The 50,879-nt window shown below is 67.9% G+C and carries 53 protein-coding genes and 1 tRNA gene; 22 read left to right on the forward strand and 32 right to left on the reverse strand.

Going from position 1 to position 50,879, the window contains the following annotated elements:
- Positions 1-386: winged helix-turn-helix domain-containing protein (locus Ari01nite_RS20490; RefSeq protein WP_203782892.1), on the forward strand; the 386-nt coding region annotated here is incomplete at its 5' end.
- A 162-nt stretch (positions 387-548) separates the two neighbouring features.
- Positions 549-848, forward strand: a complete 300-nt coding sequence (locus Ari01nite_RS49935) for a transposase (protein WP_239162876.1) — start codon at positions 549-551, stop codon at positions 846-848.
- Positions 849-1,012: 164 nt separating this feature from the next.
- On the opposite strand, the gene Ari01nite_RS20500 is transcribed toward Ari01nite_RS49935, so the two are convergent.
- Positions 1,013-1,771 (reverse strand): NaeI family type II restriction endonuclease, encoded by a 759-nt coding sequence (locus Ari01nite_RS20500; protein ID WP_203782893.1) that lies wholly within the window; start codon positions 1,769-1,771, stop codon positions 1,013-1,015.
- 1,156 nt (positions 1,772-2,927) lie between these two features.
- Here Ari01nite_RS20500 and Ari01nite_RS20505 point away from each other — a divergent pair.
- From Ari01nite_RS20505 to Ari01nite_RS20515, 3 genes are all read left to right on the forward strand, one after another.
- Positions 2,928-3,602, forward strand: coding sequence for a KpnI family restriction enzyme N-terminal domain-containing protein (locus tag Ari01nite_RS20505; RefSeq protein ID WP_203782894.1), 675 nt, complete (start codon positions 2,928-2,930; stop codon positions 3,600-3,602).
- A 68-nt stretch (positions 3,603-3,670) separates the two neighbouring features.
- Entirely contained in the window at positions 3,671-5,074 is a 1,404-nt protein-coding gene (locus Ari01nite_RS20510) for a ParB N-terminal domain-containing protein (RefSeq protein ID WP_203782895.1), read from the forward strand.
- A gap of 68 nt (positions 5,075-5,142) precedes the next feature.
- On the forward strand, positions 5,143-6,900 hold the full coding sequence (locus tag Ari01nite_RS20515; protein ID WP_239162877.1) for a DEAD/DEAH box helicase: 1,758 nt from the start codon (positions 5,143-5,145) through the stop codon (positions 6,898-6,900).
- Between the two features lie 113 nt (positions 6,901-7,013).
- Here the strand turns inward: Ari01nite_RS20515 and Ari01nite_RS20520 are convergent, their stop codons facing one another.
- Positions 7,014-8,255, reverse strand: coding sequence for a DNA cytosine methyltransferase (locus Ari01nite_RS20520; RefSeq protein ID WP_203782897.1), 1,242 nt, complete (start codon positions 8,253-8,255; stop codon positions 7,014-7,016).
- Positions 8,256-8,355: 100 nt separating this feature from the next.
- Here Ari01nite_RS20520 and Ari01nite_RS20525 point away from each other — a divergent pair, with 100 nt between their 5' ends.
- Both Ari01nite_RS20525 and Ari01nite_RS20530 read left to right on the forward strand, forming a co-directional pair.
- Positions 8,356-8,823 carry a very short patch repair endonuclease gene (locus Ari01nite_RS20525; protein ID WP_203782933.1) on the forward strand — a complete coding sequence of 156 codons (468 nt, stop codon included), beginning with the start codon at positions 8,356-8,358 and terminating at the stop codon, positions 8,821-8,823.
- Positions 8,824-8,950: 127 nt separating this feature from the next.
- Complete coding sequence (locus tag Ari01nite_RS20530) at positions 8,951-9,790, forward strand: phosphoribosylaminoimidazolesuccinocarboxamide synthase (RefSeq protein ID WP_203782898.1); 840 nt, start codon at positions 8,951-8,953, stop codon at positions 9,788-9,790.
- A gap of 1 nt (position 9,791) precedes the next feature.
- On the opposite strand, the gene Ari01nite_RS20535 is transcribed toward Ari01nite_RS20530, so the two are convergent.
- On the reverse strand, positions 9,792-10,088 hold the full coding sequence (locus Ari01nite_RS20535) for a DUF3040 domain-containing protein (RefSeq protein WP_203782899.1): 297 nt from the start codon (positions 10,086-10,088) through the stop codon (positions 9,792-9,794).
- 300 nt (positions 10,089-10,388) lie between these two features.
- On the opposite strand from Ari01nite_RS20535, the gene Ari01nite_RS20540 reads away from it, so the two are divergent.
- Positions 10,389-12,617: an LLM class flavin-dependent oxidoreductase gene (locus tag Ari01nite_RS20540; RefSeq protein WP_275410858.1), complete on the forward strand. Its 2,229-nt coding sequence runs from the start codon at positions 10,389-10,391 to the stop codon at positions 12,615-12,617.
- Positions 12,618-13,428: 811 nt separating this feature from the next.
- Here Ari01nite_RS20540 and Ari01nite_RS20545 read toward each other — a convergent pair.
- The gene (locus Ari01nite_RS20545; protein WP_203782900.1) at positions 13,429-13,617 is read right to left on the reverse strand and encodes a hypothetical protein; all 189 of its coding nucleotides are present in this window, start codon (positions 13,615-13,617) and stop codon (positions 13,429-13,431) included.
- Positions 13,614-13,955: a hypothetical protein gene (locus tag Ari01nite_RS20550; RefSeq protein ID WP_239162878.1), complete on the reverse strand. Its 342-nt coding sequence runs from the start codon at positions 13,953-13,955 to the stop codon at positions 13,614-13,616. The genes Ari01nite_RS20545 and Ari01nite_RS20550 overlap by 4 nt, the downstream gene beginning before the upstream one ends.
- A 304-nt stretch (positions 13,956-14,259) precedes the next feature.
- Between Ari01nite_RS20550 and Ari01nite_RS20555 the strand changes: the two genes are divergently transcribed.
- Positions 14,260-15,165, forward strand: coding sequence for a Sco1979 family transcriptional regulator (locus Ari01nite_RS20555; protein WP_203782901.1), 906 nt, complete (start codon positions 14,260-14,262; stop codon positions 15,163-15,165).
- A gap of 424 nt (positions 15,166-15,589) precedes the next feature.
- Here the strand turns inward: Ari01nite_RS20555 and Ari01nite_RS20560 are convergent, their stop codons facing one another.
- A complete protein-coding gene (locus Ari01nite_RS20560; protein ID WP_203782902.1) occupies positions 15,590-15,826 on the reverse strand; it encodes a DUF397 domain-containing protein in 237 nt (78 codons plus the stop codon).
- Between the two features lie 261 nt (positions 15,827-16,087).
- Here Ari01nite_RS20560 and Ari01nite_RS20565 point away from each other — a divergent pair, with 261 nt between their 5' ends.
- Together Ari01nite_RS20565 and Ari01nite_RS20570 are read left to right on the forward strand one after the other, a co-directional pair.
- On the forward strand, positions 16,088-16,345 hold the full coding sequence (locus Ari01nite_RS20565; protein ID WP_203782903.1) for a hypothetical protein: 258 nt from the start codon (positions 16,088-16,090) through the stop codon (positions 16,343-16,345).
- A complete protein-coding gene (locus tag Ari01nite_RS20570) occupies positions 16,323-16,694 on the forward strand; it encodes a hypothetical protein (RefSeq protein WP_239162879.1) in 372 nt (123 codons plus the stop codon). The genes Ari01nite_RS20565 and Ari01nite_RS20570 overlap by 23 nt, the downstream gene beginning before the upstream one ends.
- A gap of 100 nt (positions 16,695-16,794) precedes the next feature.
- Here Ari01nite_RS20570 and Ari01nite_RS20575 read toward each other — a convergent pair whose 3' ends face one another.
- On the reverse strand, positions 16,795-18,342 hold the full coding sequence (locus tag Ari01nite_RS20575) for an MDR family MFS transporter (RefSeq protein WP_203782904.1): 1,548 nt from the start codon (positions 18,340-18,342) through the stop codon (positions 16,795-16,797).
- A 109-nt stretch (positions 18,343-18,451) separates the two neighbouring features.
- Between Ari01nite_RS20575 and Ari01nite_RS20580 the strand changes: the two genes are divergently transcribed.
- Positions 18,452-19,051 carry a TetR/AcrR family transcriptional regulator gene (locus Ari01nite_RS20580; RefSeq protein WP_203782905.1) on the forward strand — a complete coding sequence of 200 codons (600 nt, stop codon included), beginning with the start codon at positions 18,452-18,454 and terminating at the stop codon, positions 19,049-19,051.
- Positions 19,052-19,147: 96 nt separating this feature from the next.
- On the opposite strand, the gene Ari01nite_RS20585 is transcribed toward Ari01nite_RS20580, so the two are convergent.
- The gene (locus Ari01nite_RS20585; RefSeq protein WP_203782906.1) at positions 19,148-19,711 is read right to left on the reverse strand and encodes a TetR/AcrR family transcriptional regulator; all 564 of its coding nucleotides are present in this window, start codon (positions 19,709-19,711) and stop codon (positions 19,148-19,150) included.
- Positions 19,712-19,767: 56 nt separating this feature from the next.
- On the opposite strand from Ari01nite_RS20585, the gene Ari01nite_RS20590 reads away from it, so the two are divergent.
- Positions 19,768-20,514, forward strand: a complete 747-nt coding sequence (locus Ari01nite_RS20590; RefSeq protein ID WP_203782907.1) for a dienelactone hydrolase family protein — start codon at positions 19,768-19,770, stop codon at positions 20,512-20,514.
- Here the strand turns inward: Ari01nite_RS20590 and Ari01nite_RS20595 are convergent.
- The 10 genes from Ari01nite_RS20595 to Ari01nite_RS20640 form a co-directional block, all read right to left on the reverse strand.
- A complete protein-coding gene (locus Ari01nite_RS20595) occupies positions 20,511-20,861 on the reverse strand; it encodes a hypothetical protein (RefSeq protein WP_203782908.1) in 351 nt (116 codons plus the stop codon). The two genes, Ari01nite_RS20590 and Ari01nite_RS20595, sit on opposite strands and share 4 nt — an antisense overlap.
- Positions 20,862-20,870: 9 nt before the next feature.
- A complete protein-coding gene (locus Ari01nite_RS20600; RefSeq protein ID WP_203782909.1) occupies positions 20,871-21,899 on the reverse strand; it encodes a UDP-N-acetylglucosamine 2-epimerase in 1,029 nt (342 codons plus the stop codon).
- Positions 21,900-21,990: 91 nt separating this feature from the next.
- Positions 21,991-22,860, reverse strand: coding sequence for a hypothetical protein (locus Ari01nite_RS20605; RefSeq protein WP_203782910.1), 870 nt, complete (start codon positions 22,858-22,860; stop codon positions 21,991-21,993).
- 92 nt (positions 22,861-22,952) lie between these two features.
- The gene (locus Ari01nite_RS20610) at positions 22,953-23,582 is read right to left on the reverse strand and encodes a GTP-binding protein (protein ID WP_239162880.1); all 630 of its coding nucleotides are present in this window, start codon (positions 23,580-23,582) and stop codon (positions 22,953-22,955) included.
- Positions 23,560-24,018: a DUF742 domain-containing protein gene (locus Ari01nite_RS20615; RefSeq protein WP_203782911.1), complete on the reverse strand. Its 459-nt coding sequence runs from the start codon at positions 24,016-24,018 to the stop codon at positions 23,560-23,562. The genes Ari01nite_RS20610 and Ari01nite_RS20615 overlap by 23 nt, the downstream gene beginning before the upstream one ends.
- Positions 24,015-24,485, reverse strand: coding sequence for a roadblock/LC7 domain-containing protein (locus Ari01nite_RS20620; protein WP_203782912.1), 471 nt, complete (start codon positions 24,483-24,485; stop codon positions 24,015-24,017). Before Ari01nite_RS20620 ends, Ari01nite_RS20615 begins: the two co-directional genes overlap by 4 nt.
- On the reverse strand, positions 24,482-27,259 hold the full coding sequence (locus tag Ari01nite_RS20625; RefSeq protein ID WP_203782913.1) for an ATP-binding protein: 2,778 nt from the start codon (positions 27,257-27,259) through the stop codon (positions 24,482-24,484). The genes Ari01nite_RS20620 and Ari01nite_RS20625 overlap by 4 nt, the downstream gene beginning before the upstream one ends.
- Complete coding sequence (locus Ari01nite_RS20630) at positions 27,246-28,190, reverse strand: hypothetical protein (RefSeq protein ID WP_239162881.1); 945 nt, start codon at positions 28,188-28,190, stop codon at positions 27,246-27,248. Before Ari01nite_RS20630 ends, Ari01nite_RS20625 begins: the two co-directional genes overlap by 14 nt.
- Before the next feature lie 595 nt (positions 28,191-28,785).
- Complete coding sequence (locus Ari01nite_RS20635; protein ID WP_203782914.1) at positions 28,786-30,456, reverse strand: DUF885 domain-containing protein; 1,671 nt, start codon at positions 30,454-30,456, stop codon at positions 28,786-28,788.
- Positions 30,457-30,475: 19 nt separating this feature from the next.
- Positions 30,476-31,534 carry a PHP domain-containing protein gene (locus Ari01nite_RS20640; protein ID WP_203782915.1) on the reverse strand — a complete coding sequence of 353 codons (1,059 nt, stop codon included), beginning with the start codon at positions 31,532-31,534 and terminating at the stop codon, positions 30,476-30,478.
- A gap of 31 nt (positions 31,535-31,565) precedes the next feature.
- On the opposite strand from Ari01nite_RS20640, the gene mtnA reads away from it, so the two are divergent.
- Positions 31,566-32,528: an S-methyl-5-thioribose-1-phosphate isomerase gene (mtnA, locus tag Ari01nite_RS20645; RefSeq protein ID WP_203782916.1), complete on the forward strand. Its 963-nt coding sequence runs from the start codon at positions 31,566-31,568 to the stop codon at positions 32,526-32,528.
- A gap of 3 nt (positions 32,529-32,531) precedes the next feature.
- Here mtnA and Ari01nite_RS20650 read toward each other — a convergent pair whose 3' ends face one another.
- The gene (locus Ari01nite_RS20650; protein WP_203782917.1) at positions 32,532-33,101 is read right to left on the reverse strand and encodes a DinB family protein; all 570 of its coding nucleotides are present in this window, start codon (positions 33,099-33,101) and stop codon (positions 32,532-32,534) included.
- Between the two features lie 39 nt (positions 33,102-33,140).
- The gene (locus Ari01nite_RS20655; RefSeq protein WP_203782918.1) at positions 33,141-34,100 is read right to left on the reverse strand and encodes a prephenate dehydrogenase; all 960 of its coding nucleotides are present in this window, start codon (positions 34,098-34,100) and stop codon (positions 33,141-33,143) included.
- 124 nt (positions 34,101-34,224) lie between these two features.
- Between Ari01nite_RS20655 and Ari01nite_RS20660 the strand changes: the two genes are divergently transcribed.
- A complete protein-coding gene (locus Ari01nite_RS20660; RefSeq protein WP_239162882.1) occupies positions 34,225-35,358 on the forward strand; it encodes an NHL repeat-containing protein in 1,134 nt (377 codons plus the stop codon).
- A gap of 144 nt (positions 35,359-35,502) precedes the next feature.
- On the opposite strand, the gene Ari01nite_RS20665 is transcribed toward Ari01nite_RS20660, so the two are convergent.
- On the reverse strand, positions 35,503-36,264 hold the full coding sequence (locus Ari01nite_RS20665; RefSeq protein WP_239162883.1) for a M23 family metallopeptidase: 762 nt from the start codon (positions 36,262-36,264) through the stop codon (positions 35,503-35,505).
- A 91-nt stretch (positions 36,265-36,355) separates the two neighbouring features.
- Between Ari01nite_RS20665 and Ari01nite_RS20670 the strand changes: the two genes are divergently transcribed.
- The 3 genes from Ari01nite_RS20670 (at position 36,356) to Ari01nite_RS20680 (ending at position 38,105) form a co-directional block, all read left to right on the forward strand.
- Positions 36,356-36,772 (forward strand): hypothetical protein, encoded by a 417-nt coding sequence (locus Ari01nite_RS20670; RefSeq protein WP_438872204.1) that lies wholly within the window; start codon positions 36,356-36,358, stop codon positions 36,770-36,772.
- Positions 36,773-37,146: 374 nt separating this feature from the next.
- A complete protein-coding gene (locus Ari01nite_RS20675) occupies positions 37,147-37,662 on the forward strand; it encodes a tRNA adenosine deaminase-associated protein (protein ID WP_203782921.1) in 516 nt (171 codons plus the stop codon).
- Complete coding sequence (locus Ari01nite_RS20680; protein ID WP_275410859.1) at positions 37,659-38,105, forward strand: nucleoside deaminase; 447 nt, start codon at positions 37,659-37,661, stop codon at positions 38,103-38,105. Before Ari01nite_RS20675 ends, Ari01nite_RS20680 begins: the two co-directional genes overlap by 4 nt.
- A 58-nt stretch (positions 38,106-38,163) precedes the next feature.
- Here Ari01nite_RS20680 and deoD read toward each other — a convergent pair whose 3' ends face one another.
- On the reverse strand, positions 38,164-38,880 hold the full coding sequence (gene deoD, locus Ari01nite_RS20685) for a purine-nucleoside phosphorylase (protein ID WP_203782922.1): 717 nt from the start codon (positions 38,878-38,880) through the stop codon (positions 38,164-38,166).
- Positions 38,881-39,008: 128 nt separating this feature from the next.
- Between deoD and Ari01nite_RS20690 the strand changes: the two genes are divergently transcribed.
- Positions 39,009-39,095, forward strand: a tRNA-Ser gene (locus Ari01nite_RS20690).
- 78 nt (positions 39,096-39,173) lie between these two features.
- Here Ari01nite_RS20690 and Ari01nite_RS20695 read toward each other — a convergent pair.
- From Ari01nite_RS20695 to Ari01nite_RS20730, 8 genes are all read right to left on the reverse strand, one after another.
- The gene (locus tag Ari01nite_RS20695; RefSeq protein WP_203782923.1) at positions 39,174-40,433 is read right to left on the reverse strand and encodes a tyrosine-type recombinase/integrase; all 1,260 of its coding nucleotides are present in this window, start codon (positions 40,431-40,433) and stop codon (positions 39,174-39,176) included.
- A gap of 11 nt (positions 40,434-40,444) precedes the next feature.
- A complete protein-coding gene (locus Ari01nite_RS20700; RefSeq protein ID WP_203782924.1) occupies positions 40,445-40,654 on the reverse strand; it encodes a helix-turn-helix domain-containing protein in 210 nt (69 codons plus the stop codon).
- 338 nt (positions 40,655-40,992) lie between these two features.
- Complete coding sequence (locus Ari01nite_RS20705; protein ID WP_203782940.1) at positions 40,993-42,945, reverse strand: DUF3987 domain-containing protein; 1,953 nt, start codon at positions 42,943-42,945, stop codon at positions 40,993-40,995.
- Between the two features lie 28 nt (positions 42,946-42,973).
- Positions 42,974-43,312, reverse strand: coding sequence for a hypothetical protein (locus Ari01nite_RS20710; protein ID WP_203782925.1), 339 nt, complete (start codon positions 43,310-43,312; stop codon positions 42,974-42,976).
- Entirely contained in the window at positions 43,312-43,584 is a 273-nt protein-coding gene (locus Ari01nite_RS20715; RefSeq protein ID WP_203782926.1) for a hypothetical protein, read from the reverse strand. The genes Ari01nite_RS20710 and Ari01nite_RS20715 overlap by 1 nt, the downstream gene beginning before the upstream one ends.
- 135 nt (positions 43,585-43,719) lie before the next feature.
- Complete coding sequence (locus tag Ari01nite_RS20720) at positions 43,720-45,861, reverse strand: cell division protein FtsK (protein ID WP_203782927.1); 2,142 nt, start codon at positions 45,859-45,861, stop codon at positions 43,720-43,722.
- A 90-nt stretch (positions 45,862-45,951) separates the two neighbouring features.
- Positions 45,952-46,710, reverse strand: a complete 759-nt coding sequence (locus tag Ari01nite_RS20725) for a DUF2637 domain-containing protein (protein ID WP_203782928.1) — start codon at positions 46,708-46,710, stop codon at positions 45,952-45,954.
- Complete coding sequence (locus Ari01nite_RS20730; protein ID WP_239162884.1) at positions 46,710-46,955, reverse strand: DUF6284 family protein; 246 nt, start codon at positions 46,953-46,955, stop codon at positions 46,710-46,712. Before Ari01nite_RS20730 ends, Ari01nite_RS20725 begins: the two co-directional genes overlap by 1 nt.
- Positions 46,956-47,312: 357 nt before the next feature.
- Between Ari01nite_RS20730 and Ari01nite_RS20735 the strand changes: the two genes are divergently transcribed.
- Together Ari01nite_RS20735 and Ari01nite_RS20740 are read left to right on the forward strand one after the other, a co-directional pair.
- The gene (locus Ari01nite_RS20735; protein ID WP_203782929.1) at positions 47,313-48,179 is read left to right on the forward strand and encodes a winged helix-turn-helix domain-containing protein; all 867 of its coding nucleotides are present in this window, start codon (positions 47,313-47,315) and stop codon (positions 48,177-48,179) included.
- The gene (locus Ari01nite_RS20740; RefSeq protein ID WP_203782930.1) at positions 48,176-48,898 is read left to right on the forward strand and encodes an HAD family hydrolase; all 723 of its coding nucleotides are present in this window, start codon (positions 48,176-48,178) and stop codon (positions 48,896-48,898) included. The genes Ari01nite_RS20735 and Ari01nite_RS20740 overlap by 4 nt, the downstream gene beginning before the upstream one ends.
- Here Ari01nite_RS20740 and Ari01nite_RS20745 read toward each other — a convergent pair.
- Positions 48,875-49,123 carry a GntR family transcriptional regulator gene (locus Ari01nite_RS20745; RefSeq protein WP_203782931.1) on the reverse strand — a complete coding sequence of 83 codons (249 nt, stop codon included), beginning with the start codon at positions 49,121-49,123 and terminating at the stop codon, positions 48,875-48,877. The genes Ari01nite_RS20740 and Ari01nite_RS20745 overlap by 24 nt on opposite strands.
- A 122-nt stretch (positions 49,124-49,245) precedes the next feature.
- Here Ari01nite_RS20745 and Ari01nite_RS20750 point away from each other — a divergent pair, with 122 nt between their 5' ends.
- The gene (locus tag Ari01nite_RS20750; protein ID WP_203782932.1) at positions 49,246-49,482 is read left to right on the forward strand and encodes a hypothetical protein; all 237 of its coding nucleotides are present in this window, start codon (positions 49,246-49,248) and stop codon (positions 49,480-49,482) included.
- Positions 49,483-50,146: 664 nt separating this feature from the next.
- On the opposite strand, the gene Ari01nite_RS20755 is transcribed toward Ari01nite_RS20750, so the two are convergent.
- Entirely contained in the window at positions 50,147-50,764 is a 618-nt protein-coding gene (locus Ari01nite_RS20755) for a hypothetical protein (protein ID WP_239162885.1), read from the reverse strand.
- Positions 50,765-50,879 lie beyond the last annotated feature (115 nt).

Genomic DNA, 50,879 nt, shown 5'->3' on the forward strand with positions numbered 1-50,879 from the left:
CCGCGACCATGTTCGAGTCGTCCCGATCGACTGCGCAGATCGTGTCTGAGCTGCGGGTTTCCGCGAAGTCAGTGCGGGAGTGGGGGAGAAGATGGGCAGCCGGAACAACGGACGCCCTCGCGTCGGCCGGGCCGGGTGGCTCGGACTATAGCCTCGTCGCCGACCAGCAGAAACAACTCGCCGAGATGCTCGACGCCGGGCCGGTTGTGCACGGCTGTGACGACGCCCGCCGGACCCTTGCCCGGGTGGCGGAGCTGATCGAACGCCGCTTCAGCGTCTCCTGCACCCTGCGCGGGGTGTCCTATCTGTTGCACCGCATGGGCTACAGCCAGCAGGTCCCCATATGCCGGGCGATCGAACGTGACCCGGAGGCGATCGCGAACTGATATCGCCGACGGTGGCCGTCGGTAAGAGGTTAGGGGCGGCGCGGAATGCGTGGATCTGCTTCCAGGACGAGCAGGCCAGGTGCTGCGTCCGCCGGTGGCCAAGACCTGGGCGCGCCGCGGGCACACCCCCGTGGTCCAGATCTCCGGCAAGGCTCCGGCCGCGTGTCGATCGCCGGGCTGGTCTGCCTCAAGCCCGGACACCGCGGTCGGCTGATGTGGCGCACCCGCCTGCACCGCGGCCGTGCCGGGGAACGGGGCAGTTTCAGCGAGGACGACTACATCGCCATCCTCGACCAGGCCCACCAACGCCTGCAGGCCCCGATCGTGCTGATCTGGGATAACCTCAACACCCACGTCAGCCGCCGCCTGCACACGTTGATCGCGGCCCGGACCTGGCTGACCGTGATCCGGCGACCGTCCTACACGCCCGACCTCAACCGGGCCGAAGGCGTCTGGCGGTGAATGAAACGCGGACTGACCAACATCGCCGCCCACGGCGTCAACCACCTCGCCAAACGCCGGCTACGCGCCTGCCAGCAACACACCGATCTCCTCGCCGGCTTCTTCGCCAACACCGGCATGACCCCTCGAACCGGAACCGGTATGACAACGCGAACCCCAGCCTTTCAACCTCTGTAGCTCCGGTTGAGCGGGACCGCAACCCATGCTCCCTTCGGAAGCTCGAACCCGAGGCGCTTAGCCTTCTCACGTTCTTCGACCCACGTCTCGACGAGCAGTTCGAACCCGGCTTGCCGGATCGCCTCCTTCGCTTGCCGCGCCCGACGTAGCGGGTCGGCCAGCTGGAAACCCACGGTCTCGATCACCTGGCGGGGGAACATGGTGTTGGGTAAGCGCGTGAATAGGGCGGTCAGCCGGATTACCAGGCCGGCGTAAGGATCGAATACGGCAGCCACGCCTGCCGCATCTAGAAGGCGTAAAGGGTTCCTTGACATAGCTGTTTCAGGGTAGAGCGGAACAGCGTACTTCCTGAGTGCGTCGACGATCACTCCCCGCTTCTGGTCCCGGTTACCTTGCCCGCCGTGCAACCAGGCGCGGTGTGTCCTCATTAGCCAGGCGGAGTGCTTATCTCCCGCAACATTGATCTTCACAAGGATGCACAGTTCACACTGCCCCTCGCGCGGGATACTCCAGTTCTCCCCAACGGTGCCCTTGATGTCGACTGGAACGTCGTTGATGAGTGTGTCCGGACTTCGGAGCTTTGGGAGCCCCAATGCGTCGAGCAGGTGGTACTGAAGTTTCGTGCCGACGGTTCGCCGCTCATCGCTGTCAACTAAGGGAGAAGCAAGATCGAACCTTCCGGTTCTTGCTCCATCGAGAACGTAATCGACGGAGGACTGGATGGCTTCACCGAAAATTTTGGACAACGAAGGGCTTTGACGTAACCAAGCCAGCGCTGTACGCAGCTCCTTGTCAGCGGCAGGATGCTCTAGCCGATGCGCTCCGCCACGGATGTTGATACAGAAGTCACCCGGTCCCAGGGTCAGTCCCTTCACCGCCGCTCCAGCCTTCGCGTCAAGAGCTCCCGTACGGCGTCAGTTTCCCCTATGTCAAGAAGTTCCATCATGATGCGTGTGTGATCCGGATCCATCCGTTGAGCGGCATACACGATGATTGCGGACGCTTCGTCAAGCAGTGCTGCTTGACGGCAGTCGGCAATCGCGGCCGCTACCTCGGCAGGTCTCCCGGCCCGGCCTATGTGGCGCACGATGCCGGCGGCGTCGGCTACCTGGTTAGCAGCCAACCTCAAACTGAGGTCCTCAATAACCGCCCATCGCCGCTGCCGGTCCCCCGGCTCGGGGGGGACCGGCAGCGCCGTGTCCTGGTCGATCGGCCGGACAGAGGCGAAAGCCGGCTCCGCTGGAACTCCTAGCGACGGCCCATTGCCGGACAGGCCGCAAGTCGGGCAGGCCGCTCCTGGCTTGGCCGTGCGTACCTCCTCGCACAGTTGCCGGACAACGTCATCAGGTGGCAGAACACGGTCGCTCCTGCCCGCGTATCTCGCTGCCAGCTGGTGAATCGACATCACCAAGTCGACGTGAGGCCGTTTCCGCTTTCCTCGAACTAGGTCCGAAACGAGCGACTTCGATACGTTGCACTCGTGAGCTATCGCCCGCTGAGAGATGCCGCTGTCACTCAGGATGTCGAAGCAATCACCGATTGCTCGAGTAAGGTCGCGCAACGCACCAGGCGGAAGTTCCTTTTGGGTACGGTGTCCCAATTTGGGCAATTTGCGACTCCAGTCCACGGCGTGAGTGTGTGACCCCTCCAAGCTTGTGGGGGGTCCCTCCGAGCCTTCGCACCTGCATTCTGCCGCTCGAATGAGCGTACCGCCGGTCCCCGTCTGTCCCGAATTTTTTCGGGACAGACGGATCCTTCCCACTAGGCCGTTTGTGGGGTTGATTGGTGAGGTCCCGGCTCACCTCGCCCGAGAATGATCGGTGCAGGCGCCGAAGATCTTGATCGCATCGATCGTTGGCGTGGGTGCCTTGCCCACGCCTAGAAGTGAGTGAGGGTTCCCTGATGACTCTGCCTGACTGGAGCGACGAACGTCTTGGCACTATGAAACGAGCGGCTCTGTGGCTCGTCCAGGTGATCGGCGAGGGTAACGTCTTCACGAAGAGCCAGCTTCGCGATGCATTCCCCAGCACAGCGCAGATTGACCGTCGCATGCGCGATCTGCGCGACTTTGGCTGGAAGATCGACACAAACCGCGAGGATGTGAGCCTGGACTCCAACGAGCAACGGTTCACTCAGATGGGCATCCCCGTCTGGGAGCCGGGCAAGGCCACACGTGGCGATGCCTCAGCCGTCACGCCGAGCCAGCGCAGGGAGATCCTCGTGCGCGACGGTTATAAGTGCCGCAGCTGTGGTGTTGGTCCGGGCGAGAAGTACGCGGGCATGGAGACTACGTCGCAGCTTGACATCGCCAGGAGGCGTGTTCGGATGCCAGACGGCCGGCTCCAAACCGACCTGGTGGTTGAGTGCAACCGTTGCCGAGTGGGAGGTCGTGACCTGATCGCCGACCTGCAGACCATCTTGGCGAAGGCGGCGGAGCTGCCGATGATCGAGAAGAGGATGCTGGCCGGCTGGATTGACGAGGACGCGCGAACCTTTAGCGAAGTTGAACAAATCTGGGCCGACTACCGCACGTTGCCTCTCGAAGCGCGCAAAGTGGTTCGTTCTGAGCTTCCGTGAACCTAGCTTTATTGCGCTTCACTCTCGATACGCCGCAACGCATCAACGCCGACTGTAAGGATTGAAGGATGACGACTGACTTCGGCCTCCCGCCGACCTCCGCAGCGGTCCGCGCGCAAGTTGAGGAGCGGCTGGCAGAGGTTCACAGGTCCAGTGGTGTGGCCGAGACGCTAAAGGTTGAGTTCCGCGGCGGACCGATGAACGTCCAGGTTATCGACATGCCGGTGATGAACCTCTTTTATAACCCGGGAACGCACCGCATCCGAGCGCAACGGAGCCATGACCCTGGCAAGGATGCGGTATTAAGTGCCGATCCGTGGACCGATGAGAGTCAGGAGTACCTGCACTACCTGCTAACCACGCAACCGGCGGATCCGTCGCGCCGTGATCCGCGCTTCGACGAGCTTAAGGAGAGCCTACGCGAGTACCGGCAGCTTGAACCGGGTCTGATTACTCGCGACGGCATCCTGGTCAATGCGAACACTCGCCGGGCCGCCTTAAAGGAGCTCGGATTTCCCTCTATCCGCGTCGGAGTTTTGCCGGCAACATGCACGTGGGAAGACATCCACGCAGTAGAGCTTACTCTGCAGCTGCGACAGGATCATCGCCGCGACTATTCCTACATCAATCACCTGCTGGCACTCGATGAGCAGATGACACTTGGCCGGCAATTGTCCGACATCGCCCGCATGTTCCACACGACATCGCAAGCGCTCGAGCGCGATGTATGGATCCTCAGCAATCTGCGGGATCTCGTGCGGCGGAGTTCTAACGGCGGATTCGCCTTGCGCTTGATGGACTTCGAAAACGCAAAGGAAAAACTTTTCGAGCTGTACCGGAGTGTTAAGGGAGAGCGGAATGCGGAGAAGGCCGATCTGTTAAAGGAGGCACGCTTGGCCGCCATCACGCTCGACTTCGCCAAGACTGACGTCCGATACATTGGGGCGGATTTCCAAAGCCGTTTCCTCGATCGGCGCCTGCCCGAGGAACTCAAACCTGCGGTGACAGTGGCAGCTGCCAAGACAATCCCCGGCCTCAATAGGGCCGCACCTATGTCCGCACCGACGGTTGCTTCAGCCAAGGCACTCACGGACACTGTCTTGAAGGTGAAGGCTATCGAAACAGCAGGGGAAAATGCTGAACCGGTGGCGCTAGCCGAGGCCTCCAGGGTCAAGAAGCATCTCGTCGATGCCTTTGATGATGCGCTTGAGTTCGCCGGCAAAGACTTCCGGATGCGCAAGAAGCGGCAGGCTGCCCCCGACCGCGTCGCCGATGCCTGTAAGGATCTCGAGCAATGTGTTACCGATCTCGTGATGGCTCGTGGCAGTGGAAGCCTCGATCAGGAGGCATTCGATGACGCGCTGGTAAAGCTGCGTGATATTCTCGGCCGGGTGGCTGTTGAGGCTGGCAAGACGATCGAACTTCCTGGCGAAGGACTCGCATGGCTGAATGCGGTCGCGGGCGAGAAATGACCCCTACGCCGCCTACGCCCGATGCTTCGCTGCACCTGTCGTTCGACGTTACTCGCACGAGAGTGGTAATGCGGACGCGCGACAGCTTCCGCGAGGAGTTTGCCATCTTGATAGGCAGGGTCGCAGCGGGCGGCCAGACTGGACCCCTTACCGCCGAGATCGACCTCGACGACTTCCTCGCGGGGGTAGGTGAGCTCGCGTCGTGGACTGACGACGACGTCCGATGGGAGGACGCGCTTGCCAGCCTGGTGACCGCCGTTCTCGACGATGCCGACATTGCTGAGAGGCGGCTGACCGGCGGTGACGCAGTCGCAGACCTGGACTCCGTCGAGAGCGAGAATATTGAAAAGCTGCTCGGCGCAGGATGGACGGGCGAACTGACGAGTTTTCAGAAGCGCGATATCGCGAGCCTGTTGTCGTTGCGCCATGGAGCGAACTTCAGCGTTCCCGGGGCCGGCAAGACGCGCGTCGCTCTTGCCTTGTTCTCTGCCATGCGGGAGCGCGGTGAGGCGCAGCGTCTGCTGGTCATATGTCCAAAGTCCGCCTACGAAGCCTGGGAATTCGAAGGTGCCTTGTGTTTCGGCAACCTGCTGCGAACATCGATCATGGGAACGAGTCCCGAGGCCGGCGCTGAGCTCCTCATTGTCAACTACGAGCGGCTTGGGCGCGCCGTCAACGCACTATCCGCTTGGCTGAGGGCGTCACCAACAATGCTTGTTCTTGACGAGGCGCACCGTATGAAGCTCGGCTCGAGTGGTGCGTATGGGTCCGCATGTCTGGCTCTTGGCCCATTGGCCAGCCGAAGATTAATAATGACAGGGACCCCAGCGCCAAATGGCGCAAAGGATCTTGAGAGCCTGCTGTCATTTGTCTGGCCTGGCCATGGGAAGAGGGTTGTCGCTGATGCAGTCGGTGGCGGCAATCTAGCGTATGCAAGCTCGGTACTGCGCCCTCTCTTTACGCGCACGACTAAGGCTGAGCTCGGGCTCCCGCCGGTTAGCACCAGGATCCGCTACGTCGAACTGCCACCACTACATCAAGAAATCTACGAGGCGCTTAAGGGAAATCCCACAGCCCGGTCTGGAGACATCGAAGCGCTCGGCAAGGCGATGCTGAGAATGCTCATGGCAGCCACTAGTCCCGCATTGCTAGTCGAGGGCAGTACGCGGTACGAGCCGCTCAGCTATCAGGTTCCGCCTTTGGAAGCTTCCCCTGGTGACTCGCTCGGCAATCTGTTGAAGAATCTTCCGCGGTACGAGTTATCGCCGAAGTACGAGGCTGCCATCAAGATTGTTGCTGAGAATGCCGCGATGGGGAGGAAAACGCTAGTTTGGACGACCTTCGTGCGCAGCATTACCACGCTGGAGCGTCTCCTTGGACGTTTTAGCCCGGCGGTCGTGCACGGCGGAACCCCAGATCGCGAGGAGCAAATTCGTCGGTTCCGGGATGATCCGGAATGCATGGTGCTCATCTCGAATCCGGCGACCCTTGGTGAGGGAATTAGCCTGCACCATGAGTGTCATGATGCTCTCTACGTAGACCGAGATTTCATGGCGGGGCGGTTCCTGCAAAGCCTCGACCGTATACACCGGCTCGGCCTCGCTCCAGAGACGGAGACGCGCGTAACTGTGCTGGCTGCGCGAGGAACTGTCGATGAGGTAGTGACACGCCGCCTAGAGGAGAAGCTTGAATTCATGGGCAGAATCCTTGATGATCACGCCGTTCGCCAACTCGGTGACCTCCAAGAAGAGGACATTTCGGCGATTGGCGGTATGGACGCAGCTGACATCCGTGCTTTGCTGGCGCATTTAAGCGGGAGGGACTGAACTTGGGTGTCGTGCACTCGTTCCCTCGCCTGTTCGTCGTGATGGCCGGCTACTGCCCGGCCCGGCCACCAAAATCGGACGCCGTCCGTCATTCCTTTGCGTCCCAGGTCGTACTAGCTAATTTTACTTTTGTTCTTGGCAAAAAGGTCATTTCTGATGTGATCAGCCTGACCAACGAAAGCCTTGAAACTGCCGAGCCTATACTGGGCGCCGGAGGAGTGTTCCGTAACTTCGATCTCAAAATCCCGCTTGAGCAAGCTAATGCGTCGCTCTAGTTCAGCTGGCTCGATTCCCTTAGGTTCGGCTTTCATCAGGCGCGTAGCGGACACAAAACCACCGGCGGCGCGAAGTGCTAAGTAGACCGCATCGTGACTCGCGAGAGTCCGTTCGGCTCCGACGCCCTCTTTTCGCAAGGCTCTCATAACGGATCGTCCGACTGCCTCAGCGACTGGTGGCGGAAACGCGTTGCCAATCTGGCGGTACCTCGTGGTTTTACGCCCGGTGAATGTCCACGGGTAGTCGTCTGACCAGCCTTGAATGCGGGCGACCATTTCGCACGTGAGTTTTGGGCCGACCGGGAACCGCTGACCGCTAAGTGGTGCCGAGTCCGCCACACCAAGAGCGTCGACGCCAATTTCGGCCCAGGCGCGCTTAGCTCTGGTGGGCCCTAGATCGGCGCCGCCGTGCTTTTTGGAGCCACCGACGATGGTCGGGGCGACTTTATTAGCTTTGAGCGCCCATTCCTCGGCGCCTTCCCACCCCTTGGATGCCATAAGATCCCGAAGTGTTTCCCCGACCGTCACAATGGTTTGGGAGGGGGTTGGCCAGTAGAAGTAGGGAGCGTACTCCTCCTGAAGCGCAACTAATACGAAACGAGGACGAAGCTGGGGAACCTCAAAGTCAGACGCTTGGAGCAGCTTCCATTCTGCAATATAGCCGAGCGAAGCTAAGGTATCGAGAACATGTTGCCTGTAGCCTGAGAAGCGGGGCATGCTTAGTCCGCGAACATTTTCGAGGAGGAGTGCTTTCGGCTTAACCGTTCCGACTAGGCCAACCGCCCACGCGAAGAGATCGCGCTCATCGGTTGCTCCGAGCTGCTTTCCTGCGATAGTGAATGGCGGGCAAGGAACCCCGCCTGCCAGAAGCGAAACTCCTTTATAATCCCGCGGGTCCCACGTATCCGGGTCGGCGACATCGCCTGGAATTACTTTCCATGCCGGCCGGTTTTCCGTTAGCGTGGTGCAGGCGTTGGAGTCCAGCTCCACTGCAAGCTCATGGTTGAAGCCGGCCTTCTCAAGGCCGAGAGCCTGTCCGCCGGCGCCAGCACAGATCTCAACTACCTCGTAGCTGGTCACAGACTTCCTCCTTGTCCTGCGAGCGGCTCTCCGCTGATGCGAGTATCTTGCCCTAAGTTGGAGAGCGGAAAGTATAGGTACCCGGGGTGTTGACGTGGCTATGCGTGACGAGGCGGAAGCGCTGAGTGAGGCTCGTGCTTCTCGCCCTTATCCTGCACCTTTGAATGAAGGGCGCTCGCGCAACATGCGGGCGAATCGCCGGGCAAATACGAAGCCCGAGGTTCGGCTGCGCGCTGCGCTTCATGCGCTGGGCTACCGCTTCCGAAAAGATTTCGTGGTCAAGATTTCTGACGTGCGTGTGCGTCCGGACATCGTCTTCACTCGTCGGAAGGTAGCGGTGTTTGTGGATGGTTGCTTCTGGCACGTATGCCCCGAGCATGGCCGTCAGCCGACGATCAACGAGTGGTACTGGGCGCCCAAACTGCGTCGCAATATGGAGCGTGACCAGAGGGCGAACGAGCTGCTGTCGGGTGCCGGGTGGACGGTGCTGAGAATCTGGGAGCACGAGTCCGTTGATTCTTCAGTGGAGCGTGTGGCCTCATCGCTGGATGATCGAACATGTGTATGATGCTACAGATCTTTGCTAGCTAAGTAAATACATCGTTACCTGGGAATGTCCCTACAACCGTCGACCCAGCTTCTTCCCGGGCCGTTCGGTAGCGTGAGGCTGCTGAAGGACTCGTGAGGGGAACGACGTGGAGCTGTTGCACTCGGGGAAGGTCCGGGAGGTCTACGCCGACCGCGGGGACATCGTTCTCGTCGCGTCGGATCGGATTTCGATCTACGACGTGATCCTGCCTACGCCGGTGCCGGAGAAGGGGAAGATTCTCACTCAGCTCTCGCTCTGGTGGTTTGAGCAGCTTGCTGACTTGGTGCCCAATCATGTCATCAGCAGCACCGACGTTCCTGCCGAGTTTGCTGGGCGGGCCGTTCGGTGTGAGCGGCTGGACATGGTCATGGTCGAGTGCATCGCCCGGGGCTATCTGGCGGGTTCAGGGCTCAAAGAGTACGAGCGGGACGGGGCTGTCTCGGGGGTGGCGTTGCCGCCGGGACTGATTGAAGGGTCGGATCTGCCCGAGCCGATCTTTACGCCTACCACCAAGGTTGCCCCGGGCGAGGGGCACGACGAGTTCATGACGTACGCCGATGTCGAATCGGCGGTTGGCGCGGACGTGGCGGCTGAGCTGCGGCGGATCACGCTCGAGGTGTATCGGCGTGGGTCCCAGATCGCGGCCGGCAACGGGATCATCATCGCGGACACCAAGATTGAGCTGGGGTTCGCGGCCGACGGGACGTTGAAGCTGGGTGACGAACTGCTGACGCCGGACTCGTCGCGGTTCTGGTCGGCCGACGAGTGGAAGCCGGGCGGCACACAGCGGTATCTCGACAAGCAGTTCCTGCGGGACTGGTCGGGCACGCTGACCGACTGGGACCGCACCGACCCGGGGCCGGAAATCCCGGAAGCGGTCGTCGAGGCGACCCGCAACCGCTACATCGAGGTGTACGAGCGGCTGACCGGCGACACCTGGCGGTAGATCAGTCGGCTACCCGCGGCTTGCGATGCGACGGCCAAAGGGTCTCGCCGGTGCCGGGGCCGCGCTTGAGGTAGAGGACGGCGCCGTAGGCCGCGGCGACGACGGCCACGATCAGGCCGGTCCAACCGCCGAAGACTATGCACAGCGGCGCCGTTGTCCACAGGAGAAAAGCGAGCGCGGTGCGGATGCGGCGCTTCGGGCGGCACAAGCGATCCCAGCGCTGGGCCAGCCGTGGATCGTCGGCACGCAACTGCGTCACCATGCCGTCGAACACGGCCTTCTCGTTCGGGTCCAGCACCGGGATCACCTCCGCCTGCGGCACGCGGACGGGGCCTTGGCTACCCACGCGTACGGGCGCGAAACATGGGCTTGCGCCATCTGCCGATCAAAACGGTCGGCGGGAAAGCACCGGGCGCGGCCTCGGCTCGGCCCACCGGGACAGCCCGGCGGCCGGGTATGGCCCGGTGTTGCAGGCGGCGTGCCGCTGCACCGGGTTCGCGGCCGCTGCGGGTGGCCGGCGGGCCGTCGCCCGTACCTCCTCGTGGTTTGTGGTGTAAGACGCAGGTGGAGCGGGTGCCGGCCGACCTAGTGTCAAGGCGTGGATTACGGGCACTCGCTGGAGTTCGGGACGTTCATCACGCCGGTCAACGACGCGCCGGATGCGCCGGTGGCTCGGGCTCAGCTCAGTGAGCGGCTCGGGTTTGATCTGGTCACGTTTCAGGATCATCCGTATCAGCCGGGCTTTCTGGACACCTGGACGCTGCTGACGTGGGTGGCGGCGCGGACGTTGACGATTCGCCTGGCCGGGAATGTGCTGAACATCCCGATGCGGCCGGCTCCGGTGCTGGCGCGGGCGGCTGCTTCGCTGGATCTGTTGTCCGAGGGTCGGCTGTCGCTGGGGCTTGGCGCGGGTGGCTTCTGGGACGCGATGTCGGCGATGGGGGTGACGCGGCGGACGCCGGCCGAGTCGGTTGATCAATTGCGTGAGGCGATCGACGTGATTCGCGAACTCTGGCGGGCCGACGAGCGGGCGCAAGTGCGGTATGAAGGGGAGTATTACCAGCTCAAGGGGGCCAAACGGGGGCCGGCGCCGGCGCACGAGATCCCGATCTGGCTGGGTGCCTACAGGCCCCGGATGCTGCGGCTGATCGGGGCAAAGGCCGACGGATGGCTGCCGTCGCTGTCCTACCTGAAGCCCGGTGACCTGGCCCGGGGCAACGCGATCATCGACGAGGCGGCGGTGGCGGCGGGGCGTGATCCGCGCGAGGTGCGGCGGTTGCTCAACGTCTTCGGTGACCCGGCCAAGGAGCCGGCGCAGTGGGTCGACGAGCTGGTGCCGCTGGTGGTGGAGGACGGCATCGGCACGCTCATTCTCGGGTCTGACGATCCGGGCGAGCTGCAGCGGTTTGCGGCCGAGATCATTCCAGCGGTACGCGAGGAGGTGGCGCGCGCCAGGTCGGCGGCGGGCGTGCTGGCCGGGCCGGTGCGGAGCGTGGCGACGCTGGCCCAGCGGCGGGACGGCATCGACTACGACGGACTGCCGGGCGGTCTGCGTGCCATCGAACCGGGTGATTTCGGGTACGCCAAGGTGCGCTCGACCTACATGCGTGGCGGGTCGCCGGGTCTGGTCATCCAGCCGCGGGACGTGGGCGAGGTGGTGACCGCGCTCGCCTTCGCCCGTGATCAGGAAGTGCCGCTCGCGGTTCGCAGTGGCGGGCACGGGATCAGTGGCCGGTCAACCAACGACGGCGGAGTCGTGATTGACCTGTCCGCCATGCGGAACATTTCGGTTATATCCGTGGAAAATCGGCTCGTGCGGGTGGAGGCCGGGGCTCGCTGGAAGGATGTGGCGGCGGCGCTGGCGCCGCACGGATGGGCGCTGAGCAGTGGCGACTACGGCGGCGTGGGTGTCGGAGGGCTGGCCACCGCGGGCGGGGTCGGCTGGCTGGCGCGGCAGAGTGGGCTCACGCTCGATCACCTGCGGGCGGCCGAGATCGTGCTTGCGGACGGGTCGGTGGTGCGCGCGTCTGTTTCGGACAATTCGGATCTGTTCTGGGCGATCCGCGGGGCGGGAGCCAATTTCGGGATCGTGACGGCCTTCGAGTTCGAGGTCGACGAGGTGGGCGACGTCGGCTTCGGGCAGTTCGTCTTCGACGCCACGGACACGGCCGGGCTGCTCCAGCGGTGGGGCGCGGCCATGGAGGCGGCACCGCGCGACCTGACCACCAACATCATCGTCGGCCCGCCGCGGCGGGGGCAGGCATTGGCGCAGGTGTACGGGGTGGCCAACGCCGCCGATCCGGACACGATCATCGAACGGTTCACGCCGCTCGCCCAGATCGCGCCGCTGCTCGACCAGCAGGTGCAGTTGGTGCCGTACGCCGGGGTGATGAACGTGCCGGACGCCGCGCACGCCGGCCAGGGCGATCCGGTGGCCCGGTCCGGCTTGATCGAGCACATCACGCCGGAGTTCGCCGCGGCGGCCGCCGACCTGCTGACGTCGGGTGCGAGCTACTTCTTCCAGATCCGCTCGGTGGGCGGAGCGGTGGCCGACGTACCTGCCGACGCGACGGCGTATTCGCACCGATCGGCAAACTTCTCGGTGGTGGCATTCGGTGCATCAAAGTCCAGACTGGACGACGCCTGGTCGGAAATGTCCCGTCATTTCGCCGGGCTGTACCTCTCCTTCGAGACCGACCAGAGCCCGGAGCGGCTGGCGGAGGCGTGGCCACCGGCCACTTTGGCCAGGTTGCGGGTCTTGAAGAAGCGGTACGACCCCACAAACGTCTTCCGCGACAACTTCAATATCGACCCTTTGGGTGATTAGCTCTCGCTCCCCAGAGTGAAATCCCACTTGGTTGATCGTTAAAGTTATACGGTCGGTGATGAATTCGCGGGCCTTTTGTCCTAATCGGATCGAGGGCGGTTGGACGGTACGGCACGTGCCAATCTCTAGGTCGCTCTGCGCCGGGTGCTCACGCTGCGTGGTGGGTCGCCGAGGCGAGTGGAGCGTTCTTGCAGGTCGGAGTGCTGGCCGGGGCATATAGGGTAGTGCACGCATTCACGTGATTACATGGCAAATTGTCTGCGGCGTTGGTTGACGATTCACCCATTCGGGTGCGGGTGGGCGGGCCAAAGGTCCCTTGTGGAAGGTTCACGCCTCGGTCCAGCTCAGGTTGACACCACTCCGGCCGCGGCCGCCGAGACGTCCGCTGCCTGGAATTCGGCCGATCGGAGTGGTCGCTCATCCTGTGAATTGAGAACGAATCCCGCCCGAGGCTTGCTGGACCGGCTTTCGGGGACCGCCTGACCTCCGGTCAGGGGTGGTTGCTTGGCGCGGTGGCGTCGTTTACCTGGCGCGCGGTGGCGATGTCGCGTCTGCCTTGCGAGCGGTGGCCGGGTCGCGTGGGCAGCCCACGGGCCGGGTTCGATTTGCGGGGGCCGCTTCAACCGGGCGTCCTAGCTGGACGGCCGGGGCGAGACCCTGGCCACACCCGCGGCCGGCGCTGGCGTTTGTCCACATCGGCAGGTGCCTACGCTCGCCGGCTCGGCACCGTTACTCACCGGGATCGAGTTCGGCTACCGGAACGCAGACGCGCAGCGCGGCGCCATCTCAGTGCGTGACGAAGACCCGGGGGTCAGCTGCCGGTCGACGAGCTCACCTGGCGCCGTGGCCAGGCCGCTCCCGAGCCGCACCCCTCGCAGGCCAACTGCTCGCCGCAGGCCTGGCACCAGTCGTTGGTGCGGCGCAGGTACCAGCCCAGGGCCACCCCACCCAGCAGGCTCAGCAGGCCGACGATCGCGGCGACCGTGATGGCGCCGGTCATGCGGCCGAGTCCCGTACCGGGAGGCCCTTGGCGGTCACGTGGCCCCGGCCGCCACGGTCGCGACGGTCCAGGGCCGGGTCCTCGTCGGAGCGTGCCGACACGTAGGGCGCGGTGAACGTGTCGACGCCGGTGCCTCGGTGGGCGCCTGGGCGGTAGGTAACAGTGACCGCTCGCGGTGAGGCTGCCTCGATCACGCCGGCGCGCCAACCGTCGCGGTAGACCCAGACCGGGTCGGACGGGTGGTAGCTGTCGGCCGGTGCCACGTCGGCCGGGTCACGCTGTGGTGGTGCGGCGGTGGGCGTTGACGAGGGTGCCGGGGACGACTGTGCCGTTGACATCGAGATGGCCCTCCCAGGTCTCGGGGACTCGGTCGTCGGGGCGGCGTGTTTGCCACCAAGCCGGGCTTCGGCCGGGAGGCCGAACTTCCAGCACGCTGTGTCAGCGGGCAGTGCGTGTCTGTCAGCTATCATCCTCGCCAACAAGTGCGTCCGCAAGGCCGTCTGCACGTGCATCCGCATCGCGCAAATGCTCCGACGGTTACCGTCCGGAAGTACGCTAGTGCTGTTTCGTTGTGGACGATCTCCCCTTTAGGATGCGTAGGGACTGCGGCCGGCAGCCCTTGGACGGCGATGACGAACGGCGATGACGAGGAGCCAGGTGAGCGCGGGTTCGCAGGAGGAGGCACCGGGCAGCGGCCCTACAGTGCTGCGCATCCTGCTCGGCGCCCAGCTCCGGCGTCTGCGCGAAGCTAAGGCCATCACCCGTGAGGATGCCGGGTGGGAGATCCGGGCCTCGGGCTCCAAGATCAGCCGGATGGAACTCGGCCGGGTCAGCTTCAAGGAGCGCGACGTCGCCGACCTGCTGACCCTCTACGGGGTGACCGACGAGGCCGAGCGCGAGGCCCTGCTGGCCCTGGCCCGTCAGGCGAACAACCCGGGTTGGTGGCAGCAGTTCAGCGACATCATGCCGGGCTGGTTCCAGTCGTACCTCGGTCTGGAAGCCGCCGCGTCGCTGATCCGCACCTATGAAATCCAGTTCGTACCGGGCCTCCTTCAGACTCCGGAGTACGCACGAGCCGTCATCATGCTCGGCCACGCCGGCGTGACCCCTGAGGAGATGGACCGGCGGGTCGAGTTGCGCCGGCAGCGCCAGCAGATCCTCGACCGGCCGGACACGCCGCAGGTGTGGGCGGTCATCGACGAAGCCGTGTTGCGCCGTCCGATCGGCGGCGTCGACGTCATGAAGGCGCAGATCGAGGCCCTGATCGAGGCGGCCAGGAGGCCGAACGTCCGGCTCCAGATTATCCCGTTTCATGCTGGTGGCCACGCCGCTGCGGGTGGCCCCTTCGCGATCCTGCGCTTCCCCGAGCCGGAACTGCCGGACGTGGTGTACGTCGAGCAGTTGACCAGCGCGATCTACCTGGACAAGCGCGAGGACGTCGACCAGTACGCGATGGCGATGGAGCGCGTGTGCATCGACGCCGACCCGCCGAGCCACACCCAGGAGATCCTGGGCAAGCTGCTGCACGAGGTCGGCCGGCCCGCTTAGGCCCGCGCGCGCCGAAGGCGTACCGGGAAATGCCTTTGACCTGGCCTTATTTGCACTTGGTCAATAGTCACTGAGAATCTCGCACCCAGCCGTCGCGTATGCGGACAGTCACGAACGGTGCAGGTAAGCCGATCTTCCGCGATCGCGGTGAGCCGAACTCGCGTCTCGAATAGCGGGAGCCCGGGGTTCCGCCCGGTGGGCGGCCGGCTCGCAGATGCCGGCCGCCGCACTCGGCTGTCGCCGATGGCGGTCCGGCGACAACCGGGGTCTCCCCCCAGCGCGGGCAGCTTCGGGCAGCCGCCCCGTCTCGGGCGACGGGCGCTGGGGAGAGGCCCGGTCAGTTGGTCAGTGGGTACGGGCTCCGACGTGGACATGAGCACGCCGTTCCCGTTGCATGGTGCATTCTGTTCGGCCGGTCGGGAGTTCAGCCGAGCAGGTTGTCGAAGTCTCCGTCGCGGACTCCCAGGAGGAAGGCCTCGATCTCGGCCGGTGTGTAGATCAGGGCCGGGCCCTCGGGGTCCCGGGAGTTCCGAACGGCGACCTCACCAGTTGGCAGCACGGCGCACTCGACGCAGTTGCCGCTGGGGTTGCTGCGCCGGCTCTTCTGCCAGGTGACACCGTCCAACTGGCCGGCTGGGGTGCCGTTGACCGCGTGCGTCATTTGTTGCTCCCTAGGTTTGCTCCGGCCGGGGATCGTCCGGAGGCAGGTGGTCTCTCGTAATCGCTGCCTCACGCGGGGTGCAAATGCACGTGCATTTGGCCTTGCGTACTCACGGGATTGTGAGCATGATAACGCACGTACACATCTCTATGGGTGTCACTTAGGGTGACATCTTTTAGTGACGGGACGGTCGCGGAAACGGCGTCTGCGGCCTCGGCGCGAGGCTCCCTGGCGGGGGCGTACGAGCGAGAGGTGGAGACCATGTCGATTCCCAACATCGGACCCGAGCACGCGGACTCGGGCGACCCCGACGCGGTGGAGACACCACGCCGAGGAAACCCAGCTCTCGCCTTCCGAGGCGAGACGCTGACGGACGACGTGACGGCCGCAACGGCCCGAGCAAGTTCCGTCACCCACCGATTCGGCGGCGGCGTCAGGTATGCACTGAGCCGCCCGAACGCCCCGGCGGTCGATCCCGAGCCGCCGACGGAGGAGGGTGATTCCGACGCGCGCGAGTGAGCTGGTGCGTTGCGCGCGGGGTCGACGAGCCGGGCACGTACCCGGCCCACCGGTCCCGGTGCCCACCGCGCTGATCTTCCGCAACGGCCGGCTCCTGCCCCGCCAGCCCCGCTGGCCCGCGCACGAGTTCGCCGAGTCGGACTATCGCCACGGCTCCGGAACGCTCCGGCTCAGGATCGTGTACGTCGAATGGTCGACCTCGATCGTCCGCGACGGGGCCCGGTGGCTGGCCGCCGAGGCCATCGAGATCGACGTCCTGGGCCGCAAGGGCGACTTCCGCCGCCTGCTGATTCGCGAGGAACGGCTGCCCGCACCGATGGCCCGGAAGCGCCCGCGTTTGCGGGTGTGACGTTGTAACACTCGTTGCGCGCCGACGAAGCGCGCCGCCCGACCCCGGTCGGGCGGTCTGGTTCCCCCGTGCCAGGCCGCCCGGCCGGCCCCACCCCTAATTAGTTCGAGAGGGCGGGTTCGCGCTCGGCGGCTGGCTCCGGCAGGTCCACCGTGGAGCGCAGTGCCGTGGGGTTCATCAGGGCCGCCGCGATCACCCCGACCACCGCGATAGCCGCGGAGATCAGGAAGATGTGGCCGGTGGCGTCGCCATAGGCGGCCCGCACGATGTGCTGCACCGACTCCGGCAGGGCGGCCAGGTTGAGGCTGCTGGTGCCGCTCGAGCCGGACGCCGCCGCCGGCAGTTCCTGGGTCAGCGTGGCGGTCACCCGGTTGGCCAGCACCGCGCCGAGCACCGAGACGCCGATCGTGCCGCCCAGCGACCGGAAGAACGCCACCGACGAGCTGGCCACGCCGATGTCCTTGAGCGACACCGTGTTCTGCACCGCGAGCACCAGGTTCTGCATCGACATGCCGACGCCCACGCCGACCAGGGCCATCGCGGTGCCGACATACCAGAGCGGGGTGTCGTGGTCGAGCACGGACAGGCCGGCAAAACCCACCACCAAGATCAAAGTCCCGGTCACGATGTACGGCTTCAGGCGGCCGGACTTGCTGATCATGCGGCCGGAGATCGTCGACGACACCAGGACGCCGGCCATCATCGGGATGGTGAGCAGGCCCGCCTCGGTGGGGCTGTAGCCGCGGCCGATCTGGAAGTACTGGCCCAGGAAGACCGCGCCGCCGAACATGGCCATGCCGACCGCGAGGCTCGCGATGATCGCCAGCGCCGTGGTGCGCTGCCGGACGATGTCGAGTGGCACCACCGGCTCGGCCACCCGGGACTCCACCCGTATCGCGGCGGCCAGGATCACCAGGCCGGCACCGACCATTGCGGCGGTCTGCCAGGACAGCCAGGCGAACGAGCTGTCCACGAACGACACCCAGATCAGCAGGATGCTCACGCCCACCGCGATCAGCGTGGCGCCCAGGTAGTCGACCTTGACGTCGTCCCGGCGGACCACCGCGAGGTTCAGCGTCTTCTGCAGCACCACCAGCGCGATCACGGCGATCGGCGCGCCGATGAAGAAGCACCAGCGCCAGCCCAGCCAGGACGTGTCGACGATCAGGCCGCCGAGCAGCGGGCCGCCGACCGTGGCCAGCGCCATCACGCCGCCCAGGTAGCCGTTGTACCGGCCGCGTTCGCGGGGCGGGATCATCGCGGCGATCGCCACCTGGACCAGTGCCTGCACGCCACCCATGCCGAGGCCCTGGAACGCGCGAGCCGCGATCAACTGACCGGCGGTCTGGCTCAGCCCGGCCACGATCGAGCCCAGCACGAACACCACGATCGAGATCTGGATCAGCAGCTTCTTGCTGTAGAGGTCGGCGAGCTTGCCCCAGATCGGGGTAGAGGCCGTGGCGGTGAGCAGGGTGGCAGTGACCACCCAGGTGTACTGGGTCTGGCTGCCGTTGAGCGACCCGATGATCTTGGGAAGCGCGGTGGAGACAATGGTCGAGCTGGCCATCGCCACGAAAAGCACCAGGAGGAGGCCGGAGAGCGCCTCCATCACCTGGCGATGGGGCATGGTGCTGCTGGGTGCGCTCATGCGCGGCCTCCCGGGATGGTGTCTGTGCTACCTCCAACGTTCGGCAAAGCTTTCCCATTGCGCAAGTTTTCTCTTTGAGAAGCGAATCACACGCCGGTACGCTCGGCCGATGAGCACGACGGCGGAGCCCGGCCTGCGCGAACGCAAGAAGGCGGCGACCCGGCAGGCGCTGCACGACGCGGCGGTCCGGCTGGCGATCGAGCACGGCCCGGACCGGATCACCGTGGAGGCCATCGCCGACGAGGCCGGTGTCTCCCGGCGGACGTTCTCGAACTACTTCGGGAGCAAGGAGGAAGCCCTCATGCACGGCGACCTCCAGCGGGTCCGCAGCCTGATCGCGTCGGTGCGGGCCCGGCCGGTCGGCGAGCCGCCGTGGGCCGCGCTCACCGCGGCCGCCGCGGAGTTCTATCGCCAGCTGGGCGACCTCGACCCGCAGTGGGTGGCCCGGAGCCGCCTGGTGCGCCGCCACCCCACGCTGCTGGCGGCCCAGGTGCAGACCTTCGCCGCGGTGGAACGCGACCTGGCCGCCGAGGTCGCGGCCCGGTCCGCCGAGCTTGATCCGGGCGGGGTGCGGGCCCGGATGACCGCCGCGACCTTCCTGGTGTCGCTGCGGGTCGCGCTGGCGCTCTGGCTGGACGCTCCGCCCGGCACCAGCCTCGGTGACCTGGCGCGCGAGACGCTCGCGACGGCTGGCCGTGGCTTCCGATGAACGCGGCTCCGGGTGGGGGCCCGGAGCCGCGCTCTATCTGTTGGGGATGTACGTCGATTCTTGGTCCCGGCGTTGTTGGCCCACCTTGACCCGACCTTAAACATCCTTAAATGTGAGACCCTCCACGAGCAGCTCCAGCTGGCGGCGCCAGGAGTCCGGCTCGGCCGCCCTCGTCACCACCCCGGCATTGGCCCGCATCAGCAGGCTGAGATCCCGGCGGGTGAAGTCGGCCCGCAGCCGGCCGGCCGCCTGGGCCCGCGCGATCACCTCGTCGGCGCCGCGCTGCGCGGTCACCCGCAGCGCCGCCAGCCGCTCGTCGTCGTCGAAGTTGGAGGTCACCAGCAGTTCGGACAGGCCGCGGTCGGTGGCCTGCATCTCGAACAGCCGGCCCAGGTACCCGACGAACGCGACCCACGCGTCCGGCTCCTGCAGCGCCATGTCGGCCAGGGCCACGTACTCCGACATCTGACCTGCGAAGACCTCCGCGATCAGCTCGCGGCGGGTCGGGAAGCGGCGGTACAGGGTGGCGTTGCCAACCCCGGCCCGGCGGGCGATCTCGTCGAGCGAGGCGTCCAGGCCCTGCTCGCCGAAGACTTCGCGGGCCGCGGCCAGCAGCGCGGTCCGGTTGCGTTCCGCGTCCGCGCGCAGACGGTTTGCCATGAGGGACAGCGTACGACGAACGGGGACGTCTCCCCGGTTGATGCTAGGTTCGCGGTGTGCAGACGACAGTGCAGGTGACGACCCCTGACGGTTCGGCCGACGCCTATCTCGTGGTGCCCGACGGCGACGGCCCGTTCCCCGCGGTGCTGATGTTCATGGACGCGTTCGGCCCGCGCCCGCGGCTCGCCGAGATGGCCGGTCGGATCGCCGGGCGCGGCTACGCCGTCCTGGTGCCCAACCTCTTCTACCGCAGCGCGCGACCGCCGCTGATCGAGCCGGCCGAACTGGCCGACCCGGAGAAGCGCGGTGCCGCCTTCGAGCGGCTCGGGCCGATGATGCAGGCGCTGACCGCCGAGCGGGTGGTCGCCGACACCGGTGCTTATCTCGACTTCCTCGCCGCCCAGCCACCGGTCGGGCCGGGGCCGGTGGTGCTGGTCGGATATTGCATGGGCGGCCGCAACGGGCTGCGCGCGATCGCTGCCCACCCGGACCGGATCGGGGTGCTGGCCAGCTATCACGCCGGCGGCACGGTCACCGACCAGCCGGACAGCCCGCACCTGGGCGTCGGCACGATCACCGGCGAGGTCTATCTCGCGCACGCCGACAACGACCGGTCGATGACCGCCGAGCAGATCAAGACGCTCGAGGCGGCGCTCGACGAGGCCGGCGTCACCTACACCTCGGAGGTGTATGCGGGCGCGCCGCACGGATTCACGATGTCGGACAGCGCGATGCACCACGCCGAGGGCGAGGAGCGGCACTGGACCACTCTGTTCGCCCTGCTGGAGCGGGCCGGGCGCTAGTTCGCGTACAGGCCGGGGAAGTAGCGGTCGGTCGCGGTCACATCGTAGATCTGCCGGACCTCGGTGATCCGGCCGTCCGCGACCACCAGGAACTCCACCATCCGGGCCGAGCCGAACGGCGCCACCAGGTCGTAGACGAGCGTGGCGCCGTCGTCGGCCAGCGTGCTGTCCAGCACGGCCACCGAGTCGGCGAACGCCGCGATCCGGTGCTGCACCTGCACCAGTTCCTCGTCGTCGACCGGCGCGTCCAGGTTCCATTCGACCTCGACGTCCGGCGCCAGCAGGCGCCGCACCGTGGCCGGGTCGTCACTGGTCCACGACCGGGTCCAGAAGCCGACGACGTCCATGCGTACTCCTCAGGGGGTGGTGATCAGCGGGCGGGCCGGCATCGGTTCCGGGAACTGCCCGTGCCCGAGCAGGGCGGCGGTGGCCTGGGCGATCCGGCCGGCCGCGAGCCCGTCGCCGTACGGGCTGCCGGCCGTGACCATGACGTCCCGGCGCAGCCGGCTCTCCAGCAGGCTGCGGATCGCCGCCAGGATGGCCTCGGCCACCGGCTCGACCGTCCGGGCACCGCCGGCGTGCAGCGCCTCGGCGTGGCCGCCGCCGTCGCCCGGCACCAGCACCGGGGTGCCGGCCGCGAGCGCCTCCTCGGCCAGGTCGGGGTCGTCGGTGAGCACCAGATAGGCCGCCGACAGCACCCGGGTGCGATCCGGATAGGGCAGCGGCGCCGCGGCCGCGACGTCCACCTCGGGCCGCTCGGCGGTGAGCCGGCGCATCGCGGTGCCGACCGCGTCGTCGGCGGCGGCCCCGACGCCGACCAGGACCAGCGGGTTCGTCCGGCTGACCGGGGTCGTGCCGCGGGCGGCCAGCGCGGCCGTGGCGTCGACCGCGGTGCCGCCGGTGAGCAGCACGTCGCCGGCCACCACCCGTTCGTCCAGCAGGTTCATGGCGGCCTGCGGGGTCGCCGCCAGGTGCACGGTGGCCACCTGGGTCAGCAGCCGCCGGTCGGCCTCGGCCCGGTCGTCGGAGCGCAGTGAGCCGGAGCGCCGGCCGGCGTCCAGGTGCATGATCGGGATGCGTCGCCAGTACGCGGCCAGGCCCGCCGCCAGGTTGTCGCCGCGCACCAGCACGGCCGACGGCGTGCGGACCGCCCACAGCTGGTCGAGGCGGCGGACAGCCGCGGCCCGGCTGTCGGTGGCCGGCAGCGCGACGTCGGCGGGACGGCCGAACGCGGCGAACGTGCGCGCCACGGCCGCCGGATCGGCACCCCCGGCCAGCAGCACGGGCGTCAGCCGGCCCTGGGCTCGCATGGCGGCCGCCACCGGCGCCAGCCGGAGCGCCTCGGCGCAGGTCCCACCGACCAGGTGGACTTCGGGCAACGACATGCCAGGGACGCTAGGTTGTTACACAGCGTGAAACAAGATCTGACAACGCAAAGTAGCCGAACGGCCGTTATAGCAGGTCCGGGCGTTACGCTCAGTCAGGTGCCTGGTTAAGCAGTGACGGATCGTCGCGAAGCAGGGCGGCCAGGCGACGGGCCGCCATCTCGGTCTCCTCGGGCCGCTCGACCTTGAGCGGGATGGGCTTGGCCAGCGGGGCCGGCATCCCGTTGCGCTGCTGCGGCGCGGCCCGCTCGGCGGCGGACGGCTCGGCCGGGGCCCGGTGGTGCTCGGCGTGGATGCGGCGGGTCGCCTGGCCCGACTCGGGCATCTCCTGCCGTTGCGGCGGCACGGGTGGCGGCGGGGTCGCCGCGAACGGGTGCGGCGGGTAGTCGGCGGGCGGCGGGTATTCGGCCGGCGGCGGGTAGTCGGCGGGCGGTGGTGGCGATGCCGGCGGTGGCACCGGGACGCGGGAGGCCATGCCGAGGTCGCGCAGGCGTGCGCCGAGATCGCGGGAACTCTCGCCCGGGTCGTGGGCGGGATAGCGCGGGTCGGGCGGCGGCCCGTCGAACGAGCCGTAGAGACGCTCCGCGGTGTCGGACTCGCCGTAGTAGGGGTCGCGCGGATAACCGTAGGCGGTCGCCGGTGGCGGCGATTCGGCCGGCTCCTCGACGTCGATCTCGAAGTCGGCGTGCCGGGGTGTCGTCACTTCCTCGGACACCGGCGGGTTGTCGGCGGTGACCTGCACCTGGCCGTCGGTGAAGAAGAAGTGCAGCAGAATCGGCTCGCCGGCGCCCTCGGCGCCCACCGTCACGCCCAGCTCCGGGTGGCGCGCCACGACCGCCGCGATGGCCTCGACCAGCTCGGTCACGGCCTGCGGGGTGCCCGGGGCCTCCCCGTTGGCGCGCCTGCGCAGCTCGTCGCGGCGCGCGAGTTTGTCGAGCGCGTCGTCAAGTCCGCCTCGCACGTCACCGTCCTTCCGTCGCGGGTCGTCGACAACAACTCTGCCCGCTCGGAGGCCGATTTGGAAACCTCGATCTGTGCGACCCGGCGCATACCCTACGTGGACCTCGCCCGGATGGCTTTATCGAGGGCCTGGTCAAGTACGACGAGCAGGGCGTCTCTGACCGACGCCCGGAAACGTGCGTCGAAGGAGAGCACCGGCACGTCCTCCCGTACCGCGAGAGCCCAGCGCACCTCCTCGAGGTTGTAGTTCATCTGCCCGTTGAAGGTGTTGACGCCGACCACGAACGGCAGGCCGGCCCGCTCGAAGTAGTCGACCGCCGGGTAGCAGTCGTCGATCCGGCCCGTGTCCACCACCACGAGCGCGCCCAGGGCACCCTTGACCAGGTCGTCCCACATGAACGCGAACCGGGACTGGCCGGGCGTGCCGAAGATGTAGAGCTTCAGGGTCTGGTCGATGGTGAGGACCCCGAAGTCCATCGCGATCGTGGTGGTGGTCTTCGAGGTCGCCTGGCCGGGAATGTCGATGCCGACCGACGCCGAGGTCATCTCGGCCTCGGTGGTCAGCGGCGAGATCTCGGAGATGGCGCCCACGGTCGTCGTCTTGCCCACGCCGAACCCGCCGGCCACGATTATCTTTACGGGGACCGGGGCCTTTTTCGGCCGGTCGGTGCCCACCCGCGCGGTGCCCAGTACGCGGTTGTCAGGTGATTGATCGAAGTCCACGGATCACTCGCATGATGGTCTCAGGGTCGGGGGTCTCGTTGTCCACCGCGTGGACGTCCAGCTGGCCGGTGGCGCGCAGGTCGCCGACCAGGATGCGGGTGACACCGAGGTGCAGGCGCAGCCGGGCGGAGATCTCGGCAACCGAGTGTGGTTCGGCGCAGAGCGAGACGATTGCCCGCTTCTCCGGCGATAGCCGCATCGGCATTGCCGTCGGGTTGACGGTTACCTGGGTCTCCATCCCGATCTCGGGATCGTCGCCGTCGGTGCGCCCGGACGTGATGACGAACGGGCGCAGGGTGTTGTGCTCCTCGGCCGGCGGTGCCTCGCTCCGGGGTGCGGGGAGGTATCCGCCGGCCGACTGCGGGCCGAATTGCAGGAAAGGTCGGACACTCGGCCGAGCCGGGTGTTCCGGGTCGTCGGGGTCCGAATAGGTCATTGCTGGACGGCGTTCTTCAATTCCGCGATCAGGCGCGGGCTGAGCGCGCCACCCGCCCGGGTCGCGAAGAGCGTCATCTCGTACGCCAGCGTCCCGAGGTTGGCCGAGCGGTCGGCGATGACGCCCAGCACGGAGCCCGCGCTGATCGCGGTGACCAGCAGGTACCCCTCGGCCATGTCGATGATGACCCGGTTCAGCGAGCCCAGCCGGTACCAGCTGGCGGCGCCGCCGGCCAGGCTGGTGAGCCCGGAGACCACCGCGGCAAGGCGTTCGGCGTTCGGCCGGTCCTTGATCGCTGACATCGCCATGAGCAGTCCGTCGGAGGAGACGGCGATTGCTTCGATCACGCCCGCGGTTCCGGAGGTGAACGAGTCCAGCAGCCAGTTGAAGGTCTTGGCCTCGGCGCTCAGCTGCGCCTGGGCGAAATTCTGACCGTTGCCTGTGTCCGTGGAGTAGGGGGAAGTCATCGCGGTTGTCCCTCGGGTTGTGGCTGAGTTTCGTTCAGTGCGAGTGCGACTCCGTACTCGAACTGTTCCATCAAGGCTCGGGCGGCATCCGGATCCAGCGGAGGCGCCGGAGCTGGCGGGGGCGGCGTGTTCTGCGCGTCCACCGGCAGGGTGGCACCCGGAACCCGGCGGGCGAGGGGGGCATGACCGGCGGAGGGTGGTGCGGTCATGGTGGTTTCCACCGCGTCCCACTGGGCGCGGCTGACCCCGGCTTCGAAGGCGTCGAACGCGGCGCGGGCCGCAGTCGCGTCGTCCGGGGACGGCGGCGTGACCGGCAGGGTCGGGCCGGCCTCTTCCGGCAGCTGCTCGCCGGGCACCCGGCGCCGCAGCGGGGTCGCCGACGACGGGTCCGGCGCCGGCGTTCCGTACACCTGCGGCGGCGGAGCGCCGTACGTCCGGGTGGTCGGGGTGCCGTACCGGTAGTCCTCCTCGACCCGCTGGCGGGGGATGGCCGGGATGGAGGGGCTGACGTTCCAGTCCGCCCGGGGCGTCTGCTGACCGGCTGCGGGCAGTTCCGGCAGCGCGGCCGGCACCCGGCCGGCGACCGGTGCGCCCATGTCGTACACCGGCTGCTGGTAGACCGGGTTCGGCGAGTAGACCGGCTCGGCCTCGTACACCGTGCCGCCGTCGGCCGCCGGCGCCGCGATGGCCGGGCCGGCCTCGGACCGGACCGGGGCCGCGAACGCGTTCCAGGACCGGGCCGACGACAGGGTGTGGGTGGCCCGCTGCAACATGGTCGCGTCGAACGGCTGCAGGCTGCCGGGCACCGACGCGCGGGCCGCCGAACCCGCGAGCACCTGGGCGAACTCGGCGGTGTGGTGGCCGGGCGGGGTGCCGATCGCGGCCGGGAAGGCGGGCACCGGCACCGACAGGAGGTCCTGGGCCGGGGCGACCAGGTGCTTCGGGGCCAGGTCGAGCATGACCGTGACGCCGCCCGCGGGGGTGTCGGCGAGGGTCACCTCGATGCCGTGCCGGCGAGCCAGCCGGCCGACCACGAACAGGCCGAGCACCTCACTGGGCACCAGGTCGAGACGCTCGCGGCGGGTGAGCCGGGAGTTTTCCTCGGCCAGCCGCTCCGGCGTCATGCCGAGGCCGTTGTCGACGATCGCGAGGCGGATGCCGCCGCGCATGTGGCTCGCGGTGATCAGAACCCGGGTGTGCGGCGGGGAGAACGAGGTGGCGTTCTCCATCAGCTCGGCGAGCACCAGCGTGAGGTCGGCCAGCACGGCCGGCACCACCATGATGTCGTCCGGCAGGTCCACGTCGACCCGGGTGTAGTCCTCGATCTCACCGAGGGCGAGCCGGACCACGTCGGTGAGCGACAGCGGTGCCGTGTGCTCGTTCGCGCCGGCCCCACCGGAGAGCACGACCAGCGACGACGCGTTCCGGCGCAGACGGCTGGACATGTGGTCGAGCCGGTACAGCTCGCGGAGCCGGTCGCTGTCGGTCTCCTTGCGCTCCAGGTTGTCGATCAGTGCCAGCTGGCGGCCGACCAGGTTCTGGGTACGCCGTCCGACGTGGCCGAACATCTGGGCCACGTTGCGGCGGCCGAGCACCTGCCGCTCCACCAGCCGGACCGCGGTGGTCTGCACCCGGTCGAACGCGCGGGCCAGGTCGCCGATCTCGTCCTGGGCCTCGACGTCGACCGGGTCGAGCCGGATCGGCCGGACCGCGTCGGCGTCGTCGTCCGCGACCCGTTCCAGTTCCGCCTCGGCCGCCCGGGCGATCCGGTCGGCGGACGCGGTGAGACGGCGCAGCGGCCGGGCCACCGCGCGGGCCATGAACAGGCTCAGCACGATGACCACGAGCAGCAGCAGGAACGAGCCGCCACCGATCAGGAAGGCGTCCCGGAGGGCGGTGTCCCGGTTCTTGGTCACGATCTGGTCCACGTCCGCGGCGACCCGCTTCTCCACGAAGCCACCGAGCACCAGCACCGACCGCAGCGACGGGTACAGGGTCCGGATGTTCAGCTTGGCGATCGCGGCACCCGGGTTGATCGCGGCCTCGGTGAGGAAGCTACCGCCGACCCGGGACGCAAACGCGTCCTGGGCGCCCAGGTAGAGCCGGTACTGCTCGTCGGTGAAGAACGGCTGCGCGTTGACGATCAGCTGCTGGAGCTTGAGGAGGTCGGCGTAGAACAGCCCGACGAACCCGGAGTTCTTGGTGATCGTGGCGACCGTCAAATAACCGGACGCCTGGCTGATCAGGTCGTCGGTGCGCAGCGCCTGCTCGAGCGCAAAGACCTGGCGGCCCACGCTGGTGGTCAGGTCGGAGGTCGACGCCAGCGCCAGCCCGTTGATGATCGGGAGGATCACGTTGGTGTAGTCGGAGATCAGCAGGTCCGGCCGGATGGTCCGGTTGATCACCCCGTCCCGGGTCTTGGCCAGGTTGGTCACCCCGCGCAGGGCGTTGCTCAGGCCGTCGGGCAGCTCCTCGTCGCCGCCGTCGGCGACCCGGGCCACCGCATCGGTGGCGCGGGCGCTCTGCAACACCAGTTCCGGCTTTTCGATGAGGCCGAACAGATAGCCGATGGAGAGCAGCCGCTCCTCCTGGAGCTCCTGCACCGCGGTGCTGACCCGGGTGGCGGTCTGCACCGCGTCTGAGATCTTTTGCGCGTCCTGGGCGTCGTTGATACGCGTCACGATGACCGGCACGCTCAGCGCCACGACGCCGACCAGCGGAACGATGATCAGCAAGGCCAGCTTGCCGAGGATGCGGAACTTACCGAAGAGCACCGGACCGCTCCCGCCGTGTCGGGTCGAACTCGCCGAAGTTCGGCTGGAGGTCGTACTGCGGGCCGTACGCACCGGGGGTGCGATTCGCGGCGGGTTCGTCCGGTGCGGCGGCGGGCGGTGCCGTCAAGCGACGGCCGAAGATCGGCCACAGCACTGCGCCGAGCACCAGCAGCAGCGCCAGCAGGCCGATCACGATCGCCTCGCCGCGCCGGTAGTCGAGGCCGTCCATCCGCTCGTCGAGCAGACCCTCCATCTCCTTGAGGGTGACGCCGGCCAGGGTGTTCAGCGACGACTGGAGCGCGGTCTGCGCTGTCGAGATGGTGCCGATGTTGGGCCGGCCGCCCGGGTTGGCGCCACGGGTCATGGTCTCGACACCGCGGCGGAACGAGTCGAGGGTGTTGACCAGGCTGCCGCTGAGCGTGGTGCTGTCGGTGCTGTCGACCGCGGCCTGGAGGCTCTCGGTCAGCGAGTTGACCGCCTTCTCCACGGCGATCACCTTTTCGCCGAACTCCAGCGAGAGCGCGGCGCGGGCGGTGCCGGTGGCGGTCTGCAGCAGGTTGGCCACGTCGCCCATCTGGCTCACCAGCACCAGCACCGAGGGCATGTCGGCGGTCACCGCCTGCTGGAGGGCCGAGATGTCGTTGTCCGGGTCGAGGCTGAGCTCGGCGTTGCGGCGGACCGCGCCGTAGAGCGCCAGCGTGAGGTCGGTTACCTCGACGTGCGCCTGGTAGACCGCGAGCCCGCCGCCGCTGACGTTGGCCAGGTTGGCGATCTTGCTCTGCAGGTCGGCCCACCGCTCCCGGGTCTTGAGGTCCGCACCGAGTCGCTGGTCGACGGCGGCCACGTTGGTCACGGCCGCGGTGAGCGACTCCGGCGTACCGTTCACGCCCTGCAGGGCGGAGGACTGTGCCTCGGTCAGTGCGCTGATCAACGGGGACAGCGCGGTGATGTACTCGATGCCCTTTTTCTCAAGGTCAGTTTGAGTGCGTTGGTCCGAGTTTTCCTGCCAGACTCGGGCAAAAAGGACTGCAACCGGCAAAAGGACCAAAGCCGTCAAGATCACCGCTAGGGGGGAGCGTAAACGGGTTCGCTGGCTGTTCATGCTTTCGTTCCTCCGCCATGCACACGCGATGAGCTTCGGGGTTTTAGCTACTGTGAGTAGCCGTATGGCCGCACGGATCCGGGCCAATCTATCCGAGAAATCCTCAAGCGAACCCTTTCCAAGGGTCAGAATTTGTTCGGCTGATCGGGGGATACGGCAGCGCGTCGCGGCGGCTGTAACGCACGCTCAGAGCCCGGATGTGCCACGGCGGACCGGGACCGGAGAACGCGGAAAGCCACGGCGGAGATGCTAGCGGTAGTCAGCCCGCACCAAAAGATACAAGATTCACAATAGATAACGATTATGGTTCGCCACACGTATTAACGCTCAGTAGTCATGCGATTGCATGGTGGCGTTTAGTAGCACCAGCCGGCGTACAAAACGGACCTTTCTCTTTTGTGGAAAAGGAGAAAGGTCCGGATTGTCAGATCCGAGCCAGCGCCTTGCGCAGCGGGTCGAGCCCGAGCGAGCCCAGATTGAGGGCATCGCGGTGGAAGGCCTTCAGGTCAAAATCCGCGCCTTTGCGCTGTTTGGTCTCTTCGCGGGCCTGCATCCAGATCCGCTCGCCGACCTTGTAGGACGGGGCCTGACCGGGCCAGCCGAGGTACCGCTTCCACTCGAACCGCAGCACCTCCTCGGCCATCCGGGTGTGCCCGCGCAGGAACTCCCAGCCGAGTTCCGGTGTCCACCGTGCCCCCGGGTGGAAGCCGAACGGGTTGTCCCGGGGGATTTCCAGCTCGAGATGCATGCCGATGTCGACGATCACCCGGGCCGCACGCAGGGCCTGGCCGTCGAGCATGCCGAGCCGGTCGCCCGGATCCTCCAGGTAACCCAGCTCGTCCATCAGTCGCTCCGCGTACAGGGCCCAGCCCTCGCCGTGGCCCGAGCACCAGCAGAGCAGGCGCTGCCACCGGTTGAGCTTGTCGGCCTGGAGCAGCGTCTGGCTCACCTGGAGGTGATGGCCGGGGACACCCTCGTGATAGACGGTGGTGACCTCGCGCCAGGTGGAGAACGCCGAGACGCCCTCCGGCACCGCCCACCACATCCGGCCGGGCCGGCTGAAGTCCTCGCTCGGGCCGGTGTAGTAGATGCCGCCGTCGCTGGTCGGGGTGAGACAGCACTCGATCTTGCGAACCGGCGGCGCGATGTCGAAGTGGGTGCCGTTCAGCTCGGCGATCGCCTTGTCGGCGAGGGCCTGCATCCAGTCGCGGAACGCCTCCTTGCCGGGGATGCGCCGGGCCGGGTCGGCGTCCAGCACCGCGACCGCCTCGTCCACCGAGGCGCCGGCGCCGGCGATCGCCGCCGAGACCGTTGCCATCTCGCCCTCCAGGCGGGCCAGTTCGGCGAACCCCCAGAGGTATGTCTCGTTGAGGTCGACCTTGGCGCCGAGGAAGTATTGCGAGGCCAGCTCGTAGCGGTCCGGACCGGCGGCCTCCTTGTCGCGGCCGCGTGGCGCCAGCTCGTCGCGCAGGAAGGCACCGAACCCGGCGGTGGCCGCGGCCGCGGCGGCGGCACCCCGCTCCAGGTCGGCGGCCAGCGCGCCGCTCGCCTCCAGGCGGCGGACCAGGCCGGGGAAGAAGTCGTCGCGGCCCGGGTCGGTCCAGGCGTCGCACTGCTCGGCCACGGCCACTAACTGGGCCCGTGCGCTCACCCGGCCGGCGTCGGCCTCCTCGCGCAGGGTCCGCTGGTACTGCTCGATGGCCCGCGGGAACGCGTTCAGGCGGGCCGCGATGTTAGCCACCGCCTCCTCGCCCTCGGTGGCCATCACGTCGAAGACGCCGCGCAGGCCGTGCAGCCCGCTGGTGATGACGCTGACCGCGCTCTTGGTGTAGCCGGCGTCGTAGGTGGCCAGCTCGAGCCCGAGCCGCTCGATCATGGCGTCCTTGGCCACCTGCTCGGACTCGTGCTCGGGCTCGGTGACGTCGAGGTCGTTGATGGCGCGCCGAACCAGCTCGGCCTGAGCGTCGAAGCCCTCGGGGGAGAGGTCATCGGTCTTGTCGTCGAATCCGGCGATACCGACATAGGTCGCGCCGGTCGGGCTGAGGGCGGCCCAGTCCGCCACGTAACGGTCAGCGAGGTCATCAATTCTTCCCACGGCCCGACCCTACGGGATTTCACATGTGCCCGGCGGTCCACTCCAGCAGGCGTTCCATGCTCCAGGTGTTGACCACCCGCTCGGCCGGCACCCCGCACAGGGCGGCCCGCTCGCAGCCGAAGTGCAGCCAGTCCAGCTGGCCCGGCGCGTGCGCATCGGTGTCGATGCTGAACAGGCAGCCGGCCTCCACCGCGACGGTGAGCATCCGCTTGGGCGGGTCAAGCCGGTCCGGCCGTGAGTTGATCTCGATGGCCTTGCCGTGTGCGAGCACGGCCTCGATCACCTTGTCCAGGTCGAAGCTGCTCGGCGGCCGGGTGCGCCCGGCCCGGTGGCCCTTGTCGCCGGCACCGGCCGCGGCGACCTTGCGCCCGGTCATGTGGCCGAGGATGTCCAGGTGCGGGTTGGCGATCGCGGCCAGCATCCGCTTGGTCATCCGGGGCGACTCGTCGCGCAGCTTGCTGTGCACCGAGCCGACCACCACGTCGAGCCGGGCCAGCAGCTCGTCCTCCTGGTCGAGCGAGCCGTCGTCGAGGATGTCGACCTCGATGCCGGTGAGGATGCGGAAGCCGTCCGGCAGCGCGTCGTTGAGCCGGGCCACCTGGTCGAGCTGGCGGCGCAGCCGGGCCGGCGACAGCCCGTTGGCGACGGTGAGCCGGGGCGAGTGGTCGGTGATCACCAGATACTCGTGGCCCAGCTCGGCGGCGGCCAGGGCCATCTCCTCGATCGGCGAGCCGCCGTCGGACTGATCCGAGTGGCTGTGGCAGTCGCCGCGCAGCGCGTCCCGCAGGTCCTGGGCCGCGGCCGGCAGGTCGGTGCCCTCGGTGCTGGTGAGCCGGCGCAGATAGACCGGTTCCTCGCCGGCCAGCGACTCGGCGATGCACCGGGCGGTGACGTCGCCGACGCCGGTCAGCTCGCTCAGCGTGCCGGCCGCGGCCCGGGTGCTGAGCTCGTCGGCCGGCAGCGCGGCAACCGTCGCGGCGGCCGAGCGGAACGCCTTGACCCGATAGGTCGCTTCGTTCGCGCGTTCCAGCAGGAAGGCGATGCTGCGGAGGTCGGCGACCGGATCACGAGATGCCATGCGGCAAGACTACGAAGGTTAGGCTCGCGCGGTGCGGACGATCGACTGGGTGGACGGTGCCGTCGAAATCATCGATCAGACGGCGCTGCCGGGTGAGCTGCGGATCTTGCGCCTGGAAACGGTGCCCGGGCTGATTGCGGCCATTCAATCTTTGGCCGTACGCGGGGCGCCCGCACTCGGTGTGGCGGGTGCCTTCGGGGTGGCCCTGGCGGCCCGCTTGCACGCCGGCGACCCGGACGAGTTGGCCACCGCGGTCGACCGGATCGAGCACGCCCGGCCCACCGCGGTGAATCTGGCCCGGGGCGCCCGGCGGGCCGCGGCGCTGCTGCCCCGGGGCGCCGACGCGGTGCTGGCCGAGGCCTGCGCGATCCGCGACGAGGAGGTCGCGGCGTCCGAGGCGATGGCGGCCCGCGGTGCCGACCTGCTGGTCGAGCTGTGCGGCGCCCGCCCGCGGCTGCTGACCCACTGCAACACCGGCGGCCTGGCCGCGGTGGTGCTGGGCACCGCGCTCGGCGTGGTCCGCGAGTTGCACGAGCGCCACGTGCTGGGCGGGGTGATCGCGAGCGAGACCCGGCCGCTGCTCCAGGGCGCCCGCCTCACCTCGTGGGAGCTGTCCCGCTGGGGCATCGAGCACCGGGTCGCGGTCGACTCGGCTGGACCGTTCCTGATGGCCCGCGGCGAGGTGGACGGCGTCGTCCTGGGCGCCGACCGGATCTGCGCGAACGGCGATGTGGTCAACAAGATCGGCACGTACGCGCACGCGCTCGGCGCCCGCCGGGCCGGCCTGCCGTTCGTGGTGGTCGCGCCGGAGTCGACAGTGGACCTGGAAACCCCGGACGGCGCCGCGGTGCCGATCGAGGACCGCGGCGCCGCCGAGATCACCGCGTGGTCGGCGGCGGCCAACCCGGCGTTCGACATCACGCCGCACGACCTGGTCACCGCGATCGTCACCGACCGCCGGGTGATCCGCCTCGACCGCGGTGACCGGCCCTAGACCCTAGGCCTTGCTCCAGGGCTTGAGCCAGGGCGTCTCGGGCCAGCCCTCGGCGGCGGCCAGCAGCGGGTACTGGGTGGCGCCGTCGACCGTCTCGCGGACGATGTCGGCGTGCCCGGCGTGCCGCGCGGTCTCCTGGATGAGGTGCAGCAGGATCCAGCGGACCGACCAGTGCGTCATGTCCTTGCGGTTCCACGGCACCGAGTGGTCGATCTCGACCAGCGCATCGAGGTTGCCGAGTTCGGTGATGGTCTTCTCGGTCTGCTCGGCGACCCGGTCGTAGTGGGCGAACACGTCCTCGATGGTCTCGCCGTCGAGCAGCCGGAAGTTCTCCGCGTACCGCTCGTAGTCGACATCCTGCGGTTCGTTGCGGATCAGCGCGATCCAGCCCTCCTCGGTCGACGCGCAGTGCTTGATGAGGCCGCCGACGCTGAGTTCGCTGGCGCTCGGTGCGGCCCGCAACTGCTCGTCGGTGAGGCCGTACGCGGTGAGGCGGATCCCGTACCGCATCTGGGCGAGGTAGGCGAGCAGGCCCTCCTGCTCGTTGGCGATGGGGCCGACCTGAGCGGGCATCTGATGACTCCTTAGACGCGAGTGGCGATGCACCTAACGCTAGGAGCCATTGCGGCCACTTTCTGGCCGCAATGACGAGACTGTCGCGCCGTTTTCGGCGACCGCGGTGATCCAGCCACCATCCCGGCCGAGCGCCAGCAGCTCCCCGACCTCGGCCGGTGTCTCATCGCTCGGTCCGGGGCGCGGCGGCCATTGACGACGGGCGTCGACCGCCGGGCGAAGCACCGGGATCAAGGCGCCGGTCGGGTCGTCCAGGCCCAGCTTCACCCGCATCGCCTCGAGGTCGCCGAGCACAGCGGACAGGACGCTGCGTACCGCGGCCGCATTGCCGCCGCACATCGCGGCGATCAGCTCGGCGCGGGTCGCGGCCACCCGGGTGCCGTCCCGGAACGAGCCCGCGGCCAGCGTGGCGGCCAGCGGGTTTTCGGTGAGCGTCGAGGCGAGCGCGGCGGCGAGCAGGTGCGGAACGTGGCTGATCTGGGCCACCGCCCGGTCGTGTTCGGCCGCGGTGACCGGCACGACCCGGGCGCCCAGGGCGGTGCAGAGCCGGGCCAGCCGCAGCCAGTCGGCCAGGTCGGTCTCGTCCGGTTCCAGGCAGAGCACCCACGCGCAGCCGGCGAACAACCCGGCCTCGGCCGCCGCGAACCCGGACGTCTCCTTGCCGGCCATCGGATGCCCGCCGACGAACCGGCGCAGGCCGTGCTTGGCGGCCAGGTCGTGGACCGGGCCCTTCACCGAGGTCACGTCGGTGACCAGGCCGTCGTAGCCGGCCAGGTCATCGAGCACCGTGGGCAGGGCGGGCAGCGGCACGGCGAGCACCACCAGGTCGGCGCCGGCGACGGCGGCCGGAACCGAGTCGGCGACCGGCCAGCCGCCGGCCCGGGCCAGATCGCGGGTGGCCGGGTCGGCGTCGTACCCGGTGACCGGATGCCCGGCCACCGCCAGCGCCTGCAGCACGGATCCGCCGATGAGCCCGAGCCCGACGATCGCCACGTTCATGCCGGAACTCTCGCACAGGCGCCAAGATCAGCCGTTCGGGCAGCAGAGCATCCGCCGTCCCATCAGCCGTTTATGACCGTTTTGCGCCTAGTTGATCGAGCCATCCCGGCAATACGGTGATCATGTGACTTACCGGGGGAAAACACTCAGCACGGGACTGGCCGCGGCCACCCTTGCGCTCGCCGTCGCCGGGCCCGCCCAGGCCAAGATGACCGACGGCATGCCCAGCTTCAACGGCACCGTCCTGACCGTCGCCTACGTCGGGAACGTCGCCTACCTCGGTGGCGACTTCACCGCCGCGATCGTCCGGGGCAAGCAGGTCAGCCGCGGGCGCCTCGCCGCGATCGACGCCCGCACCGGCAACCTGCTGTCCTGGGCGCCGATGGCCGACGGGCGGGTCAAGTCACTGGTGGCGGCCGGCGGTTCGATCTACCTGGCCGGGGACTTCGGCACCGTCGGCGGGCAGAAGCGGGACAGCCTGGCCCGGGTGGACGCCACCAGCGGCGCGGTGTCCAGCACCTTCAAGCACACGATCAGCGGCCGCCCGTACGCGATCGCGGCGGCCGGGAACCGGCTCTACGTCGGCGGCGCGATCACCGCGGTCAACGGGAAGGCCCGCGGCCGGCTCGCGTCGTTCAACCTGACCACCGGCGCGCTCGACACCCGCTGGACGCCGACCGTCGACGACCAGGTCGAGACGATCGCGGCCGGCGGCGGGCGGGTCTACGTCGGCGGCAAATTCCACAAGGTCAACAACATTGGGGGGTACGACCGGCTGGTCGCGCTCGATCCGGCGACGGCCGCTCTGGTGCCCGGCTTCAAACCCCGGCCGCCGGTGATCACGTACGCGCTCGCGGTGACCGCCGACAGCGTCTATTCGGCGCACGGCGGCAAGGGCGGACGGGTCAGCGCGTACACCGTCGGCGGTCAACTGCGCTGGTCGGCCACTTTCGACGGCAACGCGCAGGCGGTGACCGTGCTGGGCGACACCGTGTACGCCGGCGGGCACTTCGACCGCGCCTGCTCCACCGCCCGCACCGGCAGCCAGGGCTCCTGCGTGGACGGCGCCGACGACCGGGTCAAGCTGGCCGCGCTCGCGGTGTCCGACGGGCACCTGCTGGAGTGGCGGGCCGACGCGAACGGGGTGGAGGGCGTCCTCGCCCTGGCCAGCAACCCGGAACTCGGCACGGTCGCGATGGGTGGCGCATTCACCGTGGTGGACGGTCGCACCCAGAAGCGCTTCGCCCAGTTCAGCTGAGACTTTTCTCCCGGCGGTACGGGGTCGCATCTCTTGGGCGAGGGTGCGGCCCCGTGCCATTAACGTCCGTCTCTCGGATCGATGGGCGCCGGCGTCTGGGACCACGCCGCGCCGCCGACTCGATCCGGGAGGCGGACCCCATTGCTAGGCACTGCAGTTGTGCGACCGCTTCCAGGCGGCGACGGTGGCAACCGGGCTCTTCTTGCCGCCGGACCGCCACGAATCGAGGAAGGTGGCCGGCCAGACCACGCCGCGGCGCACCTTCCAGTCGCCGGTCTTGGCGCACGGCGGGGAGATGCCGTAGTGCAGGTGGCAGACGCCGCTCGAGTTACCGGTCTTGCCCACCAGGCCGAGACGCTGGCCGGCGGTGACCCGGACACCGGCCTTGATGCCGGACTGCACCTTGCTCAGGTGTGAGCCGTAGTAGCGGACGCCGTCGTCGCCGCCGATGGACACCGACAGGCCGCCGTTGGCCGGGCCGTCCGGCGCGCCCTCGACGTACGTGTCCTTGAAACTGACCTCCAGCACCACACCGCTCGTGGTGGCCACCACCGGCTCGCCGCAGTCGGCGAAGATGTCGGTGGCCGGGTACTTCGAGTGGGTCGGGTGGTAGTCGACGTTCGACGCCTTGACCGGGAACACGTACTTGACGTTGGTGGCCGGCTTCTTCGAGGCGGACGGCGACGGTGTGGCCGACTTGCTCGGCGACACGGAGGGCGACGCCGACGGCGAGGCGGACGTCGGTGGGGCCGCGCTCAGGGACTCGTCCGGCAGATCCGCGGAGACCTCCGAGGGGGCCACGAACTGCGGGGTGGCGGCCGCCGAGGTGCCGCCGGGGTTGCCTCCGCAGGCGGCCAGGAAGATGGCCGAGACGGACAGGCCGGCAAGGGTTCGAAGCACGCGCACCGAGCCATCCTGGCAGAAGTCGCCCGGTCCCGCCGTCCCGTGCTGGTTAGGCTGGCAGGGCAGGGTTGATCGAGGGATGGAGGTTGCGGCCGTGACCGAACGACACGAGCCCTGGCCGGTGTCCGCGCCGCCGGTGCCGTCGTCGGCGGCCTCCGCGGCGGTGCCGATGCCGGTCACCCGGCCGCCGTCCGGCCTGTTCCCGGGCATGCCGCCGCGCCCGGTCTATCGCGAGCCGCACCCGATCGCGGCCGCGCCGGTCCTGTCCGGACTGGGCTGCACGCTGCTCTGGTTCGGGCTCTTCGGCAGCCTGGCCGAGGGCCTCGCGGGCTACGCCTGGTGGACCATTGTGGCGGCGGTCACGGCCTGGGCCGTGGCGCTCGTGCTGACCCTGATCGGCGACCGCGGTGTGGCGGTGGGCATTGCGCTCGCCAGCGGGCTCGGCCTATCGATCGCGGTCGGTTTCGTGGGTGCCAGATGGATCACCACGTACGACTGGCCGCTGTGGTGATTGTCCGATTTTGCCGGCATTGTCGGCGACCGGATGTGCCCTTCTCGTAGCGGTGCGCACAGGCCGGAATTCCGGGCTTGACGAACCCCCGTGGCGGTCGGCAACCTCGGCACCATGGCCCCCTCACCGCCACGGCTCGACCCCGATCGACGCCGTCGCCGTCTGGAGTTGCTGGCGGCTCTCGCCGATGCCAAATCGGCCCGGGAGACCGCCCGTCCGGCCCGGCTCCGTGGAGCCCGCCTCCGCGAGCTCATCGCCACGCGCCGTCGCCTGGCTAACTGACTTACGTCCCCGTTAGGGGCGTGGCGCGCCGCGCCCGCCGTTCTTCCCGCTACCGTCACTCGCTGAAGACAAAAGTCGCGTGGGGGGAAATCTTGTCGACTTTCGCTGCCGCCGCCGCACGGGGAAAGAACGGGTGGACGGCGTCCGAGCTGGACCTGTCCGCGCTCGCCGACATCGACGAGGTGGTCGACGCACTGCGTGACGTCGAACCAGACGCCGACCTGGCGTTGCTGTTCGTCGAGAGCGACGACCAGTACCTCGCGGTGCTGCGCCTGGACGAGGGTGAGGACCTGCGGGTGTTCGGGTCCGATTCGGCGTTCGCCGAGGAGTCCCGGATCGGCTCGGTGCTGCTCGGCGAGGTCGAGGCACCGGCCCTGGAGATCGACGATCTGACCGCTGGTGGTGACGACGACGAGACCGACCGCCCGGCGGCCGATCCCGACGCCGACCCGGTGGGCGACGCCGAACTGCTGGGCGACCTCGGCATCAACGCGCACAAGCTGCTCGGCCTGTGCGGCCGGGAGGGCATGCTGCCGTCCGACGTGACCGCCGAGATCTGCCAGCGGATCGGGTGCGGTGACGAGGTGGAAGAGTTGCGCGAGGCGTGAGGGCCTCGCCGCAGCACGAGGAGTGGATGCGCCGCGCCATCGAGGTGGCGTCGGCGTTTCCCGAGGACGTGCCGGTCGGCGCGGTGCTCTACGACCCGCAGGGGCAGGAGCTGGCCGCGGCCGGCAACGAGCGGGAGGCCACCGGCGACCCGACCGCGCACGCCGAGATCCTGGCGCTGCGCCGGGCCTCGGTGCTGGCCGGCAGCTGGCGGCTCGAGGGTTGCACGCTGGTGGTGACCCTGGAGCCGTGCACGATGTGCGCCGGTGCTTTGGTGCTGGCCCGGGTGTCGACGCTGGTGTTCGGCGCCTGGGAGCCCAAGACCGGCGCGGTCGGCTCGCTGTGGGACGTGGTGCGGGACCGCCGGTTGAATCATCGGCCGGCGGTTTACTCGTCGGTCCTCGAGGCGGAGTGCGCCGCGCTGGTGCGAGATTTCTTTCGCTGACTGCAAATAATGGCGGCGGCCGCGGCGCCGCCATTGAGCCGGTGCCGCGGCCGCGGGATCAGGCCGCGCCGGCGATCGCGGTGTCCAGGCCGATCCGCACCATCGCGCTGAAGCCCTGCTCACGCTGGGCCGAGTCCATCTTGTCGCCGGTCTTGAGGTGGTCACTGACGGTGAGGATGGTCAGCGCCCGGGCCCGGTACCGCGCCGCGATCGTGTAGATCGCCGCGGACTCCATCTCGACCGCCAGCACGCCGTAGTCGGCCAGCGTGTCGTAGAGGTCGGGCCGGTCGGTGTAGAACGCGTCGGCGGCCAGGATGGGGCCCACCCGCAGCGCCGTGCCGTGCCGCTCGGCGACCTCGGCGGCCGTGCGCAGCAGACCGAAATCGGCCACCGGCGCGTAGTCCACCAGGCCGTCGAAGCGGGTGCGGTTCATGTTCGAGTCGGTGGCCGAGCCGATCGCCGCGATCACGTCGCCCAGCTGGAGGTCCATCGCGAGCGCCCCGCAGGAGCCGATCCGGATCAGGGACCGCACGCCGTACTCGTTGATCAGTTCGTGGGTGTAGATCGAGGCCGACGGCATGCCCATGCCCGAACCCTGCACCGAGACCCGAACGCCCTGGTAGGTGCCGGTGAAGCCGAGCATCCCGCGGACCTGGGTGTAGCACTTGGCGTCCTGTAGGAACGTCTCGGCGATCCACTTGGCCCGCATCGGGTCGCCGGGGAGCAGAACCCGCTCGGCGATGTCGCCCGGCTGCGCGCCGATATGCACGCTCATCCTTGGTGCTCCTCTGCTCGCGTCGTCATGCCGCCGATCCTGCCAGGTCAGCGACGTTCGCCCGGCCCGAGCTCGGCAACGGGTGACCCGGCGGCGAGCGCGCCGGAGCGTCCGGTAATCTACTTCGCGGTGGTGTGTCCGAGCGGCCTAAGGAGCACGCCTCGAAAGCGTGTGAGGGTTTACGCCCTCCAAGGGTTCAAATCCCTTCACCACCGCTCTGAGCAGCAAGAAGGCCCGGTGACTCTCAGCGAGTCACCGGGCCTTCTTGTGTGTGGTCTCAGTTTTGGTCTCAGTTATGCCGCGACGGGTACCCCTGCCGGACCGTCGTCCGGCTTGTCGGCCGAGTCGGGCGCCTGCCAGAGCAGACCGCCTACCCGCTCGGCAACGTCCCTCCGCACCGGTTCGGTGATGTGCTGGTAGCGCTTAGCCATGCTCGCGTCCGACCACCCCATGATGCCCATCACGGCCCGCTGAGCGACCTCCAGGACGAGCAGCACGGTCGCGGCGGTGTGCCGCGCGTCGTGCAGTCGTCCGTCACGCAATCCGGCTGTCTTGAGCAGGCTTTTCCACTTGGTGTAATCCGTCCGAGGATTCAGCGGGCCGCCGGTCGGTGTCGTGAACACCCATCCGCCCTCAATCCACAACTGTGCGGCCTTGATTCGGTCGGCATCTTGCGCGCGCTGGTGCTGCCGCAGCAGCGACACAAGCTGGTCGGGAAGCCCGATGCGGCGGCGGCCGGCTCGGGACTTCGTGTCGGCCGTAGCGGTGCGCAGGGGTTCCCGATCAGGGCAATGTCCGCCCATCTTCCGACCGCACGGCTTGGCGCATCCGTGTCGCCACCGTGGGCGTAGCCGGGATCGACGAACTATCAGCGTGCCCTTGTCCAGATCGACGTCTTCCCACTTGAGCCCAAGTGCCTCGCCTTGCCGCAGTCCAAGGGCCAGGGCGACAGCCCAACGTGCGCCATTGCGAGTCTCTTCAGCAGCGGCGACGAGGAGACGCTGAACCTCCTCGATCGAATACGGCTCCACTTCTTCATCGCCGATCTGCGGCGGCTTGGCGAGGCTCGCTGGATTCTTCGTGAGGTATTCGCGACGGACAGCCGCGTTGAGCGCGGTACGCAGCGTCCGTAGGGCTTGGTGTGCTGTCGCTGGCTTGCTGCCGTTTTCTTGCATCTTGCGCGTCAACTTTTCGACGTGTTCCACGGTGAGTTTTTCCAAGCGATGGGCGCCAAGGCCGGGAATGAGATGAACCCTAACCGCGACGCGATAGCCTGCTGCCGTGTTCTCGCGGACATTCGGGATCGCGATGTTCTCCAGCCAATGCGTTAGCCACTTCTCGACCGTCCAGTTCTCGCCAGCCCTGCGGACGGTCCCTTTGTCGCGATCTCGCTCTAGCTCACGAACCTTGCGGGTAACGATAGCCTCGGTCTTGCCTCGGACATGGCGCCGATCCGGCTTGCCATCGTCGCGAATGCCGACAGTGACCCGACCGTGCCACGATCCGTCACTGCCCTGGTAGATGCTGGATGCGCCGTTAGGCTTGCGGGACATCGTGGTTCCTTTCAGGCGGCGGCCGGTAGTTGGGTGTTCTGCTCACGGAGACGGTTGACGTATTCGGTTACGCACTCGGCGGGAATGCGGCGGAGTCGGCCGATGGTGACGGATTCGATTTCTCCACTTGTGACGAGTGCGTACATAAGCGTTCTGCCGATGCCGAGGCGGTTGGCAGCCTGCTCGACGGTGAGAACAAGAGGCGTGGCGTCGGTAGCCATGACGATTTATCTCCCCGTAGGTCGAATGCGGCGAGGGGGGTGCGTCCCGTCCAGCGGCCCGCTGAGGACCGTTCCCGGGTCGGGAACCTCTGGGCAGGGGTGCGGGGGTGATGGCCTAGAAGGGCGCAGCGCGGCCCGCTGAGAGCTGCGTTGAGCCAAGATCTCGTGGTGATTGGGATGAAGGGATGCACCGATGTGTGTGGGGGTTCTCAGCGTGTCGGGGTCGGCGCGCCCGGACGGCGGCCCGGTCACGGATGGGCGGCTGACAGAACTGACAGAACTGACAGAACCTGGGTCGGATGGGGGTTGTGTCAGTTCTGTCAGTTCTGTCAGGCCGGTTATGAGGCGCGGCGCGCGGCGAGCGGGTGCACGGTCGCGGCGGGTCGGTGTACTTCGGGATTGGTGAGGTAGCTCGGTGAGGGCGGCCGGCCCCCGGCCCGTTTCGGTGGGGGCGGGTCGAGTTGGCGGAGGTAGCCGTGGGCTTCCAGGACTGCCAACGCTGGGTCGAGGTCGGCCATGGTTTTGAACTGGGTGGATTGGACGGCCCGGAATGCCTCGCGTTTGGTGAACGCGGTCATGCCGGTGCGTTCGATCCAGGCGAGCAGGGTTCGGGCGTTGCGAACGGCGGTGTCGGCGCCCATGTCGTCGAACGCGCCCAGGGCGTGAGCCGCGTAGTACTCCCCAATCTGTGCGGCCCGGTGCACGGTGTCGGCGTCGACCGGCTTGCCCCACCCGTCGTGCAGGTTCTCGGCGAGGTGGATCAGTCCGGCGATCCGCACCACGGCCCCGGTGTACTTCGACCCCCAATCGACGATGTGTGACCACGCACCGCCCGGCGCCAGCCTCGGTTCCACCTGCCGTTCGATCTCGAGGACGACATCGTTGGCATCCGGGGTCAGGACCAGCACGGCTGGATCGGTCCACTCGGCGAGCGCGAGGACCAGGGCGTGCAGGTGGGCGTGGTAGTCCGCCGCGACCTGGGTGGGGATCGGGTCGGCGCCGATCTTTCGCCGTCCCACGGTGTTCTCCGGAACGGCGAACAGGATCCGGGCCAGCAGGCCGAGTCCTCGGAAGCCGGGCATGCCTGCGATGTCGCGCAGGATTTCGGGTTGCACGGCAAGGCCCATGGTCAGCGCGGGTTTGTCGACGTGTTCCGCTTCGCGGGAGCGCCGGTCGACGCGCATGAGGTCACCCGCGTGGCCTTTGAGGAACACCTCCAGGTTCGGGGTTCCGGAGTAGCGGCCCGCGATGGTCGCGAAGATCCCACCCTCGGGTGAGAGAACCGCCAATCGGCCGCCCTGCTCGGCGAGCAGCGACGCGGCGGTTTCGCTGGTGATGTCGTCGGCGACCAGCCGGGGTTTGGCCGGAACGGTGATCGCTTCGGCGTTCATCGCGGCGGCGGTCGCTTCGGCGATCAGGGTGTCGCGACCGGGACCGTCCCCGTTCGCCGCAGCTAACGCGGCTTTCTCGGCCTGTTTGGTCGCGACCTTCGCAGCGAGGTCCGCTTCGATGATCGCGGGTGCGGTGCGCTCGATCAGGGCCTTTTCGGCGGCCAGGATCGGGCCGACCATCGCCGCGAACACCGCCGATTTGCGGGAGCCGGGCGGCAACACCACAACGGTGTAGAGGTTGGTCGGTTCCCGCCACGATCCGCGTACCTCGACCTCGGCCCGGCCGCCGGCTGCGGTGGACAGGCAGGCCAGGGCGAGGCTTGCGGCGAGGTCGAGCGGGGTTTGGGTGAACTCGGCGACCGCCCGCACCTGGTCGCCCAGCCATCCGGGCAGCATGTCGGCGGGGAACGCCGGGAGGTGCCGCCCTCGCCCGAGGGGTATCAGCGGCGACCAGCCGCCGGGTACCTCGGCGTCGTCGAGTAGCGCCCGCCCGGCCGCGAGCATGTCGGCGGCGTCGGTGACCGAGGTAGCGAGGTGGGAGAGCTGGCTGCCGAGGTCGGCGACCTTGCGCCGTTTCGCCAGGTCGGCGACGATGCCCGCGTAATGTGCGGCGTGGGCGGCGGTAGGAACGTCGGCCGTCAGCGTGTGCAGGTACGCCGCGCCGCCCACCTTGCCGATAATCCCGCACTCGGCGAGGTGGGCGGTCACGGTGATCGGGTCGGAGGGGATACCGGCCGCATGCATCCCGCACATCGCCTCCCACAACACGACGTGTGCCGGGCGCCCGAAATCGGCCGGGGCCAGCGTCGCGGCGAGGTCGGCCATCAGGGCGGGAGCGAGCAGGGCGGCACCGATGACGGCCTGCTCGGCGGCCAGGTCGTACCGGGCTTGAGCCACGATCGCGACTCCTCTCAAATCGGTAAACGGTTCAGGCAGCGCGGCGGCTGATCCCGCGTTGCTGGTCGCGGCCCGCGAGCCGGGCCAGCCGTGGTGCGACCTCGGCGAGCAGTTCGCGCATCAGGCACAGCGCGGTAGCGAGCTGCCAGCGGGCAACGTTGTCGTTGCTGTGCAAGGGAATCCGGGCGCGGATCTCGATGTACTCGACATCGCCCGCGCGGACACGGGTGAGCCAGGCCCGGCCGCCGATGTCGTCGGCGGTGATGTCCGGCGACCGGTGCACGTCGACTCCGCCGCAGCGGTGGTCGCGGGCGCACCAGGTGGTGTGTGGTGTCTCGGCCCGCTGGATGCGGACGATGGTGCGGGCCATCAGCGGGTGCCCTTGTCTTGCAGCTCCCGCAGCGAGTTGATGATCCGGCGGCCGATCCGTAGCCGGCGGCCGTCGCCGTGGCAGCGGCGGCACAGCCCGAACGCGCGGCCGAACGGGGAGCGGCGTTTGCCGCTGCCGTGACACTTGCGGCAGGCGCCGAAGGGCCAGATCCAGCAGCCGATGCCGTAACACAGCGTGGCGATCAAGGCAGCGAGAACGAGAGCGCCGATCAGGGTGGTCTGTTGGGTTGCGGTCGCGGCGAGGGTGGCCACGGAAAGCCTCCAAGGGCAAGGATTGCGGCTTGAGCTGGGGTTGGGGCGACCCGCGACCGGCCGATGTATGGCCTGACCAGGCCGGTCGCGGGTCGAGTCGCGTGAACGCGACCGGTCGCGGGAGTGCCGCGACCGTCAGGCGGCTTTGCGCCGGGTGATCGCGGCGTCGATGTCGTCGGTCTTGGCGCCCTTGAGCGCCTTCCCGGCCCGCTTGATGTCAACGCTGCGTACACCGAACGCCCGGACCTGGGCCGAGATCGCCTCGGCCGTGGTGTCCGCGTACGCCTCCGGCAGACGGCCGGCGAGGCGGGTAGCGATCTCTTCCCACTGGGCGCCGGTCTCGCCGCGCTCGATCACGCTGCGCACGTCGGCGAGCACGTCCCGGGCGGCCCTGGCGACGTCCTCCCCGGCCGCCATTCCGGTCAGGGTCCCCGCGGCTTCGCGGAGCTTGCGAGCCTCGATCAGGATCTTCTCGGCGTCGTCGGCGTCGGCGAGGTAGGTGCGGACGGTGGGGGTGGCGTCCGAGGCGCCGCGCAGGATGCCGACGCCCTTGTAGGACGGCAGCAGCGTGGAGCTGTCGTGTCCCTCGGAGTAGGCACCCGAACCGAGTACCAGATCGGAGACCTGCCACGATCCGGTGCGCAGGGAGAAGCGCACCTGGTGGTTGTCGCGGAAGCTGATGAACTGGGAGGCCACCTGCCCGCCACCGACGCCCGAGGGGCGCTGGGTGGCGTCGACGAAGATCACCCCGGCCGCCGGGGCGACCTTGACCAGGTAGACCAACAGGCTCGCGATCTCCTTGGAGGTGTCGCCGAGGTCGAAGTACTCCTGGAACTCGTCCAGCAGCACAATCCGCACGGGCATCTTGTATTTCGGGTCCCGGGCGATCTCCCTGGTCAGCTTGCCCTCCGGACAGACGTCCACGGGTAGCTTCGAGAGCCGCTCGTAGCGGTCCTGCACGTCGGCTTTGATCTCCCGCAACGCCTCCAGCACGATCTCTGCCGGGTCGCCGTCGCGGGTCATCGCCAACCCGAACGCGCACCGGTCGGCGACCAGGGCGAACTTGCGCCAGTCGGGTTTGCCGCCACCGTCGAACACGGTGATCTTCACGTACGGGTCGAGCGCCGCGTACAGGCCCAGCAGCCGGGCCGCGAACGTCTTACCCTGCCGAGGTTGCGCAGCGATCATGATGGAGATCCACATGAGCAGGATCTCGACCTTGTTGCCGCGTTCGTCCAAGCCGAACGGGGCAGGCTGCCAAATATCGGTGGGCTTGCACCGCAGCAGCGGCGTTCGGCCGGCCCCCTGTGACAGCGGATCCCGGTCAGCCACCCACAACGTGTGCCGCCGATGGCTGCTGAAGTCCCGCGTGATGAACACCTGCGAGATCGCCACATCCAAGCCGGACGCGATAGCGCCGCGGGCCTTGACGGCCTCGTCGAACGTTTTGCCGTACGGCAGATCGATCGACACCTGGGAACCGGTGCCGGAGGGGTCGCGGGCCATGGTCGAGCCGAAGCTGATCTGCTGGTGCGGCTTGTCCGGATGCCCCAGACCGGCCGCGTAGTACGCGCGGAGGATGATGTCCGGGTTGACCCGCCGGAACCGTCCCGCGACGGTGGCGGGGGTGATGATTGGCCGGTCGTCCGGGCGGCCGTAGTGGGCCAGGAACGCCACCACACCGACAAGGATTAGGGCGAGTGCCCACCACGGCGCGGTCGCGTAGAGGATCGGGCCGCCGACGGCGATGACCAGGGCCTCGGTGGTCAGGACGATGAACCGCCACGTGCGGGTGGCTTTGACCTCCCGGTGCAGCTTGAGCCACATCGCGGGATCGTTGGCGTCGGCGGTGGCTTGCCGTAGCGAGTACTGCTCGGTGACCCACCACCACTTGATTTGCCGACCGGCCAGCCGGAACGCTCCGACCAGAGCCCAGAACGCGGCGAGGATCGCGTACTTCGGCGAGCGCAGCGCGTGGAAGCCGCACCGGTAGCCGAACACGGCGAGGGTCTGCCGGATGCTGTGCTTGATGTTCGGCCAGGTTGACCAGCCGACCGGCACGATCGGCACCCGACCGGCTGCCCCGGACGGCGGCGCCTCCACCGGCATCCCGCCTCGCTCGGGCGTCTCGTCGAGGGTCACCTCGAAGTGGGTGTCTCCCGACTCGGTGCGCCGGGTGGTGCGGGCCTTGTCCAGGTCAACGACGTTCTTGACGTCGGCCTCGGCGGCTGTCCAGTCAAAGTTGTGGTCGTCAGGCGGTGGGGTTTGCGGGACCATCAGGTTCTCTCCTGTGGGTTAGCGGACTCGCGGAGGGACCGGCGGCACAGCGCTTGCTTGCGAGGCTTGGGGCTGTGCCGCCGGGCGGAGCTAGGCAGCAATGAGGTCCGGGGTTTGCGCAGCTACCGGTGCGATCGGTGACGCGTCGGTGGCGCGTAGCGCGGCGAGGTGGCGACGCGCGGTCGAGGGTGAGACACCGGCTTTCTCAGCGATCGCGGCGGCCGACGCGCCGGGCATCTTCGCGGCCGCTTTGGCGACCTTGGCTGCCGACGCGGGACGCGGCGTGACGCGCTTGACCGGCGGCTTCGTGACCGGTGCAACCGGCTCTGCCGCAGGCGCGGCGGGCGGCTCCGGTGCGAGCTGTTCACGATCAGGCCCCGCATCGATGACTGCCTGAGTGACGACCGGCGCCACGTCCGCGGCGGTGTCGGTGGCGCGGCGGCCGGTCGCCAGCAGCGCGCCGGTTGCCATGACCATCAGGCCGTCAACGGCCAGCGGGCCGAGCATCGCGGTCAGCGAGTCCTCGCCGTAGAAGGCCAGCAGTCCGGCGAGGTGCTTGTACGACACGAACGCGGCGACCAGAGCGACCGGCAGCAGACCACCGAAACGCAAGGCCGTCCATCCGCGACCGGACGGCCACGCCACCCGGGCCAGGATCTCCGTGGCCACGAACAAGGCGAGCGGCCAAAAGATCGCACCGACCACAGCGCCCGGCTGCGGCGTCCAACCGGCCGCAGCTCCGACCGGCGGCACGTACGAGTGAGCCACGTTCGCAGCAATCGACACCGAGCCACCGAGGGCGGCACCGATGTAGGCCCAACCACGACCGGAAACGGAAGGCTTGCGCATCAGGCCACCGCCTTGCGAACGGCGGGACGCGCCGCCAACTCGACGGCAACGCGGGTAACTCGGGCCTCGGCCCGACGCAGGCGGCGCCAGTCCAAGTCAGTCGGGCCGCCGTGGTCGGCGGCGTTGATCAGGTGAATCTCGGCGTCCAACACGTCCAGCTCAGCGGCGATCAGGGGCCACTCGGCTTCGATCGCGTCCAGCTCGGCCGCCGTCGGTTCTTCGGTGATGCGGTGAAGCTTGCTCACGGGATTTCCTCCGGGAACGAGGTCGACGCGGCACCAGCGCACCAATGCGGGATGCCGCCTCGACCAGCGGAAACAGGAATGGGGTGCACGGACCTGAGCCGTGCGTGGCGACCTTTTCGGCGCAAGATCTGCGCTACGGGGAGGCGCGGCCCACTGCATTCAGTTCTCAAAAAGCGACCGGACACGGTGGTGTCATGGCGTACGGCAACCAGGTGCCGCCGTTCCCGCCCTACCGACCGGCTTGGACCGCTTGGCTAGCCATGCGATCTGAGATCAACGTAGGGCGCCCTGGCTAGTCAAGTCAACCCCTAAATCGGAAGCCTTTCCGGCTTGGCTAGTCAGATGTATGGTGGTCGGGTGACTGAAGACCTTGACTACCTGGGACAACTTGATCCAGACGACCCGAAGCAGGCGTCGCAGCAGATCGCCAACAAACTCCGCGCGGCGATCCTCACCCGCCGGCTACAGCCGGGCGACAAGCTTCCGTCGCAGCCCGATCTCGTGGCCCGCTACGGCGTCGCCCGGGAAACCGTGAAACGCGCGCTCGAAGTGCTGCGCTCCGAACGGCTGATCGTGACCCGCCAGGGCAGCGGCGCGTTCGTCCGCGCCCAAACCCAACGGGCGGTCGAGCTACGCCCGCACATCGAAGCCGCGTTCGAACGCCCGCACGTCTCCATCGACTTCGCCGGCTTCTCCGGCGAAACGCTGCGGGATGCGATCGCCGAAGCACTCGACAAAGTCCGCGTCGGCCGCCTCGCCCCGGAGAGCATCGCCGTACGCGTGCTGATCTCCGACATGACCACACCCGTCGCGCTGCCCGCCCGCGCCGAAACCCAGTCCGACGATCCCGCCGTGCGGGAACGGGCCGAACGGATCACCCGCCGCGCAGCAGACGCGATCATCGACCAGGTCGCCGAGCTGGGCGACCTCGGCCTGATCCGGTCCGCCACCGTCGAGGTCCGCATGCACCGTGCATCACCGCTGTTCAAGCTCTACATCCTCAACAACGAAGAAGTCTTCTACGGCTTCTACCCCGTCGTAGAGCGCACGGTGGCGATCAAAGGCGAGCCGATGGCGATCTACGACCTGATGGGCAAAGACGTGCCGCTGTTCCACTACGCCGTGACCGACGACGACGCCTCCCACGGCACCCAGTTCGTCGAAGCGTCCCGCCAATGGTTCGACTCGATGTGGTCGACGATCGCCTACCGGTACGACCGATGACCACCGACCTCGATCGGCTGTTCGCCGAGGTAGACGCCGTCTTGCTCGACTTCGACGGCCCCGTGTGCGGAATCTTCGCCGGATACCCGGCGCGCGATGTGGCGGCTGAACTGGTGGAGCTTCTGTACCGCCACGGTGTCGACCTGCCCCCGTACCTGACCAGCGAGACGGATCCGCTGGAAGTGCTGCGGTGGACCGGATCAGCCTGCGACCACGCGGTCACGCGATCGGTTGAGGATGCCCTCTGCGAGGCAGAGCTTCAGGCCGTGGCCAGTGCGGCGCCCACGCCGTACGGCCGGGAGGTCATCGTGGCCGCTCGACAGGCGGGGCTACCGGTCGCGGTTGTCAGCAACAATTCGGCCGGCGCAGTGACCGCCTACCTAACCGAGCACCGGCTCGCCGGGCATGTGGCTCCGGTGATCGGCCGCGCGTATGCCGATCCGGACCGTATGAAGCCCAACCCTGAGCCGATCTCGCGGGCCGTCCGCCTGCTCGGCGTCCCGCCGGAACGAAGCGTTCTCGTCGGCGACTCGCTGTCTGACATCGAGGGCGGCCGGGCCGCCGGAGTCCACGTCATCGCCTACGCCAACCGGCCACAAAAGGCCAACCCCTTCCGGCAAGCGGGCGCCGACGTGGTGATCACGAGCATGGGATCGATCGCCGAGCTGCTCGTCAGGAGTTGCGAAGAACAAGAGTCACTCGGTGGACGCGGCGGATGACGGCGCCACGAACGTACCCCGCTGCGGCACCGTGAAGACCAGGCCGCGCTCGCGGAGAACGGCAACCGCACGGCGCACTGTTCCCCGCGCAATGCCGAATTCTTGAACTAGCTGCAACTCGCTTGGAATAGGCCGGTTTGGCTGCCAGTCGCCACGCTCGATCCGCTCGGCGAGGATCTCGACGAGTTGGAGGTATGGCGGCACCGGTCCATCCGACTCAATCACGCCCCGAACCTAAACGAACGTCATTGACCGGAAACCCATATCTACAAACTTGTACGTCCAAGGACAACCTTGTACAAGCAGAGACCAAGGATCGTACTCAGCTCACCGAGAAAGGCCCAAACGTGTCACGCGAGTTTTTCCCGAAGGGGATCACCCTCAGCCGCAATGACCTCGGCGGCCTGGCCGTCGAGTGGAACGGCATCTTCATCGGATGGATTCACGCCAGCATCGGCGACCAATGGAACGCCTACGTCCGAGGCAAGAAGAACGGCGACCCCGGCATCATGCTCGGCCGGTTTACCAAAGATGAGGCCGTGCGGCGGATTGCGTTAGCGGCTGGCTGGCCCGGAACTGAGTAAGCCGGGGCTATGGCGGATCGGGCGCTTTGAACCGCGTTGGGGACGCCAGTCGTCGCGGCGGTCCCGACCACAACATCAGCGACGACAGTCTGTCCGCAGTACCACGTCTTCACCGACCGCAGCTGTGGTTCGGCCGGCGGGCGCAGACGCTCCTCGCATCAAGTAACCACAAGCTGAAACCCGTGCGTGCCGACATGGCCCACCGGCAACAAGCAGTCGTCGTGTTCCTGAGGCTCCGTGTAGGGGCACACACCGAGTGCAAGGACCTCGTGACGGGTGCTATCCCATCTCACCCACCACCATCGCTCGCCGTATTCTGCCGCCAACACGAAAGCGACATGACTGTCCTCGTGGCCAACCACGAGTTCACAGTGAACGTGACGCAACGGCGGACTCAGGAGCAGCCGCTGCGCGAGGAGGGTCTCGAACTCGGCGTCCTTCACTACAGTGGCCATCCCGCACCTCGACAGCTCCGGCAATGAGCCTGACCTGCGGTTTGTCTCTGACACGACCAGGAATTTACCCTCGTCTACGCGTGGGGCAGCCCTGCGGTCCGGCGCGTGCGTTTGCGTTTGCGAGGCATGACACGACGAACCTCAACTACAAGCGGAAGTCCCGGGGAGCAGGTCCGTCAATCACGCTCAGAGTCACTGTGCGGGGGAGTTCAGCCCTGTTCGCAGGCATCGAGCCGCACGTACCCGCCGCACCAGACGGGCGCCTGGACAGCGACCACTTGCCAGCCGTTATCCTCCCGGGTCTTGAATCGCCAGGTGTGCGCCTCACTCTTGTAGAACTGCGCCCGGCCCTCGGTGTGCCACCAGGTCGCGGAAACGTCCGTGGTCACCTCGGCCTGATCGTCATCTACCGGGCCCACGGTCAAGCCTGCGAAGTCCAGTCGTGCCGGTGGCGGGTCGGTGGTGTCCATGGCCTTGCGATAGGCGCGCCATCCCGCCAACAGTTCGTCCTGGCGGTCGTTGTCCAGGATCGCCAGCAGACCCTCATCGTTGTTGTAGCCCAGCGCCATTAAGTACTCGCTGGCAGCCGCGTCCGGCGCGGGTGCACCCCTGCTCGCCTCGACCGTCTCCCGCAGCACCCACACCGTCGGAACTCCGACCACCGTGCCACCGCAGCAGAGAACTAGGGTCGGCAGGAGAACGAACGTCACCCAACGCCGGCCGACCGGCCAGTGAGCGAACCGGGCCACGCACCGTTGCTCCCACCGCGCGTACCGTGCCTTAACTCTGTTCCAGAGGGGCGACAGCCGATCGGTCAGCGTGATCACCCGAGCACCGTAAGCGACATGGTCGACTTTGTCGATGCGGATGTCTTGGTGTTCTCATTTCCGGTCTAAGCCGAGGCCGCGGCGGGTTCCGCGTTGACCCGCTCAAACCTTAAAG

This window comes from Paractinoplanes rishiriensis (genome assembly GCF_016862375.1).
Taxonomy (GTDB): domain Bacteria; phylum Actinomycetota; class Actinomycetes; order Mycobacteriales; family Micromonosporaceae; genus Actinoplanes; species Actinoplanes rishiriensis.

Excerpts from the sequence above, each read along its gene's own strand:
- Ari01nite_RS20700 (WP_203782924.1), bottom strand. The coding sequence starts at position 40,654 with ATGGCTACCGACGCCACGCCTCTTGTTCTCACCGTCGAGCAGGCTGCC.
- Ari01nite_RS20560 (WP_203782902.1), bottom strand. The coding sequence starts at position 15,826 with ATGACGCACGCGGTCAACGGCACCCCAGCCGGCCAGTTGGACGGTGTC.
- Ari01nite_RS20640 (WP_203782915.1), bottom strand. The coding sequence starts at position 31,534 with ATGGCATCTCGTGATCCGGTCGCCGACCTCCGCAGCATCGCCTTCCTG.
- Ari01nite_RS20720 (WP_203782927.1), bottom strand. The coding sequence starts at position 45,861 with ATGGTCCCGCAAACCCCACCGCCTGACGACCACAACTTTGACTGGACA.
- Ari01nite_RS20600 (WP_203782909.1), bottom strand. The coding sequence starts at position 21,899 with ATGTCGTTGCCCGAAGTCCACCTGGTCGGTGGGACCTGCGCCGAGGCG.
- Ari01nite_RS20550 (WP_239162878.1), bottom strand. The coding sequence starts at position 13,955 with ATGTCAACGGCACAGTCGTCCCCGGCACCCTCGTCAACGCCCACCGCC.
- Ari01nite_RS20585 (WP_203782906.1), bottom strand. The coding sequence starts at position 19,711 with ATGGCAAACCGTCTGCGCGCGGACGCGGAACGCAACCGGACCGCGCTG.
- Ari01nite_RS20545 (WP_203782900.1), bottom strand. The coding sequence starts at position 13,617 with ATGACCGGCGCCATCACGGTCGCCGCGATCGTCGGCCTGCTGAGCCTG.
- Ari01nite_RS20505 (WP_203782894.1), top strand. The coding sequence starts at position 2,928 with ATGACTCTGCCTGACTGGAGCGACGAACGTCTTGGCACTATGAAACGA.
- Ari01nite_RS20740 (WP_203782930.1), top strand. The coding sequence starts at position 48,176 with ATGACCACCGACCTCGATCGGCTGTTCGCCGAGGTAGACGCCGTCTTG.
- Ari01nite_RS20710 (WP_203782925.1), bottom strand. The coding sequence starts at position 43,312 with ATGGCCCGCACCATCGTCCGCATCCAGCGGGCCGAGACACCACACACC.
- Ari01nite_RS20615 (WP_203782911.1), bottom strand. The coding sequence starts at position 24,018 with ATGACCTATTCGGACCCCGACGACCCGGAACACCCGGCTCGGCCGAGT.
- Ari01nite_RS20650 (WP_203782917.1), bottom strand. The coding sequence starts at position 33,101 with ATGCCCGCTCAGGTCGGCCCCATCGCCAACGAGCAGGAGGGCCTGCTC.
- Ari01nite_RS20565 (WP_203782903.1), top strand. The coding sequence starts at position 16,088 with ATGTCGATTCCCAACATCGGACCCGAGCACGCGGACTCGGGCGACCCC.
- Ari01nite_RS20555 (WP_203782901.1), top strand. The coding sequence starts at position 14,260 with ATGACGAGGAGCCAGGTGAGCGCGGGTTCGCAGGAGGAGGCACCGGGC.
- Ari01nite_RS20725 (WP_203782928.1), bottom strand. The coding sequence starts at position 46,710 with ATGCGCAAGCCTTCCGTTTCCGGTCGTGGTTGGGCCTACATCGGTGCC.
- Ari01nite_RS20575 (WP_203782904.1), bottom strand. The coding sequence starts at position 18,342 with ATGAGCGCACCCAGCAGCACCATGCCCCATCGCCAGGTGATGGAGGCG.
- Ari01nite_RS20695 (WP_203782923.1), bottom strand. The coding sequence starts at position 40,433 with ATGTCCCGCAAGCCTAACGGCGCATCCAGCATCTACCAGGGCAGTGAC.
- Ari01nite_RS20525 (WP_203782933.1), top strand. The coding sequence starts at position 8,356 with ATGCGTGACGAGGCGGAAGCGCTGAGTGAGGCTCGTGCTTCTCGCCCT.
- Ari01nite_RS20620 (WP_203782912.1), bottom strand. The coding sequence starts at position 24,485 with ATGACTTCCCCCTACTCCACGGACACAGGCAACGGTCAGAATTTCGCC.
- Ari01nite_RS20655 (WP_203782918.1), bottom strand. The coding sequence starts at position 34,100 with ATGAACGTGGCGATCGTCGGGCTCGGGCTCATCGGCGGATCCGTGCTG.
- Ari01nite_RS20595 (WP_203782908.1), bottom strand. The coding sequence starts at position 20,861 with ATGGACGTCGTCGGCTTCTGGACCCGGTCGTGGACCAGTGACGACCCG.
- Ari01nite_RS20580 (WP_203782905.1), top strand. The coding sequence starts at position 18,452 with ATGAGCACGACGGCGGAGCCCGGCCTGCGCGAACGCAAGAAGGCGGCG.
- Ari01nite_RS20515 (WP_239162877.1), top strand. The coding sequence starts at position 5,143 with ATGCGGACGCGCGACAGCTTCCGCGAGGAGTTTGCCATCTTGATAGGC.
- deoD (WP_203782922.1), bottom strand. The coding sequence starts at position 38,880 with ATGAGCGTGCATATCGGCGCGCAGCCGGGCGACATCGCCGAGCGGGTT.
- Ari01nite_RS20510 (WP_203782895.1), top strand. The coding sequence starts at position 3,671 with ATGACGACTGACTTCGGCCTCCCGCCGACCTCCGCAGCGGTCCGCGCG.